Below are 57671 nucleotides of genomic sequence, written 5' to 3'. Positions count from 1 at the left end.
GGCATCGCCACCCGGGCGCGCTGCTGCGGGGCTGCGAAGGATCCGGAGGCCGTGCGTCTGCGGGCCGCCGGGGCCGCTGCGGGCCGCACCAGGCGCACGGGTTCGCCGTCGATGAGGAACCCGTCGGTCAGCGGGAAGGCGCGCACCTTGCCGCGGTAGTCCTCGAGCTGCACGAGGCCCTCGCGCGCGCCGACGACGGCGCCGCACCACTCCGACTCGGTGTGCTCGATCACGAGGCCCTTCGCGAGGGGCACCTCGCGTCGTTCGACCGGACCCCGGCGGGGTTTCATCGCTGCCACCGGGTCGAGGTCGTATCGGTCGTCGAACATACGGACGAGCCTATCGCTGCGCGTACCCGCGAATGCGGATGAGCGCGCGGTGCCGGGTGCGGGGCCGCGCGCGGAGCCGGGTGCGGAGCCGGGCCGGGTGCGCGCGGACGGCTCGGAATCCCGTCAGCCGAGCGCGCAGTCGGTGCGGAAGCCGGCATCGGCGAGCGCCGCCCGCCCGGCATCGCCCAGCACGAGCGCGCGCCCGCCGCCGAGCTTCTCGCCGGGCAGCTCGTGCACGTCGAGGTCGGCGCGCGCGAGTCGCGCCAGCTCGAACGGGTGAAGCCCGCCGCCGATGCTCAGCGATCCGCTGCCCGCCCATACGGCGCCGGCCAGTGCTCCCGGGTGCGCGTCGGCGAGCGCCACCCGCACGCCGTCGAGCACGCGCGCCGACCAGAGCGCGCGCTGCTGGGCGCCCGCGTCGTCCGAGACGCGCACCCAGGTCCCGTCGACGAGCTGCTCCGGGTGGCGCGAGCGCACGAGTCCGAGGGCGGTCGCGCCGTCGACGCGCTGCGGGCCGGCCCGGTCGATGCCGAGCTCGGCGGCCGGATCGCGCACGGGGAGCTCGACGTCGACCTCGATGCCGCCGAGTGCGTCGATCGCCTCGACGAACCCGGGTGCGTCGATCGACACGTAGCGGTCGACGGCGACTCCGGTCGCCGAGCAGACGCTCTGCATGAGCGCCTCGGGACCCTCGAGCAGGGAGAGTGCGATCGGGCCGATGGCGTCGCCCGTCGCGACCAGGTCTCTCGGGATCGACATCGCCGATGCATCGCCGTTCGGTGCGAGCCGCACGAGCACCAGGGCATCTGCGCGGGCCTGCCCCTCCGGAGTGCTGCGCTGCACGTCGGAGGGGGCCCGCTCGATGCCGGAGTCGGCCCCGACGAACAGGTACACGGTGCCGTCGGCGTCAGCCTGCTGCGAGCTGCCGAGTTCCGGCATCGTCACGGCATCGATGCGGCTCGCGAGCACGGCCGTCAGCCCGCCGAGTGCGAGCACGAGCACGAGGGCGGCGACGGCGACGGCCCGCATGGCACGGCGAAACGCCCCTGGTCGGGAACGGGGTCTCCCGTACCGGCCAGGGGCGTCGCGCGATGCAGACTTACGCAGCTGGATTACTCCGCGGCGTGCGCCTTGCGGCGACCGAGTGCGAGCGCACCGGCGCCGAGTGCGAGGGCTGCGACGCCGCCCGCGATCGCGAACGGAGCGAAGTTCTCGCCGCCGGTGTTCGCGAGCTTCGCGCCGGGCGCGTAGTTGATCGGCTCAGCCGGGGGCGTCACTCCGCCGCCGACGTTGCCCGGATCACCGGGAGCCGGGGCGACGGTGCCGTCGGTCACGGTCAGCGGAGCCGAGTACTCGGTGCCGCTGGTCTCGCCGATGAAGTAGACATCGTACTCGCCGTAGGCGAGGGTGTTGCCGAGGGTGATGTCGCCCACGATCTCGCCGACCGCGTTCGCCTGGACGGTGCCGAGCGACTCGACGACCTCGCCATTCTGGCGGAACTCGACGCGCACGTTCTCGTCGGGCGCGTACCCGGCGCCCGAGAAGCCGAACGACTCGAAGTGATCGGCCTGGGCCACGTCGAGCTGCACGCCCGCTGCTGCGCTGACGAGCAGGTCGGCCGAGGCGTACTCGGTGATGCCGGCGTAGAGGTCGCATGCGGCGACGACCTCGTACACGCCGCTCTCAGCGGGGGTCGGGAGCGTCGCGGTCCACGAGCCGTCCTCGCCCGCGACGTCGGAGACGATCTCGGGCTCTTCGCCGTCGGCCGGAGCGATCGCGACGAGGTACGTGCCGGGCGTGCCGGCCTCGTCGATGCAGGTTGCGCCGGTGACGGTGAACGACTCGGCGCCGAGCGTGATCTCCGGGCTGAGGGTGATGGGGTCGCCGGGCTCGACCGCCGTCGCAGCGGTGCCGCCGAACGCCAGAGCAGCGATCGCACCGATCGCGGCCGCTCCGGCGAGCTTCTTCGAGAACTTCATGTTGCCTCCGTGCTGGATGTGGAAAGGGGAGTTCGCGACTGCGGCCGTGCGAGGTTCGTGATCCCGACACCGCTCCGTGCACTCATGGCAGAACTTCGCCGCTCATGCGCCGTGATCCGCTGCAGAAGCACTTCTGGAGCGTCAGCCGAGAACAACGCTAGACGGTGCGTAAAAATTGAGCAAGCACTCAGGCAAGGATTTACTTTTCATACTGCATGTGCAAGCTATCAATACTCAAAAACGGGCTGATCGATACTGCATTTCGGCGAAAGTCGTGCAGTACGACCGCTCAACGTGGAGAGCGATAGATTGATGCGGTGAGATCCGAGGCCGGCGAGCGGCGCACCCGACTGCGCGCACTCCTCGTCGATACCGCTCCGCTGCGCGCGAGCCCCGCATTCGCGAAGCTGTGGACGGGAACCTCGATCGCGCAGATCGGCGCTCAGGTGACCATCGTGGCCGTCGGCCTCCACATCTTCGAGATCACGCGATCGACCTTCGCCGTCTCGCTCGTCGCCCTCTGGGCGCTCGGGCCGATGATTCTCGCAGGCTTCGTGGGCGGCGCCCTCGCCGACGCCTTCGACCGGCGCCTCGTCGCGCTGGCGACCGCGATCGCGGCGTGGTGCAGCATCGGCGTGATGACCGTCATCGCCTTCCTCGACGTGCAGGCGACGTGGCCGTACTACGCGCTCGCCGCCGTCAACGCCGCATCGGCGACCATCATGGGGGCGACGCGCGGCGCGATCCTGCCCCGCCTGCTCCCGGCCCAGCTGCTGCCCGCCGCGGCTGCGCTGAGCGGCATCACCATGGGCCTCGCGATCACCGTCGGGCCCGCGGTGGCCGGCGTGCTCGTCGCGAGCGTCGGCGTGCCCTGGACCTACCTGCTCGACGCAGTGCTCTTCACCGGCGCCTTCCTCGGCATTCTCAGCCTGCCGCGCATGGCGCCGGACGGCGACCGCACCGCACCCGGCTTCGGCTCGGTGCTCGAGAGCCTCCGGTTTCTGCGTCGCGCCCCCAACGTGCGGGCCACCTTCATCTGGGACCTCATCGCGATGATCTTCGGCACGCCCCGGGTCGTGTTCCCCGCAGCCGGGGCGCTCGTGCTGGGCGGGGGGCCGGTCACCGTGGGAGCGCTGACCGCCGCGTTCGCCCTCGGCGCGCTGGTGAGCGGCCTCCTCTCCGGGCCGCTCGGAGCGGTGCGGCGCCAGGGGCGCGCCGTCACCCTCGCGATCGCGGCGTTCGGCGCCTGCACGGCGCTCTTCGGGCTCGTGCTGCTCGTCACCGCCTCGACCGCCGGCGTGACCGAGCGCAGCGACGCCCCCATCGTCCCCGCCATCGTTCTGGCGGGCCTCGCACTCGCGGGCACGGGCGCCGCCGACAACGTCAGCGCCGTGTTCCGCACCACGATCCTGCAGACCGCGGCCCCCGACGACGTGCGGGGGCGCATGCAGGGGATCTTCTACGTCGTCGTCGCGGGCGGCCCGCGCGTCGGGGATCTGCTCGCGGGTGCCGTCGCCACGCTCGTCGCGCTGTGGGCGCCGGCGCTGCTCGGCGGCATCGTGATCCTCGGCATCATGCTGGTGCTGCTGCGCACCGCGACAGGGTTCCAGCGCTACGACGCGCATCACCCCAGCCCGTGAGCGCGGCGCTCAGCGGCGGTGATACGGTGCTGAGATGAGCGCCACACCGCAGTCGCAGCCGATCGATTCCGCCGATGCACCGCTCGTGCTCGTACGCCGGGACGGGGCGATCACGCACATCACGCTGAACCGGCCCCGCGCCATCAACGCCCTGAACAGCGAGATGTTCGCGCGTCTCGCCGAGGCGATCGCGACCGCCCAGAGCGACGGAACGCAGGCGGTGCTGCTCGACGGCGCCGGCGACCGCGGCTTCTGCGGGGGCGGCGACATCAAGGAGCTCTCCCGCGGGTCGGCCGACGCCATTCTCTCCGAGGAGTACCGTCTCGATCACGCGATCAGCGTCTCCGAGCCGCCCGTCGTCGGCATCATGGACGGCATCGCGATGGGCGGCGGCATCGGGCTCGGCGGGCACGCGGCGGTCCGCGTGGTGACCGAGCGCAGCCGTCTCGCAATGCCGGAGGCCCGGATCGGCATCGTGCCCGACGTGGGCGGGCACCTGCTGCTCGCGGGCGCGCCCGAGCGGCTCGGCGAGCTGCTCGCCGTCTCGGCGGGCGACATGACCGCGGGTGACGCCATCGCGCTCGGATTCGCCGATGTCTTCGTGCCGACGGAGCGGCTCCCCGAGCTGCGCGAGGCGCTCGCCGCGGGGGAGGAGCCGCGATCCGCCGCCGAACGTCTCGCAGAGGCCGCGCCCGCCTCGGATCTGCTGCGCGCCCGCGACTGGTGGTCGCCGATCGCCGCGTCCGTGTTCGGAGCGCAGGAGCCGCCGGCCGCGGAGGATCCGGCCGGCGCCGCGCTCCGACTGATCCGAGCGCTCGAGGGGAGCGGCGCCCCCGAGGCGACCCGCCTCGCCTCGACCGTGCGCGCCATGAGCCCGACCTCGGTCGCGGTGACGCTCGCGCAGCTCGACCGCACGCGCCGTCTCGCTCTGGATCTCGCCGCGGTGCTGACCGACGACCTGCGCACCCTCGGGCGACTCACCGCGCGGCCCGACTTCGCCGAGGGCGTGCGCGCCCAGGTCATCGACAAGGATCGCTCGCCGCGCTGGACGCCGGCGCGCATCGAGGATCTCGACGCGGCGGAGCTCGCCGAGATCCTCGACCCTGCGCCTCGGCCGGGGGAGGAGCCGCTCGACCTCGGGCGCCCCGCCTCACGCGCCGCCGACGCGTGAGGCCGCCGCGCGGATGACCTCGGCGAGGTCGCCCGGGCGGCTCCACATCGGCCAGTGCCCGGTCGGCAGGTCGACGACCTCGAGGTCGGCGAGCACCGCCGTCTCGGCGAACATCGGGTGCCCCGCCCGCGCGAGCTCCAGCACCTGCGCGCCGGGGATGGAGCAGCAGACGAGCGTCGTCGCGATGCCCCGCCGCGCGTCGTTCGAGAGGTCGATGCGCTCGCGCAGCACCGGGCCGGGAACGGGAACGGCCCGGTCGCGGAAGCGCGCGAGATCGGCGGGGCTCAGCCCGTCGAGGCTCGCCTGCCGGGCGAGCTCGTCGAACGCGGGCAGGGGGAGCTCCGCGACGTCCTCGGGCAGGTCGGGGGCGAAGACGCTGCCCGAGGCGATGGGGCCGGAGTCGACCCAGACGATCCGCTCGACGAGCTCGGGGTGCCGATCCGCGAACAGGCTCACGGGCGCGTTCGCGCCGCTGTGGGCGACGATCACGGACCGTCGGGGAGGCGCGCCCGCGTGACTCGCGAGGTGCGCGCGGATGGCGGCGGCCTGGTCTGCGAGCGTGGCGCGCCGGCGGTCGGGGTCGTGGGGGTCGAACCCCGGCAGGGTGAGTGCGGTCGCCCGCAGGCCGGTCGAGCTGAGCTGTTCGAGCAACGCCTCCCACGCCCAGGAGCCGAGCCAGTGGCCGGCGATGAGCACGATGGGCGGACGGCTGAGATGTGCGGTCATGCCAGCAGTCTCGAGCACGCCTCGGGCGACGGTGTGTCACTATTCATGTCATGAACCGATTTCGGCACCGGCCGTGAAGCGAGCGGAGCGGCTCCACGCGCTCTCGGAGATGCTGCGCCGCAGCGGCACGCGCGGCATCACCGCGGATCGGCTCGCGCGCGAGTTCGACGTGTCGGTGCGCACCGTGAAGCGCGACCTCGCGGCGCTCGAGCGGAGCGGCGCCCCGCTCTGGTCGCGGCCCGGGCCGGGAGGCGGCTACGGGTTCGCTCCCGGATCGTCGCTGCCGCCGGTCTCCCTCTCCCCGGCTCAGGCCGTCGCGCTGCTCGCGGCCGTCTCCGCCGCACCCGACGCGCCCTTCGCCGATCTGGCAGCCGCAGGCGTGCGCAAGATCGTCGACGTGCTCGACCCGCGCACGCGAGCCAGGGCCGAAGACCTCGCCCAGCGGGTGTGGGTGGACGCTCCGCAGGCGCGCTCCCGCGCCATCGCCTCGGCGCTGGAGGAGGCGATGACGGATCAGCGCGCGCTCCGCATCCGCTACACGGCCGGCGACGGCGCCGTCACCTCGCGCGACGTCGAACCGGTGCTCTTCGCCTCGACGAACGGCCGGTGGTACCTCGTGGGGTGGTGCCGCCTGCGCGACGCGATGCGCTGGTTCGCCGTGTCGCGCATCGAACGGGCGAGCGTCACCGCCTCGCCGTGCAGCGGGCACACCGTCGCGGAGGCGGGCACCCCGCCCGCGACGGCGCGCCCCGTGCACGAGCCGCGCGGGTGAGCGGCGACTAGTGCGGGTCTCCGATGCAGAACTCGTTGCCGTCGGGATCGGAGAACGTGTCCCAGGCGAGCCCGCCCTCGCCCCGGCGACCGAGGTGCGTCGCGCCCGCGGCCACCCACTCGGCGACGAGATGCGAGCGGTCCGCCGAGGCGTCGACCTCGAAGTCGAGATGCAGTCGGTTCTTGCCCGGGCCCGGATCGTCGACCTTCTGGAAGCCGAGGGCCGCCGGCAGCTGCGGCGCGCGCACCACGCAGAACCAGCCGTCCGCCTCGTGCACGATCTCGCCGCCGAGCCGCTCCGCCCACCAGCCCGCGAGCGACCGCGGATCCGTCGTGTCCATCGTGATCATTCCCAGCCCGATCATGCCCGCCCCGTTCGTCGTCGTACGCCGGCTTCCACGCTACGGGGTTCCGCGGCGAGCCGGTAGCCCGAGCGGCGGGCCGGTAGCCTGAGACGGTGAGTGAGCCCTGGAACGCGAGCGGGCCGAGCCGAGTGATGCTGGGCGACAATCTGCCGATCCTGCGCGCGCTGCCGTCGGCGGCGTTCGCCGTCGCCTACCTCGATCCGCCGTTCAACACCGGACGGCTGCGGCGCGCCGAACGGGTGCGCGGCGCGCGCGTCGACGGCCCGCTCACGGGGGCGGCGGGCGACCGGCTCGGGTTCCGCGGGCAGGGATACCGCGTGACCCGGGAGACGACGCTCGGCTACGACGACCGGTTCGGCGACTACTGGGACTTCCTGGAGCCGCGCCTCGAGGAGACCTGGCGGCTGCTCTCGCCCGACGGGCTGCTCTACCTGCACCTCGACTACCGCGAGGTGCACTACGCCAAGGTGCTGCTCGACGCGCTCTTCGGCCCCGAGTGCTTCATCAACGAGATCATCTGGGCGTACGACTACGGCGCGCGGGCGAAGCGGCGCTGGCCCGCGAAGCACGACAACATCCTCGTCTACGCGAAGCACCCCGACTGGTACCACTTCGACGCCGAGGCGGTGGATCGCGAGCCCTACATGGCGCCCGGCCTCGTGACGCCCGAGAAGGCCGCGCTCGGCAAACTCCCCACCGACACGTGGTGGCACACCATCGTGTCGCCCACCGGCAAGGAGCGCACCGGGTACCCCACGCAGAAGCCCGCCGGCATCCTCCGCCGCATCGTGCAGGCGTCGACACGGCCCGGCGACTGGGTGCTCGACCCCTTCGCCGGGAGCGGCACCGCCGGGGCCGTCGCGCATCAGCTCGGCCGGGAGTTCCTGCTCATCGACGACAACCCCGAGGCCGTCGCCGTGATGCGCGAACGCCTCGACGGCACCGGGGCGGTCTTCGCATGAGCGCGCGCACCCGCGCGGTGAGCGGCCTCCCCGTGCACATCGACCGCTCCTCGAGCTCGCCGCTACCGGTGCAGATCGCCGCAGCCCTGCGCGAGGCGATCGACGCATCGCTGATCCGCCCGGGGGAGGCGGTGCCCGCGACCCGCGACCTCAGCCGCAGGCTCGGCGTCGCGCGCGGCGTCGTCGTCGCGGCGTACGAGCAGCTCATCGCCGAGGGCTATCTGGCCGCCGCGCAGGGGCGCGGCACCCTGGTGCACCCCGACCTGGCGCGCACGAGCCCCGGTGCCGGAGCGGGTGCCGGCGTCGATCCCGCGCGCCCGGCGATCCCCGTCGACGCGCGACCGGACGGGGAGGGGCGAGCGCCGACGGACGAATCGCTCCTCGGCGCCGAGCGCCCGGCGCCCCTCGCGCCCGGAGCGCCGATCACGGAGGGCGTGGTCAGCTCGGCGTGGCGCTCCGCGTGGCGCGAGGCCGCCGCCAGCCTCGAGGTCGCCGCGACGGTGGCGCCGCCGCTCGGCGATCCATCTCTGCGGCGCGAGATCGCGGAGCACCTGCGCCGGATGCGCGGCACGCCGCGCGCCGCCGCCGACGTGCTCGTCACGGCCGGCACGCGCGACGGGCTCTGGCTGCTCCTCACCGCGCTCGGCGCCACGCGCGGCCGCACCCTCGCGGTCGGGGTCGAAGACCCCGGGCTGCCGTCGCTGCGGGGCGCGGTATCGCGAGCCGGCGCGAGCATCATCGCCCTGCCCGCCGACGCGCTGGGCCTCGACACCGCCCGACTGCCCGACGGCATGCTCGACGCCGTCATCGTGACGCCGAGCCACCAGTACCCGCTGGGAGGATCGCTGCCGCTCGCGCGACGGCGGGAGCTCCTCGCGTGGGCGCACCGCAACGGCGTCGTGATCATCGAGGACGACTTCGACTCCGAGCTGCGCTACACGGGCACGCCGCTCCCCACGCTCGCCGCGCTCGACGACGCGGAGCGCGGCGTCGTCGTGCTGCTCGGCACGTTCTCGCGCACGATCACCCCTGCGCTCTCGGCCGGCTACCTGCTCGCCCCGGCAGGGCTGCGGGCCCTCATCGAACCCGTGCGCCGAGACCTCGGCGGCCCCGTCTCGAGCGTCGTGCAGTCCGCGCTCGCCGCCTACCTCGCGAGCGGCGAGCTGCGACGGCACACGGTGCGCATGCTGCGCCGCTACGCCGTGCGCCGCGACCTCGTGTCCGAGCGCCTCGCAGGGGCCGAGCGCGCCCGGGTGCGCCCGATGGACGGCGGGCTGCACGCCGTCATCGAGTTCTCGGGAGACCCCGAGCGCGCCCGCCGCCGGGAGGCGGACGTGATCGCGGAGGCCGAGCCGATGCGACTCGGCGTGCAGGCGCTGGGCCGGTACTGGCAGCGCACGGATCGCGATGCGGGCATGGCGGGACTCGTGATCGGCGTGGGCGGCGACGACGACGCCGCGTTCGACGCCGCGCTGCGCGAGCTGCGCGGGATCCTCGACCGCGTCTGACGCGGCGGCGAGACGCGGGGCCGGATATCCTGGGCGGGTGAGTGTCGACGATCTGTCTCCGAGCGTCCAGAACTACCTGAAGGTGATCTGGGGGCTGCAGGAGTGGTCCGACGCCCCGGTATCGAATTCGGCGATCGCCGAGGTCGCCGGGGTGCGGCTCTCGACCGTCTCCGACGCCCTGCGCAAGCTCTCCGACCTCGGCCTCATCGGCCATGCGCGGTACGGCAGCGTCACCCTCACCGATCTCGGGCGCGGGCACGCGGTCGCGATGATCCGGCGGCACCGCCTGCTCGAGACCTTCCTCGTGCGGCACCTCGAGTACGAGTGGGACGAGGTGCACGACGAGGCCGACCGGCTGGAGCACGCCGTCTCCGACGAGTTCATCGACCGCATGGACCGGGTGCTCGGCTACCCGACGCGCGACCCCCACGGCGACCCGATCCCGAGCGCCGCGGGCGCCGTGCACCGGCCCGACGCGGTGCAGCTGCTCACCGCCCCGGCCCCGAGCCGCACGCGCGTCGAGCGCATCTCCGACGCCGACAACGGCATGCTCCAGTTCTTCGCGGGCCGCGGCATCGTGGTCGACGCCGTGCTCCACGTGCTCCCCGGCGAGCCCTACTCCGAGACGGTGACGGTGCGCATCGGCGACGAGCCCGCAGACGCCGCCGCGGTGAGCCTCGGACCGGCCGCGGCGGCGTCGGTGTGGGTGTCGCTCGAGGCTACGCCGGATCCTTCACGAACTTGAGCCCGATCACGCACCCGATGATGCCCGCGAGGAACAACAGCTTGAGCACCGAGAGCGACTCGGTGCCGAGCACCAGCGAGACGCCGACGGTCAGCGCCGCACCGAGACCGGTCCAGATCGCGTAGGCGGTGCTCACGGGGATGCCGCGCATCGCGTACCCCAGCCCGATCATGCTCAGCGGGTTCGCGATGCAGAAGACGATCGTCGGCACGACAACCGTGAACCCCTGCGACTCGTGCAGCGCGAGCGCCCAGATCGATTCGAGGATCGCGCTGGCGAGCAGAACGAGCCAGTGCGAGCGCCCGGCCACCTTCGGGGCGCGTGCGGGCAGGTCGGCGGACGACGCCGTGCGGATCGCGCGCATCACGTCAGCTCACCGCCTTCAGGCCGACGACGCAGGCGATGAGCCCGGCGAGCAGCACGACGCGCATGACACTCGCCCGGTCGGCGCCGGTCAGCATCGCCCACGCCGCCGTCAGCACCGCGCCGATGCCGACCCACACGGCGTAGGCCGTGCCGACCGGGATCTGGGTCATGCCGTAGGCGAGACCCGCCAGACTGGCGAGGTAGCTCAGCACGAAGACGGCGCTGGGCCAGAACCTGCGGAACCCCTTCGACGCGTCGAGCGCGGTGGCCCACACCGCCTCCAGCATTCCGCTCAGAATCAACAGTATCCATGCCAGTGACATGAGTTCGGTCTTCCTGGCAGTCGTCGATATGCGGGTACTGCTCCCTCGTCCGCACCCCGGCACTGCGGGGTCTCCTCCAGTCTCGCACACCGCAGCGGCCGTGCGCCCAGGAGCTGCACAGGCGGCCCGGATCGCGGCCGCCGCCTGTCGCGGAGCGCCACGGATCGCCGAATCGGCCTGTGCGAGCGCGAGCGATAGGAGATAATGGGGGAGTGCCCGCGAGGGCGGGGAAGGAGTGCGGTGTTCGGCTGGTTGCAGAAGCGCAAGCGGGGTTCGGCGCGCCCGCCCCGGCGCCTTCCCCGGCGAGTACTGGCTCCGGTCGAGGAGATCACCGAGCAGGGCCTGCTCGTCGCCGACGTGGCGGTGCGCATGACGGTGAAGAACGCCATCATCATGAACGCGCTGAAGCGGCACGTCGATTACGACGCCCAGCAGATCATCGACATGGTGCGGGAGACCACCATCGACCTCGCCGAGGAGCGCGAGCGCGACGCGAAGCACATCTCGCGGATGCGCGGCGAGATCCGCGACACCGGGCGGAGCTCGTGGAGCGAATCCGACTACGGCAATGAGGACAACCGCACGCTGCGCCACCGACAGGAGGTGTACGAGAAGGTCGCCGAGGAGCTGCGCAACCGCGCCGCCGACGAGGCGTACCTGAACGCCGCCGCCGAGCGCGCGCGAGAGATGGCCTGGGCCGAGATCGGCACCTCGCTGGCCGACCGCGCCGAGCATCCGTACTACAGCGGCGGCAACAACGACGAGTACCGCGAGGAGCGCGAGGGGCGCATCCAGCAGCTCATCGAGAAGGACCTGACCGCGCTGATGCAGCAGCAGACGCAGGCCCCGTCGAAGGTGCGCAAGTTCAAGCGCAAGGAGAAGAGCAAGGCGGGCGACGCCGAGCACTGAGCTGCCGCGCACTGAGCCGGGCTCGGTGCGGGATCCTGCTGCCGTTTCGGTGAGGGATTCGGGCTCGGTGAGACCGTTCTGGCGCCTCCGGTCTCACCGAAGCCGAATCGCTGACGGGCGAAGCCGAATCACCGACGCCCGCTGGCGGGCGCGAGCCCCGGCGATCTAGCCGCGCAGCAGTTCTGGGTGCCGCTGCAGGTAGCCGTCGATGAACCAGCACGACGCCTCGACGCGGCGCTCGCCCACAGCCTCGCCCGTTACGGCGCGCTGGGCGAGCAGGCCCGAAAGGCCCGTGCCGCGCAGCTCGGGTGCGACCACCGTGTGGTCGAAGTCGATGATGTCGTCGCCGCGCAACGAGTAGTGGGCCTCGCCTACGACGCGGCCCCCGTCGGGGCCGCTCGCGGTGATGACGTAGCGGCTGCGTTCGGGCTCGTGGGAGATGGTGAACCCGTCCGCAGCGGCCGCAGCTTCATTCTCGTATCTCGCCATGCGCCCAGCCTAACCGGCCGCTGAGGCGCGCGGGGAGGAGCAGCGGTATTCTCGAAGGATGCGTCGAGCCCGCCGAATCCTGCTGCTGGCGAGCGCGGGGGCGCTCGCGCTCGCCGCCGCCGGGTGCGCGGAACCGGTGCCCGACCCCGAGCCGCTGTCGGTGACGCGCGCCGCCGAGGTCTACCTCGAGGCGATCTGCCCCGTGAACGAGGCCTGGGACGCGGCGGATGTCGAGCTCGACCGGCTCAGACTCGCCGCGACCCGGGAGGGGGCGAGCAGCACGGCGGCGTTCGCCGAGGCGATGGGCGTCGTCGCGGAGCGCAGCGGCGACGCCGCGTCGACGCTCGGCTCCGAGGAGCGATCGTGGCCAGAGGCAGCGGAGGGGCCGGTCGCCGCCGTCGCCGAGACGCTCGCGGCCGACCGCGAGCAGGCGTCGCGGGTGGCCGAACTGCCCGTCGAAGACGTCGTGGACTACCAGTGGGACGGGGCCGACGACATCGGTGCGACCGCAGCCGAGGCCCGAGCAGCGCTCGATCTCCCGGCTGACGCCGATGAGGCGTGCGCCGCCTGGCGGGCGAGCCGCGAAGCGGCCGAGAAGACCGAGGAGGACGCTCAGTGACCGATTCGACAGAGTGCGAAGCCGGTGCGGCTCGGGGCCTCGCGGTGGAGCGCGCGATACGAGCAGCCGCTCGCGCGGGCAACCGCCTGATCTCGGGCGCGACGGTCTCGGTCGATCTCGAACGCCCGGAGATGCGGGACCACCTCGCCGAGGCGCTCCGCCGCATGGGCGCTCGGCTGCGGCCGGCCGGGGAGGCCGTCGACTTCGCGTTCGTCGACCGGGCGATCCCCGACGGGCGATCCGTCGACGGCGCACTCCACGAATGCGCCGCCGCCGACCGCTCGCCCGCCGGCGGGCTGCCCGGCATCGTCGTGGGGCTCGACGGCGGCGTGCGGCCGCTTCGGGGCGCGAGCGCCGCATCGCGCATCGCCTGGGCCGCCGCCGGCATGCCCGCGACGGCGGAGCTCGCCGGCCGGCTCGGCGCCGCGAGCGCGCATCGGGGGGTGCGCGTCGGCGTGAGCCTCGTGCTCGAGCCCAAGACGGCCGCGTTCGCCCGGCTCCTCGCCGACGCGGGCTGCTCCGTGGCCGTGTTCAGCGCCGTGTCCGAGACGGATGCCGAGATCGCGGAGGAGCTCGCCCGCGACGAGCGGATCGCGGTGTTCGCTCCGCGAGCCGCCGATCCCGCGCGGCCGGCCGCCGATGTGGACGCCGCTCACGCCGCGGCGATCCTCGACTGGGCCCCCGAGTACCTCATCGACGACGGCGCGCATCTCATCCGCTTGGCGCACAGCGAGCGATCGGCGGCGCTGGCGCGGCTGCGGGGCGCGGCCGAGGAGACGACGAGCGGGGTGCGGCCGGTGCGCGAGATGGCGGCGCTCGATGCACTGCGGCTCCCGGTGATCGCCGTGAACGACGCCCGCACCAAGACGGACTTCGACAACCTCATCGGCACCGGCCAGTCGTGCGTGTTCGCCATTGCCGACGTGCTCGACGCCGCGAGCGACGCGCGGCCGTACGCGGGCGTCGCGGGAACCCGGTGGGCGGTGATCGGGTACGGACCGGTCGGACGGGGGGTCGCGCGCTTCGCGGCGGCGCTCGGCGCCGAGGTGGTGGTGGTGGAGCGCGATCCGGTGCGAGCCCTGGCAGCCCTCCACGACGGTCACGAGGCGGAGGCGTCCCCGACCGGGCTCTCCCGGGCCGATGTCGTGGTCAGCGCGACCGGGGTGTGGCACACGCTCGACGCGCGCGCCGTCTCATCGCTGCAAGACGGCGCCGTCGTGGCGGTGGCGGGGGGAATCGATGACGAGATCGCCCTCGACGAGCTGCGCGAGGAGGGATGGGAGGATCGCGGGGTCGCCCGCGGGGTCGCCGAGTGGCGCGCCCCGGCGCAGCGCGGAGGGCGCGCAGTGCTCGTGCTCGCCGACGGGGGCGGGGTCAACTACACGGCCGCCGAGGGCAATCCGATCGAGGTGATGGACCTCTCGTTCGCCACGCAGCTCGCCGCGCTCGCGCAGCTCACCGAGTCGGAGCCCCGGGCGGGCGTGCACCGGCTCTCGGAGGCGGATGAGCGGCGCGTCGCCGCCGCAGCGCTCGCCGCGCGCGGCGGCGCCGTCGATCCCTCTCCCGACTCGCCCCGCGCCGGGGGAGCCGCGCAGCCGTGGACGGTGCACCGGTACCGCTCGGCGAGGGGCGAGCGGCCGGAGGGCGACGGCGCCCCGACGCTCTAGACTCGTGCGAGTGAACCCCGCAGCTCCCGTCGTCGTCTACAGCGCCGCACTCGTCTTCCCCGTCACCAGCCCGCGCATCGTCGACGGGGCGGTCGCGGTGCAGGGCGAGTACATTCTGCACGTCGGGGATCGCCGCTGGGTGCTCGACGTGCTCGCGCAGCGCGGCATGGCGTTCCGCGAGGAGCACTGGGACGGCGTGCTCGCGCCCGGCCTCGTCAACGCGCACACGCACCTGCAGTACACCGGGATGCGCGAGGTCGCCAGCCGCAACTACACCGGCTTCGACCACTGGGGCGACGCCTTCGACGCCGTGTACGCCCGCGAGTCGCACGACTGGGAGTCGGCGGCCGCGGAGGGCGCGCAGCTCTCGCTCGCGGCGGGAGTGACGGCCGCCGCAGACGTGGTCACCGACCGTGAAGCGCTCGGCGCGCTGCACGATTCGGGGATGCACGGGATCGCGTACTGGGAGGTCTACGGCGCGAGCAACACCGACTGGACGCCGGAAGCCAAGGACGCCGTTCGCGAGCAGATCCGCCGCATCCCGACGCCCCCGGGGGCGGGCGTCTCCCCGCACGCCCCCTACTCGCTCGAGGTGCAGCCGCTGCTCGAGCTGCCCGACATCGTGCGCGAGGAGGGGCTCCGGCTGCACATCCACCTCGCTGAGGCCCACATGGAGCGCGAGTTCGACGGGATCGACGGCTACGTCGGCGCGGGGCCGGGCGGGCACGGCGCGTGGCCGGAGCTCGAAGCCGACAGCTTCCGCGCGCTGCGCTCGCACGGCATCGGCGTGTCATCCACCCAGTTCGTCGACCACCTCGGCGTGCTCGGCCCCGACTGCCACATCGCGCACGGGGTGTACGTGAGCGCCGAGGATCGCGCCCTGCTGCGCGCTCGCGGCACCAGCGTGGCGCTCTGCCCGCGCTCGAACGAGGTGATCGGGCTCGACATGCCGCCGGTCGCGGCCTACCTGCGCGAGGGCAACGCGATCGCCGTGGGCACCGACTCGCTGTCGTCATCGCCCTCGCTCGACCTGCTGGCCGACGTCGCCAAGCTCTACCGGGTGGCGCGCGAGCAGGGCTACCGCGCCGACGATCTGCATCAGCGGCTGCTGGGCGCCGCCACGCTCGGCGGGGCGACGGCGCTCGGGCTCAACGTCGGCAAGCGACGCATCGGCCAGCTCGGCGTCGGGGCGCTCGCCGACCTCGCGTTCTTCGACCTGCCCGTGCACGACCCGGATGCGTCGCTGGCCGAGCTCGTCGAGGCCGGGGCCGGCCGCGCGCGCCGCACGATCGTCGGCGGCGTCGAGAAATTCCGGCGCTGAGGCCGCCTGCACGATCCTCGTGACGCCGCGTGACGACCGACGAATCGGCCGCGGCGTTGTCTCATATAATGAACGTCGTTCGACGGTGCATGACCCAGCGCCCTCGCCCCGAAGCTTAGGAGTCCTCATGCCTCGTCAGTTCCGCTGTGCCACGGCCGTCGCCGTCGGAGCCGCAGCACTTCTCGCGCTCTCCGCATGCAGCGGCGGCGGTGGCGAAGCCGGCGACGACGACGGGGTCGGTCCCGTCGCCGAGGGCAAGCTCACCATCGCCACCGGCGAGCCCGCATACGCCCCCTGGGTGATCGACGACGCCCCGGAGAGCGGCGAGGGCTTCGAAGCCGCAGTCGCGTACGCCGTGGCCGAGGAGCTCGGGTTCGCGAAGGACGACGTCGAGTGGGTGCGCACGAGCTTCGACGCCGCGATCGCGCCGGGGCCGAAGGACTTCGATCTCAACATCCAGCAGTTCTCGGTGAGCGAGGAGCGCGAGCGCGCCGTCGACTTCTCCGCCCCGTACTACGAGACCACGCAGGCCGTCGTCGCCGCCGGCGGCACGGATGCGGCGAAGGCCACGAGCATCGCCGACCTCAAGGATGCGGCGCTCGGCGTCGCCTCGGGCACGACCTCGCTGACCGTCGCGGAGGACGTCATCGCGCCCACCACCGATCTGCAGGTCTTCAACAGCGTCGACGACGCCGTCGCCGCCCTGCAGAACGGCACGATCGACGCGCTCGTCACCGACCTCCCCGGCGCGTTCTACGTGCGCGACGCCCAGCTCGACGACGGCGTGATCGTCGGCCAGCTCGACTCGGCCGAGGGCGGCGACGAGTTCGCATTCGTGCTGCCGAAGGACTCGTCGCTGACCGACGAGGTCTCCGACGCGGTCGAGGCGCTCCGCGAGAACGGCACCCTCGACGATCTCGCCGCAGAGTGGATCGCCGACCAGGGCGCGCCGGTACTGGAGTAGCCCCGACGTGAGTCAAGCCCCGCACTCCGCAGGCGCGCGGCACCCGGAACCGGAGTTCGCCCCGAGCGCCATCGAGCTCGAACGGCGCGGCTACCGGCGCGCCCGTAAACGCCAATCGGTGCTGATCAGCATCGCCAGCACGCTGGTGTTCGCCGCCGTACTCGTCCTCGTGCTCGTGAACAGCCCCGGCTGGGATGCGGTGCGCGAGACCTTCTTCGACCCCGCGATCGCGGTCGAGGCGTTCCCGCGCGTCATCAAGGGTCTCTGGCTCAACATCCAGGTGCTCTTCGTCGCCGCGATCGGCGTCGCCGTTCTCGGCACGCTGCTCGCGATCGCGCGCACCCTGAAGGGCCCGGTGTTCACGCCGCTTCGGCTGATCGCCGCGGGGTACACCGATCTCTTCCGCGGCATCCCCGTGCTGCTCGTGCTCTACCTGGTCGGGTTCGGCATCCCGGGGCTCGAACTTACGGGCCGCCTGCCGGCGCAGTTCTGGGGCACCATCGCGCTGATCCTCTGCTACTCGGCGTATGTGTCGGAGGTGCTCCGCGCCGGCATCGACGCCGTGCACCCCTCGCAGCGCCTCGCTGCCCGTTCCCTCGGACTCAGTCACGCGAAGACGCTGCGACTCGTCGTGATGCCGCAGGCGGTGCGCAAGGTCACCCCGGCTCTCATGAACGACTTCGTGTCGATGCAGAAGGACGTCGGGCTGATCTCCGTGCTCGGCGCGGTCGATGCGATCCGGGCCGCGCAGATCGAGGTGGCCTCGAGCTACAACTTCACGCCGTACGTGCTCGCGGGCGTGCTCTTCGTGCTGCTCTCGTTGCCCTTCATCAGGTTGACGGACTGGCTGACGGCGCGCGCCCAGCGGCGCGAGCAGATCGGAGGCGCGGTATGAGCGCGCAGAATTCTTCGCCGCAGCCGGTGCTCGACGTGCAGGGCGTGCACAAGCGCTTCGCCGCGCAGCACGTGCTGCGCGGCATCGACCTGACCGTGCACCGGCACGAGGCGGTCGTGCTGATCGGCGCCTCCGGATCGGGCAAGTCGACCCTGCTGAAAACCGTCAACCTGCTGGAGCAGATCGACGACGGCCGCATCGTGCTCGCCGGCGACGACATCACCGACCCGCGAGCGGACGTCGACGCGGTGCGGGCGAGGATCGGCGTCGTCTTCCAGCACTACAACCTGTTCCCGCACATGACGGTGCTCGCGAACGTCGTGCTCGCCATGCGCAAGGTCTTCGGAGCGCCGCGGGCGGAGGCGGAGCGGCGCGGGCTCGAACTGCTCGCGCGCATCGGCCTCGGCGACAAGGCGGGGGAGTACCCCGACCGGCTCTCGGGCGGTCAGCAGCAGCGCGTCGCGATCGTGCGCGCGATCGCGACGAACCCGGAGCTGCTGCTGCTCGACGAGATCACGAGCGCGCTCGACCCGCAGCTCGTGGGCGAGGTGCTCGATCTCGTGAGCGAGCTCAAGGCGTCGGGCTCGACCATCGTCATGGCGACCCACGAGATGTCGTTCGCGCGCCGCGTCGCCGACCGCGTCGTCTACCTCAAAGACGGCGTGATCATCGAGTCGGGCACCCCCGAGCAGATCTTCGAGCACCCGCAGCGCGCGGAGACGCGGGAGTTCCTCGCGCGGCTGAGCGACCCGTTCACCGCGTGAACGATTCCCGAACGGGGGAATGGAAGCGCCGCGCGCTCGGTTAGACTCGTATGTCTGCCTACGAGGAGCCGCGCGAGCTCCTGGCCAGGGGCAGTCTTCCGTCTTCTCGAGGAGTCTCCGCTCGTGACATCCGACACCGCATCCATTCGGCTGCCCAAGCCCGCCGACGACCCGATCGATCCCGCAGGCATGCGCGTGATCTGGTTGCTGCTGGTCGCCGCATTCGTGGCCATCCTCAACGAGACCACGATGGCGATCGCCATCCCCGAGCTCAACCGCACGCTCGGCATCCCGCCCGAGCTCGGGCAGTGGCTGACGAGCGCATTCATGCTCACGATGGCCGTGGTGATTCCCACGACCGGCTTCCTGTTGCAGCGCTTCACCACGCGGCAGGTCTTCCTCGCCGCGATCGGCACGTTCGTGCTGGGTACCGCCATCTGCCTCATCGCGCCGGGCTTCCCGGCGCTTCTCGCCGGGCGCGTCGTGCAGGCCGCCGGCACCGGCATCATGATGCCGCTGCTCATGACCACGGTGATGAACGTCGTTCCGGCGCGCTCGCGCGGCCGCATGATGGGCCGCGTCGGCCTCGTGATCAGCCTGGCGCCGGCGCTCGGGCCGACCCTGTCGGGCGTCGTGCTCGACACGCTCGGCTGGCGCTGGCTCTTCGGCATCATCCTGCCGATCGCCGTCATCGCGCTGCTGCTGGGGGCGAAGTGGATGACCAACCTGGGCGAGACGACTCACGCACCGATCGACGTGCTCTCGATCGTGCTCTCGGCCTTCGCGTTCGGCGGCATCGTGTTCGGGCTCAGCCAGATCGGCGGGCACGGGGGCTCCGCCGGCGGCCGCGGCGTGCCGCCCGCGCTGATCGTGGGGGTCGGCGTGGTCTTCCTGGCCGTGTTCGTCTGGCGGCAGCTGGTGCTGCAGCGACGGGACGACGCGCTGCTCGACCTCCGCGTCTTCACCTCGCGCAACTACGTGCTCGCCGTCGTGATCATGGCGATCATCTCTCTGGCGATGTTCGGCACGTTCTCGCTGCTGCCCCTCTACCTGCAGAACGTCGCGGGCCTCGATCCGACCGCGGCCGGTCTCGTGCTGCTGCCGGGCTCGGTGCTCATGGGCGTGCTGGGGCCGGTGATGGGCCGCGTGTACGACGCCCGCGGCCCGCGCGTGCTGCTGATCCCGGGGACGATGCTCATCGCGGCGGCCATGTTCGTCTACTCGACGGTCGGCACGCACACCCCGATGTGGTTCCTCATGCTCGTGCAGATCGCGATGTCGCTCGGACTCGCGGGCTCGTTCACGCCGCTCTTCTCGGCATCGCTCGGGTCGCTGCAGCGCTCGCTCTACTCGCACGGCTCGGCGGTGCTGAATACGCTGCAGCAGGTGGGCGGCGCCGCGGGCACCGCGGTGCTGATCTCGATCTACTCGAGCGCGCTGCACGCGGGCGAGGCCGAGGGCCTCTCGGTGGCGGATGCGGGCGCGCCGGGCGCGAACATGGCGTTCTTCACCGCGGCGTGCATCGCGCTCGTGCCGGTGGCGCTGTCGTTCTTCGTCTCGAAGCCCGTGGAGGGCGACGCGCCGGTGCACGCCGGGCACTGACCGGTCGGCGGCGCAGCCCGGGCGGTGCCCGGGGCTGCGCCGCCGCGCGCCTAGCCCAGCGCGCTGATCGACCGCCGCACGGCTTCGGCGAGCTGTCGCACGGCGGCCGAGGGGCCTCCCGGCCCCGCCGGGGCGGCGAGCAGCAGCTCGCGCGCGAACATCGGATCGTCGATGGGGCGCAGGGCGACGCCGTCGGGAGGGTTGAAGCTCACGAGGCTCGGCACGAGGGCGACCGCCATGCCCGCGGCGATGAGTCCGAGCACCACCGAGTAGTCGTCCGTGCGGATGGCGACGTTGACCTGCAGACCCTCCGACGCGAAGACCTCGCGCACGAGATCGTCGAGCGTGTCGCCCGGGGTGGAGCCCATCACCCAGCTGTCGCTGGACAGCGCGAGCAGGCTGCGGCGGTCGAACGACGACTGCGCCGCCGCCGGGTGCGAGGCGGGCAGGGCGAGCAGCATCGGGTCCGTGAACAGGTGCGTGGTGTGCACCTCCGAGCGGAAGGGGAGCCGGTACCCCCCGGCGGCGTACACGAGCGCCGCGTCGAGGGTGTGCTGGTTGATGCGGGTGATGAGGGGCGCGAGCTCCTCGAGCGTCGCGTCGAGTTCGATGCCGAGCTCGGCGACGCGCGTGGCGATGCCCGGCAGCAGACGGGACGCGGCGGTGGGAAACGTGCCGAAGCGGAGGCGGATCTTTCCGAGCTGCGCGAGGTCGCGCACATCGGTCAGGGCTCGGTCGGCCAGGCTCAGCATCTCGTCGCCGCGCTCGAGCATGAGCGCGCCCGCCGTCGTGAGCTTGCTGCCCCGCGTGCTGCGCGTGGTGAGGTCGGTGCCGACGAGCCGGTCGAGGTTGCGCAGGTGGTAGTCGACCGTGGGCTGGCTCCACCCCAGCCGCTTCGCCGCGCGGGCCACCGACCCCTCGGAGGCGACGGCGCTGAGCGCCTGCAGCTGTCTGAAGTCGAGCACGTGCACCTCGGAAATACTGGATCGAACGGGCGGCATCGCCCCGGGGAGTTCCATACAGTATATGACTCCCGGGAGCGGAGTCAGGGTTCCTCCGAGACCCGCGCCCCGCCACTCTGGAGGAATGCTGGATCAGGAATCACGTATCGACCCCCGTCAGTCGCCCCTCGGGGGCGAATCGCCGAGCGCGATCGTCGCGGGGGGAGCCGCGGCGGAGGTCGCGGCGCCGAACGACGGCGAGCGGATCGCCGACGCCCAGCGCAGCGCGCCCTATGCGGAGGCGCTGCAGCGCTTCGCGGAGGCGCGCCCCATGTCGCTCATGGTGCCGGGGCACGGCACCGGCGCGAAGCACGGCGGCGAGCACCTCTTCGAACTCATCGGAGAGCGCGCCGCCGCGGTCGACATCCCGCTCATGCTCGACGGCATCGACCTCGGCGAGCACTCGCCCCTCGCGCAGGCGCAGCAGCTCGCCGCCGAAGCGTGGGGCGCGCGCCGCACCTGGTTCCTGACGAACGGGGCGTCGCAGGCGAACCGCACCGCCGCGATCTCGGTGCGCGGGCTCGGAGAGCGCGTGCTCGTGCAGCGCAGCATGCACTCGAGCTTCACCGACGGCGTGCTGCTTGCCGGGCTCGTGCCCGCCTTCGTGCAGCCCGCGATCGACTCCCGCCACGGCATCGCGCACGGGCTGACGCCCGAGGCCCTCGACGCGGCGCTGACCCGCGAGGCGGCCGCGGGCCGTGCCGTGGCGAGCGTCTACGTCGTGTCGCCGAGCTACTTCGGGTCGACGGCCGATGTCGCCGGGCTCGCCGAGGTCGCGCACGCGCACGATGCCGCGCTCATCGTGGACGGCGCCTGGGGCGCCCACTTCGGCTTCCATCCCGGGCTGCCCGATTCGCCGGCGCGGCTGGGGGCCGACCTGGTGGTCTCGAGCACGCACAAGCTCGCGGGCTCGCTCACGCAGTCGGCGATGCTGCATCTCGGCGACGGTCCGTTCGCCGAGCGTCTCGAATCGCTCGTGGAGCGCGCCTACTCGATGACGGCGTCGACCTCGATGAGCAGCCTCCTCATGGGATCGCTCGATGAGACCCGGCGCGCGCTCGTGCTCGGGGAGCGCCGTATCGGCGAGGCACTGCGGGCGTCGGACGCCCTGCGGGATCGACTGCGCGCCGACGCGCGATTCGCCGTCGTCAGCGACGGCTTCGACGCCTTCCCCGACATCGTGGATGTCGATCGGCTGCGGGTGCCGATCGACGTCTCGGCGCTCGGGCGCAGCGGGCACTGGGTGCGGGCGCGCCTGAGCGCCGAACACGGCATCTACGTCGAGATGTCGACGGCGACGGCCATCGTCGCGGTCATCGGGGCGCTCACGGTTCCCGATGTAGATCGCGTCATGAGCGCGCTCCACGAGGTCGCCGACGCGGCGCTCGCCGATCCCGATCCCCACGCGGCGGCGGACGCATTCCCGGAGCTCCCGGCTCCGGGCGAACTCCGTGCCCTGCCGCGCGACGCCTTCTTCGGCTCCAGCGAGGTCGTCGCGGCCGAGGCCGCGGTCGGGCGCATCTCCGCGGACACCCTAGCGGCGTACCCGCCGGGCATTCCGAACCTGCTGCCCGGCGAGGAGATCACCGCTGAGACCGTCGCGTTCCTGCGTGCGGTCGCGGCGTCGCCGACGGGCTACGTGCGCGGCGCCGTCGACGCGGAGGTCTCGGGGATCCGCGTCGTCACGGCCTGAGCGTGCGGGTCAGGACTTCTTCTCGAAGAGGTCGCCCACGAGCTTGGAGCTCACGAGCACGATGAGCAGCAGCACGATGCCCACTGCGGCGATCCCGGCGTAATTGAGCGGATCGCCCGCGCTCGACAGCGTCGAGTCGGCGTTGTCGCCGCCGCCGCTCGCGAACGCGGGAGCGGCGATGAAGACCGAGGCGAGCGCGACGGTCACGGCGGTGGCGATGCGGGTGCGGATCTTCACGGAACACTCCTCAAGCGTGCGGGTGCGCGACTGCGCAGCGGATGCCTCCAGTCTAGCGGGCGGCGAGTTCGCCTCCGCACGCCGCGTCGCACGGGGCGAGCCGAGGTTGAGGCCGTAGCTTAGGAGCATGATGGAACAGCGCGAGCAGACCGCGATCGACCGCATCGCCGAGGCCTGGGTGGACACCCTCGTGGAGCACGACCCGACAATCGGCACGTACATCGGGCGCACGGGCGGCGGGCTGCCCGATCTCTCGCCCGCGGGGCACGAGGCCCTCGCGGCGGACCAGCGGCGGATGCTCACCGAGCTCGTGGCCGTCGCTCCCGCCGACGAGGTCGACGCCGTAACCCGCGCCGACCTGGAGGCCGAGCTGCGCCTCTCGCTCGCGCAGCACGACGCGGGGGAGCACCTGCGAGACCTCAACGTCATCGCGTCGCCGACGCAGAACCTCCGCGACGTGTTCGACCTCATGCCGACCGACACGGAGGCGGACTGGTCGCAGGTCTCCGACCGGCTGCGCGCGGTGCCCGCCGCACTCGCCGGATACCGGGAGACCCTCGCCGACGGCGTGCGGCAGGGGCTCGTTCCGGCGATCCGCCAGGTCGAGGAGGTCGCGCAGCAGGCGCGCCGCACCGCGGGCACCCCCGAGGAGCCGGGGTTCTTCGGCCGACTCGCGGGATCGTCGGGGATCGCGGCCGAGTCCGCCATCGAGCTGGCCGCGGCGGCGGCCTCCGCTTCGAGCGCCTACGCCGAGCTCGCCGACTTCCTGGAGCGCGACGTCGCCCCGCATGCGCCCTCCGCCGACGCCTTCGGGCGCGACCGGTACGCGCTCGCATCCGAGGCATTCCTCGGGGCGAAGATCGATCTCGACGAGACGTACGAATGGGGCCTCGAAGAGCTCGCGCGCATGGTCGCCGAGCAGGAGCGGACCGCCGCCGAGATCGTCGGAGGACGGCCGCGGCCCGGCATCGTCGCGGAGGCGATCGCGAAGCTCGATCGCGACCCCTCGCGCAAGCTGCACGGCACCGACGCCCTGCAGCGGTGGATGCAGGAGACGAGCGATCGCGCGGTCGCGGAGCTCGCCGGCACGCAGTTCGAGATCCCGCAGGAGATCCGATCGCTCGAGTGCCGCATCGCCCCGACCCAGGAGGGCGGCATCTACTACACGGGCCCGAGCGACGACTTCTCCCGACCCGGTCGCATGTGGTGGTCGGTGCCCGAGGGCGTCACGGAGTTCGACACCTGGCGCGAGCTGACGACGGTCTACCACGAGGGGGTTCCCGGCCACCACCTGCAGATCGGGCAGGCCGTCGTGAACCGCGGCTCCCTGAACGAGTGGCGGCGCCAGCTCGCGGGCACCTCGGGGCACGCCGAGGGCTGGGCGCTGTACGCGGAGCGGCTGATGGAGCAGCTGGGGTACCTCGACGACCCCGCCGATCGCCTCGGGATGCTCGACGGGCAGCGCATGCGCGCCGCCCGCGTCGTGCTCGACATCGGCGTGCACCTCGGCAAGCGCCGCCCCGACGGCGGGGTGTGGGACGGCGAGTACGCCTTCGGATTCCTGGCGGAGAACGTGAACATGAACGACGGCTTCGTGCGCTTCGAGGTGCTGCGGTACCTGGGCTGGGCGGGGCAGGCGCCCTCCTACAAGGTCGGGCAGCGCATCTGGGAGGGGCTCCGCGATCAGGCGGCGGCGCGCGCGGGCGAGTCGTTCGACATCCGCTCCTTCCACCGCGAGGCCCTCGCGCTCGGCGGCGTGCGTCTCGACACGCTCGAGCGCGCGCTGAACGGCGGGCTCGGGGCGTGACCGCCGGGCTCTGCCCGTGCGGGCGGGGGATGGGCTACGCGTCGTGCTGTGGCCCGCTGCACGCGGGCGGGGCCGCGCCCTCCGCGGAGCGCCTGATGCGGTCGCGCTTCAGCGCATTCGCGCTCGGCGACGCCCCCTATCTGCTCGCGACGTGGGATCCCGAGACGCGGCCGGATTCGGTCGAGCTCGACGCCGACACCGAGTGGAAGCGGCTGTTCGTCGAGGAGACGGAGGCGGGCGGCCCGTTCAACGCCGTCGGAATGGTGACCTTCACCGCGATCGCTCGCGGCCCGGAGGGTCGCATCGAGCTCAGGGAGCGCAGTCGGTTCCGCAGGTCCGACGCGGGCGGGCGCTGGGTGTACGTCGACGGCGAGGCCCCGCAGTAGCGGCTGGGAGCCGGAGCGCCGGAGCACCTTCGGTGCTCGGGCCCCGCGACATCGTCACTCGATGTAGACGTCGAGGTGGTTGCCGAACGTGCCGCGATCGTAGATCTTTCCCCGATACCCGAAGGGGGTCTCGAACACGGTGCCCTTCGGCGCATCGCCGGCGAGCACGATGTAGCCGTCGGCGTCGCTGACGTACCCGTCGTCGTTGACGTGCCGACCCGGGATCTGGAGCCCCGCGCCGGGGAGCACCTGCTGGCTGTAGAACGTGAAGCGGTAGCCGCCCCAGTTGACGACGCCGCTGAACAGGAACTGCTCCAGCGTGTAGAGCGCGGTGCGCGGCGCCTTCCGCGGCGGCTCCGGCGCGGTCGCCGCGCTCTGGGCCGCGGCAACCGCGACGCCGGCCGCGCCGGGTGCGGAGGGGCCGTCCGTCGCCGTGAGCGTCTGCCGCGGTGCGGCGGTCGACGCGCCCGCCGCTTCCCGCGGTCCGGCGTCGGCGAAGGCCGCCGTCATCGAGAGCGGGGCGAGCGCGGTCGTGCCGAGCAGCAGTGCGGCGGTCGCGGTCGCGCCCGCCGCGCGGGCGAGCGGGCGCCGAGCCTCTGACGGGCGCGCAGAACCGGGAACCATGGGCACAGAGTCTAGCCCCCGGAGCTGCGGGGTTCGCAGCTCCGGGGGCCCTCCCTCACGCGCCCGCGCTCACCCGGCCGCGTTCACCGCCGATGCGCGAGACTCGCGCAGCCGCTGCACCCACGCCTCGACGTCGCTCGCGGTGCGGGGGATTCCGGCAGAGAGGTTGACGCAGCCGCCCTCCGTCACCACGATGTCGTCCTCGATGCGCACCCCGATGCCGCGGTACTCGGCGGGCACGGTGAGATCGTCGGGCTGGAAGTACAGGCCGGGCTCGATGGTGAACACCATTCCCGGCTCCACCACGCCGTCCATGTACATGTCGCGACGCGCCTGTGCGCAGTCGTGGACGTCCATGCCGAGGTGGTGGCTGGTGCCGTGCACCATGTACCTGCGGTAGTAGGCCGTGCCGTCGTCCTCGGGGAGAAGGCCCCACTCGCGGGTGCGGCGCTCGATGACCTCCATCGCGGCGGCGTGCACGTCGCGGAAGCGGATGCCGGGCCGCACGATCGCGCGTGCGGCGTCCGCGGCTTCGAGCACGGCGTCGTACACGCGGCGCTGCACCTCGGTGAAGGTGCCCGAGACGGGCACGGTGCGGGTGATGTCGGCGGTGTAGAGACTGTCGAGCTCGACCCCGGCGTCGAGCAGCAGCAGGTCGCCCTCGCGCACGGCGCCGTCGTTCTGGATCCAGTGCAGCGTGCACGCGTGCGGGCCGGAGGCGGCGATCGTCTCGTAGCCGACCGTGTTGCCCTCGAGGCGCGCCCGCTGGTTGAACACGCCCTCGACCACGCGTTCGCCGCGCGGGTGCCCGCTCGCCTGGGGCAGCGCGGCGAGCACGTCGTCGAAGCCCTGCGCGGTCGCGTCGACCGCGGCCTGCATCTCCGCCAGCTCGAAGGCGTCCTTCACCAGGCGCAGTTCGGAGGCGACGCGGGCCACATCGGGGTCGTCGAGCGTGCGGTCGCCGTCGCCCGCGATGAACGCGGCGAGCGGGGCCGTGGCCACGCCGAGAGCGGCCGAGACCTGCTCGAGCGACGGACGGGGGCCGATCCAGAACTCCCCGATCTCGGGGTTCGCGAAGAACTCGTCGCTGTCGCGACCCGCCCGCTCGCGGAAGTACACGGTCGCGTCGTGCCCGCCGTCGCGCGGCTCGAAGACGAGCACGGCACCCGGTTCGCTCGCCGAGCCCCACCCCGTGAGGTGCGCGAAGGCGCTGTGCGCGCGGTAGGGGTAGAAGGTGTCGTTCGAGCGCTGCTTCATGGCGCCGGCGGCGACCACGACCCGTTCGCCGGGGAAGTGCGCCGAGAAGGCCCGTCGTCGCGCCTCCGCGTGGGCCGCGACGGGAGACGGCTGGGGGAGCACGTCGGGGCGGTCGGCCCACTGCGTCGAGAGGTACTCCACGAACGCGTCGGTCTGCGGAGTCGTGCTCCGGTTGCTGTTGTCGATCTCCACCTCGTGAGTGGTCTTGCTGCTCTCGGTCATGGGTCCATCCTCTCATCCCCGTGCGGCGCCGTCGCGGGGCGGCGGCCACCCGTGCACTGCGAGCCGCGGCCCCCGGGCGGCGCGCCCTAAGATGGCAGGATGAGCGATTCCGCGGAGACTGCGGCGGGCTTCGACCTGCACACCCACTCGGTGTTCTCCGATGGAACGACCCGCCCGGCCGATATCGCGCGCGAGGCGGCAGCGCTGGGGCTCGCGGGCTTCGCGCTGACCGACCACGACACGGTGGACGGGTGGGACGAGGCGCGCAGCGCCGCCGCCGAGGCGGGCGTCGACTTCCTGCCCGGCATCGAGATCACGACGAAGCATCGGGGCAAGTCGCGCCACCTGCTCGGGTACGGGATCGCGCCGCTCGCCGGCGAGCTGCTTGACGCGCTCGCCTCCGTGCGCCGGTCGCGGCTCACGCGCGCTCGGGAGATGGTGCGGCTCGTCGCCGTCGATTACGCGATCACCTGGGAGGCCGTGCTCGGGGACGAGGATGCGCGCACGGTGGGCCGACCGCACATCGCCGACGCGCTCGTCGCCGCGGGATACTTCCCGGATCGCAGCACCGTGTTCGCCGAACTGCTGCATCCGCGATCGCCCTACTACCTGGGAACCGAGGCGATCGAGACGGTCGACGCGATCCGCATGGTGCGCTCCGCGGGCGGTGCGGCGGTGCTCGCGCACCCCGCCGCCTTCCGCCAGCGCACGCCGGTGACGCCTGGCGAACTGGCGGAGCTCGCGGGCGCCGGCCTGCTCGGCGTCGAACTGCGGCATCCCGAGCACCGGGAGGACTGGCTGCCGCCGATCATCGCCGCGGCATCGAGACTCGGCCTCATCGCCACCGGGTCGAGCGACTACCACGGCGCGGGCAAGCCGAATCTGCTGGGTCAGCAGGTGACCGACCCCGCCACCGTGCAGCGCCTTCGAGCGGGACTCGCGCAACCGCGCTGACCCCGCCCGAAGCGCGGCGGCTCGGGCTACTCGGCCGTCGCGGACGCGGGCTCGCCGCGATCGCCCGTGCCGGCGTCGGCGCCCGAGGCGGGTGCGGCGACGGTCCCGGCCTCCGCTGCGCCCGATCCGCCCGAGCCGCCCGATCCGCCGCGACGGCGACGGCGACGGCGCTTAGGCGGAGCCGTCTCGCCCGAGGCCGCCAGGGCGTCGGCGGGCGTCAGCGGAGCCCCCGGTTCGCCGCCGCCCGCGGCGTCGTGACCGTGCTGCTCGTGGCCGTGCGACTCGTGGCGCCCCTGGCCGAGCGGGTTCGCGCTGCGGGTGCGGCGGCGCGTGCGCGTGCGCTTGCCGTCGCCGCTGCCGTCGCCCCCGTCGCCCTCGCCGCTCGAAGCGGCACGGCCCGATCCCGCACCGCCGCTGCGGTCGGACGCGCCCGACCGGCCTCCGCGGGCGTCCGAGCGCTCGCGCGGCGCGCGCTCCTTCACCGGCGTAGCCTTCAGCCGGCCCTTCGTGCCCTCCGGGATCTTGAGATCGGCGAAGAGGTGCGGGGAGGAGGAGTACGTCTCGACTGGTTCGGCGATATCGAACTCGAGCGCCTTGTTGATGAGCGCCCACTTGTGCATGTCGTCCCAGTCGACGAACGTCACCGCGATGCCGGTGCGCCCCGCGCGGCCCGTGCGCCCGGCACGGTGGAGATACGTCTTCTCGTCGTCGGGTACGGTGTGGTTGATGACGTGGGTGACGTCGTCGACATCGATGCCGCGGGCGGCGACGTCGGTGGCGATCAGGATGTCCTTCTTGCCCGCCTTGAACGACGTCATCGCGCGCTCGCGCTGCTCCTGGTTGAGGTCGCCGTGCACCGACACCGCGGAGAAGCCGCGGTCCACGAGCTCCTCCTGCAGCTTCGCGGCGGCGCGCTTCGTGCGCATGAAGATGACGGTCTTGCCGCGGCCCTCCGCCTGCAGGATGCGGCCGATCACCTCGTCCTTGTCGAGCGAGTGCGCGCGGTACACGATGTGCTCGATGTTCGCCTGCGCGACTCCCTCGTCGGGATCGGTCGCGCGGATGTGGATCGGATTCCTCATGAAGCGGCGCGCGAGCGTCACGATCGTGCCGGGCATCGTGGCGGAGAAGAGCATCGTGTGGCGCGCCGGCGGCGTCAGCGAGAACAGCTTCTCGATGTCGGCGAGGAACCCGAGATCGAGCATCTTGTCGGCCTCGTCGAGCACCATCTCGCGCACCTTTCCGAGGTCGAGGAGCCGCTGGTTCGCGAGATCGAGCAGACGCCCCGGCGTGCCGACGACGACCTGCGCCCCGGCCCTGAGCTGCTCGATCTGGCCCTCGTACGCCTTGCCGCCGTAGATCGGCACGACGGTGGCCGCACGATTCTTCGCGGCCAGCTCGAGATCCTCGTAGACCTGCACGGCGAGCTCGCGGGTCGGCACGACCACGAGCGCCTGCACGCCGGGTGCCGGATCGGCTCCGACGCGCTGCAGCAGCGGGAGGCCGAAGCCGAAGGTCTTGCCGGTGCCGGTCTTCGCCTGGCCGATGATGTCCTGCCCCGAGAGCGCGAGCGGGATCGTCTGCTCCTGGATCGGGAAGGCTTCCGCGATACCGCGATCCAGCAGGGAGTCGACCATGTCCTGGTCGACGCCGAGTTCGAGGAATGTCGTCATAGTGCGTCCTTTTCGATGAGTGCGATGCTGCGCGCACAGGTCGACAGGCGCAGCGGCCGGTGCTCCGATGGCCCCGGCGGTGTGTGACGTTCGGCGCCAGTCTATTCCAAGGCCGCCTCCCTGCGGCGGTAAGCTGTCAGGGTGTTCGAGTGGATCAAGGGCCTGCGCCGGAAGAGCGCACCCGCGCGCAAGATGCGCTCGCGCGGCGACTCCGCCGAGGCGGAGCGGGTCGAGCTCGCCGAGTTCGCGCCCGGCATCATGCCGTTCCTCGGGCTCACCGCGTACCTGCAGCTCGAGCTCTACGAGGCCGCGACCCGCGCCGTGTCGGGGGCGCCGTCGCTCGAGGCGAAGGATGTGCTGGCGCGCGTCGCCGGGCAGACGCTGGCGAAGCACCAGCAGCTGACGGGCGAGATCCGCTCGCGCGGACACGAGCCGCACGTCGTGATGGAGCCGTTCTCGCCCGTCATCGACTCGTACGTCGAGCGCATCGACACGGGCGACTGGCACCAGCACGTGCTCTCGCTGTACCTCGTCGGCGGGCTCTTCGACGACTTCTTCGCGAGTCTCGCCGGCGGGCTGAAAGACGGGTACCGCGGCGAGGCGGTGGCGATCCTGCGCAACGACACGGGCCGGCCCGAGCTCAAGACGCTGCTGCAGGACGCGCTCGCGTCGGACGAGCTGCTCTCCAGCTGGCTCGCCGTGTGGGGGCGCCGGCTCGTCGGCGACACGCTGCTGGTCTCCCGCGCCGTGCTGTCGCTGAGCGAGCACCGCGCCTTCGATGCGAGCGAGGTCGAGCCCGTGTTCACCGAGCTGATCGCCGATCACATCCGGCGCATGGACGGGCTGGGACTCACCGCCTGAGGCCGCCCATGCCGACTTCGACTCTGCCGCACTGCGCGTACTTCGAAGCGGGGCGCTGCCGGTCGTGCGTCCTGCTCGAGACGCCGTACCCCGAGCAGCTCGGCGAGAAGGAGCGGCGGTGCCGAGACCTGCTGCCGCAGGTGCCCGAGGCGCTGTGGCTGCCCACGGTGCGGGGCGGCACCGCCGACTTCCGCAACAAGGCGAAGCTCGTGGTGGGCGGGCGCCCGGGCGCCGTCACGCTCGGCATCCTCGACCGCGGCGGCGCCGGCGTCGACCTGCGCGACTGCGTGATCCAGGAGCCGGGCATCCGCGACGCGATCCCGCAGCTCGCGGCCTTCATCGAGTCGACGGCGCTGGCCCCGTACGACGTGCCGCGGCGGCGCGGCGAGCTCAAATTCGTGCACATCACGCTGGCGCCCTCGGGCGACCTCATGCTGCGCTTCGTCACGCGCTCGGAGCAGGGCCTGCACGTGCTGCGGAAGGCGCTGCCGGCACTGCTCCAGCGCGTGCCCCGGGCGGTCGTCGTCTCGGTGAACCTGCTGCCCGAGCACAAGGCGGTGCTCGAGGGGGAGCGCGAGGAGCTGCTGCTCGGCTCCTCGCTCGAGATGGGTCTCGGCGACATCTCGCTGCATCTGCGACCCCAGAGCTTCTTCCAGACCAACACCGCCGTCGCCCGGGCGCTCTACGCGCAGGCCGCGGAGTGGGTGACCGCCGAGCGACCCGACTCGATCTGGGATCTGTACTGCGGAGTCGGCGGCTTCGCGCTGCACTGCGCGGTAGCGGTTCGCGCGGAGCCCCCGCGCGTGCTCGGGGTCGAGATCAGCGCCGCGGCCGTCGAGTCGGCCCGGCGCAGCGCGAGCGAGGCGGGGATCGCGGCCGAGTTCGTCGCCGCCGACGCCACGGCGTTCGCGCTCGCGGCGCCCGCCGCCGACGCCCCGCACACCGTCATCGTCAACCCGCCCCGGCGCGGCATCGGCGCCGAGCTGTCGGCGTGGATCGAGCGCGCCCCGGCCCAGCGGGTCATCTACTCCAGCTGCAACCCCGAGAGCCTCGCGACCGACCTCGCCGCGATGCCCTCGTGGCGGGTGCGCGGTGCCCGGGTGTTCGACATGTTCCCCCACACGCGCCACCTCGAGGTGATGGTGCTGCTCGAGCGGCACGGCTGAGCGGGTCGGAGCGCGCCGCCGCGTGCGGATCGACACCGGGTGATGGGAGGATGGCCCCATGAACATCGTGCTCGGAGTGACCGGCGGCATCGCCGCCTACAAAGCGGTGCAGCTCGCCCGCACCCTCGTCGAGGACGGCCACGACGTGCACGTCGTCCCGACCGAGGAGGCGCTGCGCTTCGTCGGCCGGCCGACCTGGGAGGCGATCAGCCGCAACCCCGTCACGACGTCGGTGCACGAGGATGTGCCCGAGGTGCGCCACGTCGGCCTCGGGCAGCGCGCCGACCTCGTGATCGTCGCCCCCGCGACGGCGCACACCCTCGCCCGCATGACCGCCGGTCTCGCGGACGACCTGCTCGGCACGACCCTGCTCGCGACCCGTGCTCCGGTGCTCGTCGCCCCGGCGATGCACACGGAGATGTGGCAGCACCCCGCCACGCAGGACAACGTCGCGATCCTGCGCTCGCGGGGCGTGCACTTCGCCGGCCCCGAGTCGGGCCGGCTCACGGGCGCCGATACCGGCCCGGGGCGCATGAGCGAACCCGATGCGATCGCGGAGCGCGCCCGCGCGCTGCTCGCGGAGGTCGAGCAGGAGCTCGACGCGGTCGGGGCCGAGGCGGCCGTCGCGCCGCGCGCAGAGGAAGCCGTCGCCGAGGTGCCGCTCGAGACCGCTGCGGCCGATGCGCTCGACTCGGTGCGGGCGGATGCGGAGGGATCGGGCCGCGACCACGACCTCGCGGGGCTGCGGATCATGGTGACCGCGGGCGGCACGCGCGAACCGATCGACCCCGTGCGCTACCTGGGCAACCGGTCGAGCGGGCGGCAGGGCGTCGCCATCGCGGCCGCGGCGGCCGACCGCGGCGCGAAGGTGGTGCTCTTCGCCGCCAACGTGGACGCCGCAGTGCTCGCCGAGGTGCAGGATCGCGCCGCCGTGCGCGTGGTGCCCGTCAGCACGACCGCCGAGCTGGAGCGGGCCGCACGGGCCGCCGCTGCGCGCGCGGAGGTCGTCATCATGGCCGCGGCGGTCGCCGATTACCGCGTGGCCGAGGTCGCCGAGCGCAAGATCCGCAAGGAGGACGGGGACGGCCGGGCGCCGGTGCTGGAGCTCGTGGAGAACCCCGACATCCTCGTCGGCCTCGTGGAGGAGCGCCGACCGGGGCAGGTGATCGTCGGGTTCGCGGCGGAGACGGTCGAGAACGAGGAGGAGCTCCGCGAGCGGGGGCTGCGGAAGCTCGCCCGCAAGGGAGCGGATCTGCTCGCGGTGAACGCCGTGAGCTGGTCGGAGGGCTTCGAATCGGCGGAGAACACCCTGCACGTGCTCGCACGCGACGGCCGGCCGGAGACGGTGGCGACCGGTACGAAGCGCGCCGTCGCCGACGCGCTGCTCGACGCGGTCCGCGACGCGCGCGACGCGTAGACGACGCGGCCCCGCGCTCCGATGGGGAGCGCGGGGCCGCGTCGTGTGGCGCCGTTCAGCTGATGAAGCCGACCTTCCGGCCGCCCTCGCCGCCGAGCTCGACGTACAGGATCGCGTCGGTGTGCACGAGGTACTGGTGGCCCTTCACGTCGGAGAGCGTGATGAGCGCGGCGCCGTTCGAGACGGCTTCTTCGACGACGCCGCGCACCTCTGCAGCGCTCGAATCGGTGTCGAACGCGAGCTCGCGGGGCGAATGCTTGATGCCGATGCGGATTTCCACGGGGCCTCCTGAAGTCGGTGGCGCTGGGCCACGGGTCGAGTCGGTGTCGAGTCTACGGCTGCTGCCTGCCCGCCCGTCGGCGGGAGCGGCTCCGTTCGCCAGCAGCGCACGGGGCGAGGGTCGCTCCGCCGCGCGAGCTGCCGTGTCGGCGGCCGTCAGTAGGCTGACGGCATGAGCTCATTCGACCGATCGCAAGAGGGGGCCCTCGCCCTCGACGTCGACGCGCACGGCCGCGTGCTCGGGGCGCCGGGGAGCGGCAAGACCCGCGTGCTCGTCGAGACGTTCCGACGCGCGATCGACCGGCCCGGCTGGGGCGAGCAGGACGTGATCGCGCTCGCCCCGAATCGTCTGGCCGCGGCCGACCTGCGCGCACGGATCGAGCGGGCGATCGGGCGGGCGATCGGCGGCACGCCGGTGCGCACGGCGGCGTCGCTCGGCTTCGCGATCCTCTCGCGGGAGCGAGCCCTGGTGGGCGCCGACGCCCCGCGACTGCTCACGGGCACCGTGCAGGACGAGCTCCTCGCCGATGTGATCGCCGAGGAGGGCGCGACTGCGCTCGCCCGAGACGCCGGCATCACACCCGAGGTGCTGGCGACGGCGGCGTTCCGCGCCGAGCTGCGCGATCTCTGGCGCGTCGTCGACGACTTCGGTCGTTCGCCGCAGGGCCTCGCGGGCGAGGTCGCGGAGGCGCGCGCGGAGGCTGCGGCCCGTGCTGCGGCGGAGGGGCCCTCCGACCCGCTCGTCGCCCACTGGATCGCGGCGCTCACGATCGTCGATGCGGCTGCGGCGCGTGCCGCAGCCGTGCGTCCGGGCGAACTCAGCCCGAGCGCGATCCTGCGCGCCGCGGGTGACGCCGTGCGTGAGCACGGGGCCCGCTCGGACGCCGTGCCGGGCGACGGGTTCGCGGTGCCGCGGCTCATCCTCGTCGACGACGCCCAAGAGCTGGGCGAGGGGGCGCTGGCCCTCCTCGCGGCGTGCGCCGCGGTGGGGAGCCGCATCCGGGTGTTCGGCGATCCCGACATCGCGACGGGGTCCTTCCAGGGTGAGCGCACCGGCGTGCTCTCGGGCGTCGTGCGCGAGTTGGTGCGCCGTCTGCCCGCCTCGGCGGGTCGACGCGTCGAAGCGGCGGGGGAGGCGCTCGTCACGCTCGAGGAGGTGCACCGGTACGGCGCCGAGGTGCGCGGCCTCGTGCACGACCTCACCCGGCGCATCGGGGCGTCGGGCACCGGCGCGCACCGAGCCGCGCAGGCGTCGGCCGAGCGCGCTGCGGTCGCGGCGCGCGGCGAGGCCGTGCAGTTCGCCCGCGTGACGTCGTCGGCCGAGCAGCTGGGCGTCATCGCCCACCGCTTCCGCGCCCGCAACCTCGGCCTCGGCGGAGGAGAGCCCGTGGCCTGGGACCGGATGGCGGTGATCTGCCGTAGTCGCGGGGAGGCCGTGCGCATCGCGCGCGCCCTCGCCGTGCACCAGGTGCCCACCGGTGTGGCGGCGGGCGGCATCGTGCTGCGCGAGCACCGGGTCGTGCGCGAGCTGATCCGCATGCTGCAGCACGCGCTCGGCATCGCGCCGCTCTCGGCGCAGGAGATTCTGCAGATCGCCGGAGGGGCGGTGGGCCGGCTCGACCCCGTCGCGGTGCGCCGGCTTCGCGGCGCGCTCGTGCTGCACGAGCGGCGCGCCGCCGCCGCCGCGGAGCGCGACCCGGTGAGCATCGACGAGCTCGTGGTCGAGGCCGTCGCCTTCCCCGGCGCGACCCCGGTGATCGACAGCGCCGGCGGCCGGGTGCTGCGCCGGATCGGTGTGGTGCTGCAGGCGGCGGAGCGCGCGCGTGCCGCGGGAGGCACCCCGCGCGAAACCCTCTGGGCGCTCTGGGACGGCACGCGTCTCGCCGCGCACTGGCAGGAGGAGGCGCTGTCGGGTCGAGGAGCGCGCGCCGACGAGGCGAGTCGCTCGCTCGACGCCGTGATGGGGCTGTTCTTCGCCCTGCAGCGTCATGAGGAGCAGGACAGCGCGCAGACGATCGAGGCGCTGCTCGCCGACCTGCTCGAGAGCGCCGTGCCCGAGGACTCGCTGGCGCGTCGCGGCGCGCGGTCGACCGTCACCGTGACGACGCCCCAGGGAGCGCTCGGCCGCGAGTTCGAGGTGGTGGCGATCGTCGGCGTGCAAGACGGCGCCTGGCCGAACCTGCGCTCGCGCGGCTCGCTCGTCGGCACCACAGCGCTCGAGCGCTGGCTGCGCGGCGGCTCGGCGCAACCGCCCTCCCGGCGCGACACGCTGCACGACGAGCTGCGGCTCTTCGCGCAGAGCTGCTCGCGAGCCCGCGAGGAGCTGCTCGTCGTGGCCGTCGCCGACGAGCAGCAGCACCCCAGCGCCTTCTTCGGGCTCGGCCGCGAGCACGCCGTCGCCTCGCTTCCGAGTGCGAGGCTCACCCTGCGCGGCCAGGTCGCCGCCATGCGGCGCCGAGCGGTGCGCGACCCCGGCGACGCGGGCGCCGTAGCGGCGCTCGTCGCCCTGGCCCGGGCGAACGTGCCCGGAGCCCACCCCGACGACTGGTACGGCGTGCTGCCGCCGAGCACCTCCGCTCCGCTCATCGATCTCGCGGGCGACCCGGAGGCGCGGGTCAGCGTGAGCCCCTCGCAGCTCGAGCGAGCGGTGAACTGCCCCCTCGACTGGGTCGTGTCGAGTCTCGGCGGCGGCGCCGGGAGCGTGCAGGCGAGCCTCGGCACGCTGCTTCACCACGCGTTCGAGACGGCGACGCGCCCCGACCCCGAGCACCTCCTCTCGATCGTGGAGCAGGAGTGGGGCAAGCTGCCGTTCGCCGCCGACTGGGAGGCCGAGCGGACCCGCAGGCTCGCCCGCGCGATGGCCGCGGGCCTCGCCGACTACCTGCGAGAATTCGACGGCTCCGATCGCACGCTGCTCGGCCGGGAGGCGGTGTTCCGCGCGACCGTCGACCGAGCCGAGCTGCGCGGCGTCGCCGATCGACTCGAGCAGCGCACGAACCGATCCGGGGAGCAGGAGGTGACCGTGCTCGACCTCAAGACGGGGCGCACTCCGCCGAGCAAGGCGGCGGCCGAGGAGCACGCCCAGCTGCAGGCCTACCAGATCGGAGTGATGCTCGGGGCGTTCGACATCGCGTCGCAGGAGTCGGGCGGCCCGCGGGGCCACTCGCAGCCCGAACCGCAGCGCGACCCGGCGCCCGCCGACGAACACGGCGAGACCGGGCGGACGAGCGGCGGCGCGCGTCTGCTCTACGTGCACCCCGACGCGGTGAAGGGCGCGGGGTTCGTCGAGCGCGTGCAGCAGCCGCTCTCCGACGAGGCGCGCGAGGCGTTCCTCGCACGCGTGTCGAAGGTCGCGGCGGTGATGGCCGGCGGGGCGTTCACTGCGCGCATCGAGCACCACTGCTCCGACCCCCACCAGCCGGGCGACTGCCGCCTGCACGTGATCCCGCCGGTGAGCGTCGCATGAGCGGCGCGCAGCCCGAGCCGCGACCGCGCCGACCGATCTTCTCGGCGGCCCGCATCGCGGAGATCCTCGCCGTGCCGCCCGCCGCTCCGCTCACCCCCACGGCGGAGCAGCGGGCCGTCATCGAGCACCCGCTCGGCAGCACCGCGCTCGTCGTCGCGGGTGCGGGGAGCGGCAAGACCGAGACCATGGCGAACCGGGTCGTCTGGCTCGTCGCCAACGGGCTCGCGGCGCCCGACGAGGTGCTCGGGCTCACGTTCACCCGCAAGGCCGCCGGCGAGCTGCGCGAACGCATCTCGGGCCGGCTCTCCGACTTCGCCGACCGGCTCGGCGACGCCGCCGAGCGCGGGGCGCTCGAGCAGGCGGAGCTGCGGCGCTCGGAGGAGCTGCGCGAGATGCTCTCCGACGGTCTCGACGTGCCCGATGTGAGCACGTACAACGCATTCGCCGCCGGCGTGCTCCAGGAGTTCGGCATCGCCGCCGGCGTCGCCCCCGGAGCGGCCGTCATCGACACCGCGACCGCATGGCGCATCGCTCGCGAGGTGCTCCTCGCGAGCGACGATCCCGGCCTCGTCGAGAGCGAACTGCGCGTTCCCGAGCTGATCCGGCACATGCTCGGGCTCGATCACGCGGTCTCCGACCATCTGACCTCGCTCGACCGCGTCGACCGCATCGTCTCCGAGTTCTCGCGCGTGCAGCACCTGCCCTACAACGAGAAGGAACTCGGAGGAACGCCGAGCGGCAAGCAGTACGCGCCCGTGCGCGACGCCGTGGCGAGCCTCGCCGAGACGCCGCTGATCACCCGCCTCGCCCGCGCCTACGCGCAGGAGAAGCAGCGTCGAGGGGTCATCGAGTTCCCCGACCAGCTCGCGCTCGCGACGTCGGCGCTCGATGCGTCGCCGAACGCCCGCAACGCGCTGCGCCGCAGACATCGCGTCGTGCTGCTCGACGAGGTGCAGGACACGTCCGTCGGGCAGACGCGGTTCCTCTCGCGCATCTTCGCTGGGGGGTCCGTGATGGCGGTGGGGGATCCGCACCAGTCGATCTACGGCTGGCGCGGTGCCTCTGCGGAGGGGCTGCAGTCGTTCCACGCGGACTTCGCCGGGCGCCGGCGCGACTCGGGCGGGGGCTCGGACGCCGCCGCGGGTGCGGGCCGCACCGCGAACGGGCCCGGCACGCCGCCCGCGACGCTGACCCTGTCGACGAGCTGGCGCAACCCCGGCAGCGTGCTCGCCGCGGCGAACACCATCGCGGCGCCGCTCGCCGCGGACGCCGCCATCGACGTTCCGCAGCTGTCGCCGCGCCCCGGAGCGCTCGCCGGGAGCGTGGAGTGGTGCTACCCCGAGACCGTGCACGAGGAGCGCATCGCCGTGGCGGAGTGGATGCGCGAGGCGCGGGAGCGGTTCCGCGCCGAACGCGGGGAGCTGCCGACCGCCGCCGTGATCTTCCGCACCCGGGGCCAGATGGCCGCGTTCGCGGCGGCCCTCGCAGATGCCGGGGTGCCCGCACGCATCGTGGGGCTCGGCGGCCTCCTCACGACCCCCGAGGTGACCGACGTCGTGAGCGCGCTCCGGTGCCTCTGGTATGCCGATGCGGGCGGCGACCTCATCCGGCTGCTCGCCGGTCCGCGCTTCCGCCTCGGCGTCGCCGACATCTCGGGCCTGCGCGACGCCGCTCGCTGGTTCGGGGAGCGGGACGTCGCGCAGCGCCCGCTCTCGGCGGAGGATCGGGCGCCCGACCGCGTGCTGCCCGACCCCGACCGCAGGGTCACGCTGATCGACGCGCTCGATCAGCTCGCGGGAATGCGCGATCTCGGGCACCGCGCGCTCGCCTCGATCTCGGAGACGGGCCGGCACCGGCTCCGCGAAGCGGGACGCATGCTCGCCGGTCTGCGGCAGGGGGTGGGCGGGAGCATCCCCGAGCTCATCGGCGCGACGGTGCAGGCTCTGCGCATCGACATCGAGCTCGACGCCAACGAGGCGCGCGAGCTCGCGGGAAGCTCGGCCGCTCACGCCAATCTCGATGCCTTCACCGACCTGGTGGAGTCGTATCTCGCCGTCGACGCCGAGGGCACCCTGCCCTCGCTGCTCGAATGGATCGAGCGCGCCATGGAGGCCGACGAAGCGGCCGAGCACGTGGCCGAACCCGCCCCGGGCACGGTGCAGCTGATCACCGCGCACGGGTCGAAGGGGCTCGAATGGGACCTCGTCGTCGTGCCGAGACTCGTGGCCGGGGAGTTCCCCGGACAGGCGCGCGCCGGCGCCGGCTGGCTGCGCACGGGGCAGCTGCCCGACGAGCTCCGCGGCGACGCGGCCTCGCGCCCCGCGCTCAACTGGCGCATCGCCGAGACCCAGCAGGAGCTGCGGGATCGCATCGCCGAGTATCGCGCGGCGCTGCAGGCCCGGCACCAGGAGGAGGAGCGGCGGCTCGCGTACGTCGCCGTGACGCGATCGGCCGGCCGGCTCCTGCTGACCGGGTCGTTCTGGGGCGGCCAGACGCGGGCTCGCGTGCCCTCGGTGTTCCTGACCGAGCTCGAGGAGGCGGGCGTCATCTCCGGGCTGCCCGGGGTGAGCGCCCACGACGCCGACCCGTCGGAGCGCGACGAGCTCACGCTCGAGTGGCCGCTCGACCCGCTCGGCGCGCGCTCGAAGGCCGTGCTGCGGGCGGCCGAGACCGTGCGACGGGCGATCGACGCGCGCGAAGAGGCCGAAGCGCGCGACGGGGCCGACGCGCGCGACGAGGCCGCCCCGCTCGACGAGGCCGTGCGCCTGCTGCTCGCCGAGCGCAGCGCACGCTCGGGCGAGGCGGGTGCGGCCGCTGGCGCGCCCGGCGACCTGCCCGATCGGCTCACCGCGTCGACGTTCCACGAGTTCGTCGAAGATCCGGTCGCCGCCGAGCGCGCGCGTCTGCGGCCGGTGCCGCAGCGTCCCTTCCGCCGCACCCGAGTGGGCAACCGCTTCCACGAGTGGGTGGAACGACGGGCGACGACCGCCCGCGGCACCGAGCTGCCGCTCGCCGCGTTCGACGATCCCCAGTGGGCGGGCTCCCCGGAGGCGGTCGACGCGACTCCGCACGACGACCTCGCGTCGGATGCTGCCGAGCTCGCGCCGCTCATCGAGCGCTTCGAGCGCTCCCGGTGGGCGGACCGTCAGCCGATCGCGGTGGAGCAGGAGGTGACGCTGCCGTTCGCCGGCCGCACCCTCGTCTGCAAACTCGATGCCGTCTACCGCGGCGGCGACGGCAGGTTCGAGATCGTCGACTGGAAATCAGGCCGCGCCCCGCGCACCGACGCGGAACGCGAGTCGCGGTTCTTCCAGCTCGACCTCTACCGGCACGCCTACTCGCAGTGGGCGGGCGTTCCGGCCGACCGCATCGACGTGTCGCTGTTCTACGTCGCCGAGGGAGTCGAGCTCGCGGGTCGTGCGCCGCGCAGCCTCCACGAACTCGAGGAGGTGTGGCGATCCGCCGCAGCGAGACTCACCGGCGCGGGTGCGGAGGGAGGTCCTCCTCCGCGATCGGCTCGGTGAGCTGCTCCGCGCGGTCCGGCCGGCCCCCGCGGTCGTCGGCGGCAGCCCCGACGTCATCGGTCAGCGGGTCGATGACGTCGGTCGCCTCCGCATCGGTGGGCGCACCCGGGGCGTCCCGTCCCGTGTCGTGCGCGCCATTATTTCCATCGGCACCTCCGGCGCTCTCGGGAAGGGGCTCGATGAAGTCGGTGTCCACCCCGAACATGCGATCCTCGTCGAGTCCCTCGAACGCGGCGGTGTCGGACTGCACGTCGTCGATCTGCGGCGTCTGCTCGAGCAGCGCGACGACCTCGGCCGAGCTCAGCGGCGCGGCCGCCACCGCCTCGGTGAACGCCGCGCCGAGGGCGCCGCCCGTGCCCACCATGCGGTCGAGCATCGCGACCGCATCGTCGATGACGGCCTGGTCGTGCGTCTCGGTGCCGTGCAGCAGCCACCGAGCCACCTCGAGCTCGTGGTACAGCGCCGCCCGCGCGCGCAGGTGCGAGAGGGATTCGCTGTTGCGCGCCCGGGCGTACCGCGCGATCACGCCGTCGAGCACCTCCGTGCCGGCGGCGAGGAGCCAGGCGAGATCAGCGGCCGGGTCGCCGATGCCGAACTCCGACCAGCCCAGGACGGCGGTGATCGCGCCCTCCTCCACGCGGATCTGCTCGGCGTCGAGCGAGCCGTGCACCATCGTCGGGGAGAAATCCCAGAGGTCCGCCGTCTCGAGCACGTGCGTCCAGCGACGGCGCACCGTCTCGGGGAGGAGTCGCGTCGCATCGGCGCGATCGACGAGGCGGGTCGCCAGCACCCGCAGATCCTGCGCGGATCGCACCGGCAGCCCGCCGTGCTGCGCGACGGTGAGGGGAAGGTCGTGGATGGCCGCGATCGCCTCCGCGAGCGGCTGCAGCAGAATCGCATCGTCGGTGAGATCGGACGCCTCGAACCGGGCTCCGTCGAGGAACGTGGTGACCACGGCTCGCGTCTCGCCCGCACGGGTCATGCCGAGTGCGGTCGGCGCGGTGAAGGGGAGGCGGCTCCGCGGCCCCTCGGTGAGGGCGGCGAGCCCGAGCAGCTCCGCCGACTGCTGCACCTCGGCCTGCTGGGTGCGCGGAACCCGGACGAGCAGGTCGTCGCCCTCCGCGGCGATCACTGCCGACACGAACGCATCGTCGCTCTCGTGTTCGCGGACTCCGAACACGACCAGCCCGGGCACCGCGGAGGTCGAGAGCGCGGCTAAGGTGAAAGGAATGCTGGCCATGTACTCAGGGTATGCATGCGCGTCGACTCGGTCGATTCGCCACGCGCACCGCGGTGCAGCCCGCCGGCAACTCCAAGCAGCGCCGCGTCCGGGCGTACGCTTCGGTCGCCATTGAACAGGGGAATGCATGACCTCGAACCCGACCAGGCCGCCGCTCGCGAGCGGAGCGCTCGATCGCGACGCGTCGACCCGCATGAGCGAGGAGCGGCTGCGCGACGCGTGGCGCGACCCGGCGGCGCGTCTCCTCCGGCTCCGCGGCGTCGAGATCCCGGTCGTTTCGAGCGGCAATGGGGTGCGGCTCGCGTGGCGCCCCGCCTCCGGCGACCGAGCGGCGACCGACGTGTACCTCGGACGCATCGACGGCGCCCCGGCGTTCGCCCGGAGCGAGCCCGCCGCGGTCGACGGCGCTCCCGCGGTCGACGGCGCGCCCGCGGCCGACGGCGCAGCGCCCGCAGGGGAGCGTGAGCGGGCCGGTGCGGCCGACGAGCGCTGGACGCACCCCTTCCAGGTCGGTGCGGGCCTCCCGGAGGTGGAGCGGGAGGCGATCGGCGTCGCCTCGGCGCTGCTGCGCTGGCAGGAGGCGGCCGGATTCTCGCCGCGCGACGGCGGGCCCACAGAGCCGATCCAGGGCGGTTGGGCGCGTCTGGACGCGCACGGGGGAGAGCACTTCCCGCGCACCGATCCCGCCGTGATCGTGCTGATCGAGCACGACGACCGCGTACTGCTCGGCTCGAATGCGCTCTGGGAGTCCGGCCGCTTCTCGCTGCTCGCCGGATTCGTCGAGGCCGGCGAATCGCTCGAGCAGGCCGTCGAGCGCGAGGTGTTCGAGGAATCCGGGGTGCGCCTGGAGGAGATCGCCTACGTCACGTCCCAGCCCTGGCCGTTCCCGAGATCGTTGATGCTCGGCTTCCGGGCGCGCCTGGCGGCGGGATCCGACCCCGATGCGCTCGTCGCCGATCCGACCGAGATCTCCGAGCTCCGATGGTTCACCCGCGATGAGCTCCGCGAGCCCCACGAGAGCCTGACACTCCCCATGCCGCTGTCGATCGCGCGGTGGATGATCGACCGCTGGGTCGCGGAGGGCAACACCGCAGCGGGCGACGTGCGGGCGACGCGGTGAGTGAGGACGCGGAGGCGATCCTCGCGGCGCTCGATCCCGAGCAGCGGGAGATCGCGGAGAGCCTGCGTGGGCCCGTGGCCGTGCTCGCGGGCGCCGGTACGGGCAAGACGCGGGCCATCACCCACCGGATCGCCTACGGCGTGCGCACGGGCGTGTACGACCCCGCGCGCGTGCTCGCCGTGACCTTCACGCGGAAGGCGGCCGGTGAGCTGCAGGGGCGTCTGCGAGCGCTCGGAGCCGACGGCGTGCGGGCGCAGACCTTCCACGGCGCGGCGCTCGCCCAGCTGAACCACTTCTGGCCGGAGCTCGTCGGCGGGCCCGCCCCGAAGATGCTCCCCGGCAAGGTGGCGGCGCTGTCGCAGGCCGTCGAATCGCTCGGGTTCAGGCTCGGGGGCGAGGCGCTGCGCGACGCCGCGGCCGAGATCGAGTGGCGCAAGACGCGCATGCTCAGCATCGACGCCTACGCCGACCAGATCGAGAGCCGCCCCGTGCCGCAGGGCCTCACTCCTGAGCGACTCGTGGACCTGCACCGCGCCTACACCGCACTGCTCGAGGAGCGCCGCCAGATCGACTTCGAAGACGTGCTCGTGCTGATGACCGGGATGCTCGAGGCCGAGCCCCGCGCCGCCCTGCAGGTGCGGGAGCGCTATCGCTTCTTCACCGTCGACGAGTACCAGGACGTCTCGCCGCTGCAGCACTCGCTGCTGCGGATGTGGCTGGGGGATCGCGACGACCTCTGCGTGGTGGGGGATGCGAGCCAGACCATCTACTCGTTCGCGGGGGCGTCGAGTGCCTACCTGCTCCGGTTCGGGGCGGAGTATCCCCGCGCGCGCGAGATTCGGCTCGAGCGCAACTACCGGTCGACCGAGCCCGTGGTGCGCGTCTCGAACCGGCTGATGCGGGATCGGCCGGGGGCGTTGACGCTGCGCGCGGCGCGCGCGGACGCGACCGCGGCGCCGGCCCCGACGTTCGAGTGGTTCGCCTCCGATCACGACGAGGCGGCGGCCGTCGCCGATTCGGTCGCGGCTGCGGTGCGGGCGGGAACCCGCGCGTCGGAGATCGCGATCCTCTACCGCACCAACGCCCAGTCGGCGCGATTCGAGGAGGCGCTGCGGCAGCGCGGGCTGAGCACCCGGGTGCACGGCGCGCAGCGCTTCTTCGATCGTGCGGACGTGCGTCAGGCGGTCATGCTCATCCGCGGAGAGGCGAAGGTGGCCGACACGCGCCCGTTGTTCCAGATCGTGAGCGACGTGCTGCGGGCCGGAGGCTGGTCTGCGAAAGCGCCCGAGGGTGCCGCGCAGCGGGAGAAGTGGGAGGCGCTCGGCGCCCTCCTCGGGCTCGTCGACGAGATGCCGCCCGGAACCGGCATCCGGGAGTTCAGCGAGGAGCTGCTGGCGCGGCAGCGGATGCAGCACGAGCCCACGCTCGAGGCGGTGACGCTGAGCGCGATCCACGCGGCGAAGGGCCTCGAATGGTCGATGGTGCACGTCGTCGGGCTGAGCGAGGGGCTGCTGCCGATCACGCACGCCGCCGATGAGGCGGCGATCGACGAGGAGCGCCGCCTCTGCTACGTGGCGTTCACCCGCGCGAAGGACACGCTGCGGCTCTCAGGTGTCTCGGGCGGCGGGCGCACCCCGCGGGAGCCGTCACGGTTCATCAGCGAGGCCGGGATGGTCGCCGCCGGGCGCTGATCACCGGTGCTCGGCGACGACGTCCCCGCAGGCGCACTCCGGGTGCGGGTCGACGCGCGAGACCCGCGGGGCGCGGAACGGAGACCGCTCCGAGACGCTCGGCGCATCGAGCTCGACCCGGAGGCGGTGCGCGGTCGGGTCTCCCGAAATCCACGCGCCGATGAGGCCGGCCGCGTGGGCGCCCGCGAGCACCGCGAGCTCCGGCGTCTCGCTCGCGACCGCGGCCCCGGCGAGCTGCGCGGCGAGCGCGGCGGTCGCGGCGTCCCGCTCGATGCGGTCGAGTGAGACGCAGGTGTGGCACGGGTACCCGTCTCGGCCGACGATCGGTCCGACGTGCACGGCCCCATCGGTGAACCGGACGAGCAGGTGCGGCACGCCCGCCATGAGCCATCGTTGCGCGCGCTCGAGCGGCTCCCAGTAGCGCTCGACGTACACCACCAGTTCGGGATCGGCCGGATCCTCGAAGGCGCCGGCGGCCGGGAAGCGGCACAGCCCGGTGGCGGCGAGCGCTTGGGCGAGCGCGGGGATCGGGCGTCCGCCGTCGCAGATGACGGTCGCGAGTGCGCCGGGCTCGCCGGCGCGGATCGCGGGGGAGCCGTCGCGCAGCGCCGGCCCGAGCTGCGCGATCACGTCGTGCGCCTCGGCGAGGGTCGCGCCCACCCTTCGCGCCTCCTCCGGCAGGCGATCCGCATCGATGCCGCGCCGGAGCGCGCCGACGAAGCGCTGCATGCCCGCCGTGGGGGATGCCAGGCAGGCGATGGGGCGCTCGAACCCGGCTCTCAGGGTGTCGGGATCCTCCCAGCAGACGGGGAGGGCGGGGTCGAGGCGCATCGGTGCGGGAGCGCGTGCGGGCTCGGCTCGCGGACCGGGCTCGGGCTCGGGCTCGGGCTCGGCTGAGCGTCGCGCTGCTGCGGGCGGATGACTCGACGGTGCAGGTTCCATAGCAGCAGTGTGCGCATGTTGCGCCGCTCCCGCACGTTATCCACAGGGGGCGCCGCACACCGGCCTCGAAGCGAAGTCGGCGACGGCTGTGGGCGAAGATGCGCGGCGGCGCGTCGACGCGCTCAGCCGCGCTCGCCGCCGCGATCCTCGTCGCCGCGGTCCGCGTCGCCCGGACCCTCGCCGCCGCGATCTGCATCGTGCGGCGGCAGCTCGCCGTCGAGCAGCTGCGCGAGCGCCGCGTCGAACTCGTCGGCCTCGGCGTCGGGCGAGGCCCCGGCCAGCCCGAGCCGCTCCAGCAGTCGAGCGGGGTGGTCCAGCTCCTCCGCGGTGGGGAGCAGATCGGGGTGCGCCCAGAGCCCATCGCGCGTCGCGGTGTCGCCGCGCTCTCCGACGAGCCGCCACACGGCTGCGGCTTCCCGCAGGCGACGCGGCCGCAGTTCGAGGCCGGCGAGGGCGGCGAACGCGTGCTCGGCGGGGCCCCCGGTGGCGCGGCGGCGGCGCACCATCTCGGCCACGGCGTCGGCCCCGGGGATGCGCTTCGCGGCATCCGCCGTCACCACGTCGACCCAGCCCTCGATCAGGGCGAGCATGGTCTCGAGCCGTGCGTGGGCGGCCTCCTGCGCCTCCGTCTTCGGCGGAATCAGCGCGCCGTTCGAGATGGCCTCCTGAATCTGCTCCGGATGCTGCGGATCGATGTCCCGGGCCAGTTCCTCGATGCGGCCCGTGTCGATGCTGATGCCGCGGGCGTAGTCGCCGATCGCCGTGAGCAGATGCAGCCTGAGCCACTTGGAGTGCCGGAAGAGCCGGGCGTGCGCCAGCTCTCGGATGGCGAGGTACAGGGTGACCGTCTCGGCGTCCTGATCCAGGCCCTCGGCGAAGGCCGCCACCCCCGCGGGCAGCAGGGCGCCGCCCTCGCGGCCGGGGCCCGAGAGCAGCGGGATCCCGATGTCGCCCGCCGACACGACCTCGCCCGACAGCCGCCCCACGATCGTTCCCAGCTGCACCGCGAAGAGCGCGCCGCCGACGCTGCGGAGCATGGGCGTCGCCCCCTGCAGCGCCGATCCCAGCTCCTCGGGCATCTGGCTCTCGAGCGCGTGCATCAGGGCGCGCGTGATGGACTCCGCGACGGGCTCGGCGAGCCCCACCCACGTGTCGATCGACTGCTGCACCCACTCGATGCGCGACAGCGTCTTGGGCGCGTCGGGCGTGGGGCCGAGCTCGGTGGCCTCGTCGAGCCACAGCGCGGCCACCGGGAACGCCCTGAGGGCCGCAGCGGAGTCGCCCGCGCCGGCGTCGCCGCTCGCGACCTCGATCGCCGTCTTCCGTGCGACCGACCAGTCGATCTCGGCCGACGGATTCTGCATCGCGCCCTGCAGGGTGCCGAAGAGCGCCTGCAGCGCCTGCGGATCGACGTTGATGCCGGCCGCCTTCGCGAACTGCTCGGGATCGAACCCGTTCGCCGGCATCGCTCCGCTGCCCGACAGCATCTCGCGCAGGATGCGCTGCAGCTCTTCGAAATCGCCGCCGGAATCGGGGCGCTCGGCGCCGTCGTGGTCGTTCGCGCTCATTGCCGCTCCTTCGTGATCGCCTGTCGAACAACGCTACGGCACCGTGCTCAGATGCGCCTGCTAGATTGACCGACGCCCGGCGATTCCCATTGCGCCGACTGCGAACAGGCGCGAGCGCACGAGGAGAGATTTGAGCGAGCACATCGGCGAGAGGCGTTCGCTCGAGGCGCCGGGTGCGGCGCCGGATCGCCGGAGCCGACGGCTGTGGATCGCGGGGGCCATCGCGGTGCCCGTGCTGCTCGCGGGCGCGATCCCGTCGCCCTACGTTTTGGAGCGGCCGGGGCCCGTGGTCGACACGCTGGGCGATGTCACGGTCGACGACGCCGTCGAACCCGTCGTGTCCTTCCCCGACGCGAAGACGTACCCCACGAGCGGCACGCTGAACCTGCTCACGGTGCAGGTGCTCGGCAGCCCCGACGATCGCCGCAGCTGGCTGTCGCTCGTGCCGGGGCTCGTCGACCCCTCGCAACGGATCGCCCCGCTCACCGACTTCTTCCGGGAGGGGGAGACCTCCGACGACCGCGAGGCGCAGAACACCGCGCTCATGGCGGGATCGCAGACGACCGCGGCCGCCGCGGCCTTCCGCGCCACCGGGGCCGAGGTCGGAGTCGTGCTCACCGTCGCCGAGGTCGCGCCGGGCAGCGCGGCCGACGGGGTGCTGCAGGCGGGGGATCGGCTGATCGCACTCGACGGCGACGAGATCGAGAGCTTCGCCATGCTGCGGGAGCGCACCGTTGCGGCCGGGGACGGCGGGCTCCTGCGGCTCGGGATCGAGCGCGACGGCGACCGCCTCGACGTCGAGCTCTCGCCGACGGTCCCCGAAGGAGGCGAGGAGCCCCTCATCGGGGCGACCATCGCCACCGACTTCGAGCTTCCCAGCGAGGTCGACATCTCGCTCGACGACATCGGCGGGCCGAGCGCGGGCATGGTCTTCTCGCTCGCCATGTACGACCGGCTCACCCCCGGGGAGCTGCTCGGCGGGATGACGGTCAGCGGAACGGGCACGATGAGCGATGGCGGAGAGGTCGGGCCAATCGGCGGTCTCGAGCAGAAGATGTGGGCGGCGTCGCGCGCGGGGAGCGACCTCTTCCTCATGCCGCTCGGCAACTGCGCCGACCTTCCCGAGCATGTGCCCGGCGAGATGCCGGTCGCCCCGGTCGCGACGCTCGACGAGGCGATCGACGCGGTCGAGACGGCCGCCGCCGGGGGAACGCCGGCGGGGCTGGAGCGATGCGGCGCGGACGTCTCCGCGCGCACCGCCTCCGAGTAGTCGGATACGGCCCCCGGGTTTTACCAGCGCGGCCCGGTAGGGTGAGGTGACCCACCCCGCCCAGCACCCTCGCGTGCCCACTGGACAGGAAAGTGAACGAAGACGTGACCGACCCGAACGCCCCGGCTCAGGCCACCCGTCAACGCCGGCTCTCGCCGCTTGCGATCACCATCGTGCTGGTGGTGATCCTGATCCTCGGCTTCCTCGCGGTCGCAGCGGTGCTCACCGAGGTGCTGTGGTACCGCCAGACCGGCTTCCTGCCGGTGCTCACCACCCAGTGGCTCGCCGCAGGTGCGATGTTCCTCATCGGATTCGTGGGCATCGCGGTTCCGGTCTTCTTCGCGATCGACATCGCCTACCGCAAGCGCCCGGTGTACGCGCGGCTCACCGCCCAGCTCGACCGCTACCAGGAGCTCTTCGAACCGCTCCGCCGTCTGGTGAAGTGGGGCCTGCCCGCCGTGGTCGGTCTCTTCGGCGGATTCAGCACCGCCGCGCAGTGGCAGAGCGTGCTGCTGTGGATCAACGGGGAGCGCACCGGCGAGACCGACGCGCAGTTCGGCCTCGACATCTCCTTCTTCCTGTTCGACCTGCCCATGCTGCAGGGCATCGTGACGTTCGCCTCGGCGGCGACCCTCCTGGCCCTCATCGCCGGCGTCGCGACCAGCTACCTCTACGGCGGCATCGCGTTCTCCGGTCGCGACGTGCGCGTGTCGAAGGCGACCCGCATCCAGGCGGCCGTGCTCGCCACGCTGTACCTCGTGCTCCAGGCGGCGAGCCTCTGGCTCGACCAGTACCGCACCCTCACGGGCACCGCCGGTATTCGCACGGGCGCCATGTTCTCCGACGTCAACGCCGTGATCCCGGGCAAGCAGATCCTCGCCGGCATCGCGATCATCGTCGCAGTCCTCTTCATCGTGACCGCGTTCACCGGGAAGTGGCGGCTGCCCGTGATCGGCACCGCCCTCCTCATCGCCTCGAGCCTCGTGCTCGGCGTCGGGTACCCGTGGGCGATCCAGCAGTTCCAGGTCGGCCCCGACGAGAAGAGCCTGGAATCCGAGTACATCGAGCGCAACATCGCCGCGACGCGAGCGGCGTACGGCATCGAAGACGTGGAGAAGGAGCGGTACGACGCCGTCACCGACGCGGAGCCCGGCGCGCTGCGCAACGACGCGACGACCACCGCGAACATCCGCATCATCGATCCCGAGATCGTCTCGCCGACGTTCGCGCAGCTCGAGCAGATCCGCCAGTACTACCAGTTCCCGAGCTCGCTGAACGTCGACCGCTACGAGATCGACGGCCAGGTCGAGGACACCGTGTCAGCCGTGCGCGACATCAACATCGAGGAGCAGACCGGCTGGTACAACCGCACGCTCGTGTACACCCATGGCTACGGCCTCGTCGCCGCCTTCGGCAACCAGCGCTCGCCCGGCGGCGAGCCGGTCTTCCTGGAGAACGGCATCCCGACGAGCGGCAAGCTCGGCACGTTCGAGCCGCGCATCTACTTCGGCATGGACTCGCCCGAGTACTCCATCGTCGGCGGCGATCGCTCGAAGGCGATCGAGCTCGACTTCCCGGCCGACGCGGAGAGCACGGCCGAGGCCTCCGCCGAGAACGCGGACGACGCCCAGCCCGCCGAGCCCGGCGCCGAGTCGCCTGCGGGCGACGAGGAGACGACCGAGCAGGCCGTCGAGGGCGAGGAGGCCGGCGAGGACGGCGGGCGTCAGAACATGACGACGTTCTCGGGCGACGGCGGCCCCGTGCTCGACAACATCTTCACGAAGCTCATCTACGCGCTGAAGTTCCAGGACATGGAGGTGCTCCTCTCGGGCGCGGTCGTCGACGGATCGCAGATCCTCTACGATCGCAACCCTGTCGATCGCGTGCAGAAGGTCGCCCCCTACCTCACGATCGACAAGGCGCCCTACGCGTCGGTCGTCGACGGGCGCGTCGTGTGGATCGTCGACGGATACACGACCTCCGACGACTACCCGTACTCCGAGGCCTCGGATATGAACGCCCTGACGGTGGATGCCGACGCGTCCGAGCGCGACCCGCTCGGCAAGCCGATCAACTACATCCGCAACTCGGTGAAGGCGACCGTGGACGCGTACGACGGCTCCGTCTCGCTGTACGCCTGGGACACGGAGGATCCGCTGCTCAAGTCGTGGAGCAAGATCTTCCCGGACACCCTGAAAGACGTCTCGGAGATGAGCGGCGATCTGCTCAGCCACGTGCGCTACCCCAGCGACCTCTTCAAGGTGCAGCGCGCGATGCTCGGCGAGTACCACGTCACCGACGCCGACGCCTTCTACTCGGCGGAGGACAAGTGGCGCACGCCGGACGACCCGGTGTCGACCGCGACCGCGGGAGCGGCGAAGCTCGCTCAGCCCCCGTACTACCTCACGCTCGCGGCGGGAGCCGACGCCGACCCGAACTACTCGATCTACTCGACGTACATCCCGGACCAGTCCGGCGAGGGTTCGCGAGACATCCTGACCGGGTACCTCGCGGCGAACTCCAACGCCGGCTCCGAGGACGGCACCGTCTCCGAGGACTACGGCAAGCTGAAGCTGCTGACCCTGCCGAAGGGCGACCCGATTCCCGGGCCGGGTCAGGTGCAGAACAGCTTCACGACGGACTCCAACGTCTCCAACCTGCTCAACATCCTCAGGCAGGGCGAGAGCCAGGTGATCAGCGGCAACCTGCTGACGCTGCCAGTCGGCGGCGGCCTGCTCTACGTGCAGCCGGTCTACGTGCAGGCGAAATCCGGCACGAGCTTCCCGATCCTGCAGAAGGTGTTGGTCGCCTTCGGCGATCAGATCGCATTCGAGGACACGCTCGACGAGGCCCTCGACGCGCTCTTCGGAGGCAACTCGGGCGCCGACGCCGGCGATACCGGCACGACGCCGACCACCGAGGACCCCGAGACCGGCGACGCGGAGGCGGGCGATTCGGGCGACGGCGGCTCCGGCGGCGGTGCGACCGGAACGCTCCGGGAGACGCTGACGGAGATGCAGGACGCCCTGAAGGCGCGCGACACCGCGATGCAGGAGGGCGACTGGGCGGCCTACGGCGAGGCCGACGAGCGCCTCAAGCAGGCCATCGAGGCGGCACTCGAAGCGCAGTAGCGCCGCGCTGAGCAGCACGGCGGGCCGCAGCACAGCGGGCCGGGACGACTGAGTCGCTCCGGCCCGCTGTGCTGTGCTGTGTTGTGTGCTGTGACGCACTGGAGCGCGCTGCGCTGTGCTGCGGCGCGCTATGCTCACCGAGCGGCCCGCCGTGCGGATCTTCGCTCACAAGCGACACTCGCAGTCGCCGCCGAGACGCATCTCGGTCACCACGGGAACAGCAAAAGGCCCGTGATTCGGAATCGAATCACGGGCCTTTCTTCGTTGCGGGGGCGGGATTTGAACCCACGACCTCCGGGTTATGAGCCCGGCGAGCTACCGAACTGCTCCACCCCGCGGCACGAGAACTCACTCTAGCACGCCTCTGCTCCGCATGCAACGGCGGGCGCTCCGAGGCCTGTGGAGAGCCGCTCCACGGCACCCGCTCGGCACGGCACGATCGCTGCACGCCGCCCGAACCGCGCCGGGCCGGCGCGATGCGAGCGCGGTGTCGAAAGGAGCAAGGCATGACCATGGTGAATCGGCCGCGCGGAGGGCGCTTCAGGGGGCGCGCCTCCCGGCCTCGAACGCTGCGGCGGCGCGTCGCCGCTGCGCTGACCGGGTTCGTCGTCGGCGCGCTCGCCCTGAGCGGATCGATTGCGCTGACGCCGACGCCGGCTCACGCTCTGTCGCGCGGAGAGGAGATGACGTTCCCGGGCGGGCTCACCATCTCGAACTTCGTGCTCCCCACCGGCGAACGCGCCTACTGCATCGAAGTGGGGCAGCACGAGCCGTCGGGGCACCTCGCGTCCATCGGACGCATGGCCTACCTGCCCGGCATCAGCGGCAGGTTTCCCTCGTGGGAGGATCCGCACGGAATGCGGCAGATGAACTACCTCATCGACCGTCACGGCCAGAGCGGAGATGCCTGGACGGCCGCTGCGGTGCAGGTGACGATCTGGCGGATGCGCGAGAACTTCCACTCCGGCAACGCGGCGCTCGACCGCAAGATCGGCGTCCTCATGAGCTCGGCCCGGGGCCGCGCGCTCATCGCGGAGTCCGACCGGCTCTACGCCGACGCGAAGACGAACGCGCAGCCGCCGGTCGCTCCCCGGGCCGTCACGGGCGCGCTCCGGGTGACGCCCGACGCGTCGGGGGGCGCCGGTCGCTACCGGGTGGCGTACCCGAAGGGCGCCACATCGTTGAGCGTCGACGGCGGAGTGTTCGTGCGCAACGGCGCGGCCGCGATCTCGGTGTCGAGCACGGAGGCGTCGGCGCGATACGTGCAGGCGCACCCGGGCTCGCCGCGGATCACGGTCACCGGCACGTGGGCGGCGAGCGGGGCCCGGGGGTGGGAGTCGGCGCTCACCGTGCACAACACCGTCGCTCCCACCGGGGAGCGCGGCCAGCGCATCGCCGTCGCGGTCGGCAGTTCGCAGATCGCGGATCTGACGGGGCGCTTCTCGGCGGCGACCCACGACGTTCCGCCGCCGCCCGCGCCACCCGCCGCCTCCTCGCAGGCGCAACCCGACGCAACCGTGGGCGGCACCATGTCGGACCGACTGATCATCGCCGAGGCCCCCGGCACGGCTCTCGAGATGTGGCCCGACGCGACAGCCGACTTCACCGCGTATCTCGAACCGACCCCGGGCGCCCCGAAGTACGACGAGCACTGGAACCCCGTGCTCGGCGATCCGTACGAGGTGCAGCTCGAAGACCCGGAGACGGGCGCCCTCGTCTGGGACGAGTGGTGGACCGACGCCGCCGGCGCCCCGCTTCTGGATGAGAACGGCGACCGGATCCCGGTCGTCGACGATCAGGGTGCGCTGACATCGGGTCGCGCCGCCGACGGCACCCCGTACCCGGTGCTCGAGCGCGCGGCGGACGGTGCTCCGAAGCTCGACGCGACCGGACGGCCCCGTGCGCTCAGCGCCCGGGAGGCGGTGATGGAGGAGCGCCGCGACCCGCAGACCTGGACCGAGACGGAACTCGACGCGATGACGGAGGAGGAGCGATGCGTGGCGCAGCCGGTGCACCGCACGGGCGGCATCCCCGTGCCGGGGCCGGGCGAATACGTCTCGCCCGACACGCGGGTGAGATCCGGCGGCACGATCCACTGGGTCGAGCGCGTCGAATCAGAGGGCGCGTCGGTGCATGCGGGCACGTGCGGTCTCGCGAACGAGACGACGAGGATCGATCAGCCCGCCGTCGTGACGCGGGCCCCGTCCGAGGCGGCACTCGGCGACGAGCTCTTCGACGTGGCGACGGTCTCGGGCAAGCTCGCCGATGACGCCGTCTACTCCCTGCGCTTCGAGGCGTACCGGGCTCCGGATGCGGCGCCCGGAGATGCAGCTGGCGCCGTCGCGGCCGAGCCGACCTGCACCGCGGAGAACATCGTCTTCCGCTTTGCCGCGCAGCCGGTCGCGGGGCCGGGCGAGATCCGCTCACCCGGGTTCAATGCCCGGCCCGAGCACGGCACCACCATCTGGTGGGTCGAGACGCTCTACCTCGAGACGCCGGAGGGGCCGCGCGTGCTGCATCGCGGCGAGTGCGGGCTCGCCCACGAGACCACCACGGTGGGGAGACCCTCGGTCGAGACGATCGCGACGGAGACGGCGCCGGTCGGCGGCGAGATCTCGGACACCGCGGAGCTCTCGGGCGTGCTTGCGGAGAACGCGGGGGCGCGATGGGAGATGACGTTCGCCGGGTATCGCGCCACGACCGCGACCGATGCGTCTGCGGCAGGCGAGGCCGGCGGAGCACCGGAAGCGACGGACGGCCCGCCCCAGCCGGTGTGCGCGCAGGAGAATCGCGTGTTCGAGACCGAACCGGTGGCGGTCACCGGCCCCGGCCGGGTCTCTTCACCGGTCGTCGTCGCCGAGCCGGGGTGGGCGGGCGCGCTCTGGTGGGTGGAGACGCTCTGGCTCATCCAGGGCGACTCGCGCGTCGCACTGCACACCGGGGCCTGCGGCGTCGCCACCGAGACCACGACGATCACGACGCCGCAGGTCACCACCGAGGCGGCGGGCTTCGTCGCCGTCGGCGACCGCATCGCCGACTCGGCCACGATCACGGGTGCCCTCGCCGAGCGGGCGGGCGCCGAGCATCGGATCGTCTTCCGCGGATACCGCGGCGACCCCTCCGCGACCGGCACCTCGGCGGCGCAGTGCGCGGACCGGAACCTGCTGTTCGAACTGGACCCCGTGCCGGTGAACGCGCCCGGAACGGTGCGATCGCCGCAGGTCACCGCGCTTCCCGAGTACGGCGGCACCATCTGGTGGGTGGAGACGCTCTCGCAGTGGGAAGGCGACGTCGAACGCGTACTCCATCGCGGAGAATGCGGGGTGCCCGGCGAGACGACGACCGTGCAGACGCCCGACGTACGGACGGAATCTGCGGGATCGGTCGAGGTGGGGCAGCCGATGTTCGACACCGCCTTCGTCGCAGGGACCGTCACCGAGCGAGACGACGTCGAGTTCCGCCTGCGTTTCGCCGCGTACGCGCGGAGCGCGTCCGGGGAGCTCGTCTGCACGCCGGAGACGGAGATCCTCGAGCTCGGCGATGCTGCGGGAGTCGTCGTCGACGAGGCGGGGGAGTACCGGTCGCGGCCGGTGGAGACGCTGCCCCGGCATGCGGGGCTCGGCGGCTTCGTGGAGACGCTCGTCATGATCGAGAGCGGTGCCGAGCACGTGGTCGCTCGCGGCGACTGCGGTGCACCGGGTGAGAGCTTCGAGATCCGGCGCACTGGGGCTCCCGCACTCGCCCGCACCGGAGGCGACCCCACCCTCGCATGGCTCGTCGGAGGGAGCGCGCTGCTGCTCGTCGGCGCCGCCGCGGCGACCTGGGGAATCCGGCGGCGCCGCGCCGCGCCTCGGGTCTTCCGCGAGTGCCGGGACCTCGCGACCCGGGAGTGAAGACCAGACGTCGGCACTGCACGCCGGGCGCTCCGCTGACTCCGGTCATGCGAGCGCCCGGCGCGCGGTCGCGCTGGAGGGCAGGCCGCGCGCCTGCGCGAGCGGGCCGGAAGACAGCCCGCGGCACGGCATCCGCAGATGCTGTGCAGGTGCTCCAAGTGAAATTCATAGGAAGGATCGTCAAGCTGGACCCACACGAAGGGAGCCCCCATGAGCACCACACCCGAGTACGGCCCGGACGGCCGACTCATCACCCCCTCCTCAGCGGCGGCCGCGGGCGAGTCGACGCCGACTCCCGAGCAGACGACGATGCTTCCGGCGGTGCCGGGAGAGGCTGCGCACCCCGTGCCGCAACCGCACCTGCCGCAACCGCACGCCGAGCAGCCGTCGCAGCCGGTTCAGCAGACCCGCGCGACCGAGCCCGCGCAGGCCACGCAGCCGCTGCAGCCGTCGCAGCCCGCGGCGTACGCCTCCGATCAGCGGTTCCCAGCCGCCGCAGGGCCCGCCGATCCGCAGCAGCACCTGCCGCACCCCGATCAGGCGGGAGCGCGCCCCGAGCACCCCACCGTCCAGCTTCCGGCGGCGCACCACGCGACGGCTGCTTCCGCCGCGACCGCGACCGCCGTGGCACCCGAGACCCACCCGGGATCGCATGCCTCGGGCGGGTTCGGAGGGGGCTCCTCCGACGGCCCGCACGACGGTCACCGCGCGGCGAAATCGGGCGACGGCCGGCAGCGCACCGGCATGCTCCTCGCCGGGCTCGCGGTCGGAGCGCTCCTCGGCGGAGTCGCGGGCGGCGGCGTCGCCGCAGTCGTCTCGGCGAATGCTCCGCAGACCAGCTCCACGTCGGCGAGCGGCAACAGCGCGATCACGCTGAACAACGCGGAGAACGCCACCGCGATCTCCGGGGTGGCCGCGGTCGCCACGCCCAGCGTCGTGACGCTCGAAGTCGCCGGCGGCAGCTCCAGCGGCTCGGGGTCGGGTGTGATCTACTCCGAGGACGGGTACATCATCACGAACGCGCACGTCGTCACGCTCGACGGCGCCGCGATGAGCGACGCGTCCATCAGGGTGAAGCTCAGCGACGGGCGCATCTTCGATGGCAGCCTCGTCGGCGTGGACCCGTACGCCGACCTGGCGGTGGTGAAGGTCGACGCCTCCGACCTCCCCGCCATCGAGGTCGCGGACTCCGACAAGATCGACGTCGGCGACCTGACCGTCGCGATCGGCGCGCCGCTGAACCTGGCCAACACGGTGACGAGCGGCGTCGTGAGCGCGCTCAACCGGGGCATCTCGGTCGGCAGCCCGCTCCTCGAGAACCAGCCGACGCCTGATGACGAGAGCGGCGACGACGGCTCCGGCGGTGGCGGCCTCCCCTGGGACTTCCGCTTCGGCCTGCCCGACGACCAGGGCCAGCAGCCGCAGCAGCAGCAGACGTCGTCGGGCAGCGTCACGCTCCCCGTCATTCAGACGGACGCGTCCATCAACCCCGGAAATTCGGGCGGCGCTCTGCTCAACGGCAACGGCGAGCTCATCGGCATCAACGTCGCGATCGCATCGACCTCCACCACGGGGGAGACCGCGGGCAGTGTCGGGCTCGGTTTCGCGATCCCCGCGAACCTCGCCTCCCGCGTCGCCGACGCGATCATCGCGGGCGAGCAGCCGTCGCACGGCCTCCTCGGCGCCTCGGTGGCGGACTCGTCGCAGGACACCGACGCGGACGCGAACTACGCGGGCGGCCTGCTCGTGGAAGTCGTGCCCGACGGGGCGGCCGCGAAAGCCGGCCTGCAGGCCGGCGACGTGATCACCGCCGTCGACGGCGTCTCCGCGGTCGACGGGACCTCGGTCTCGGCGCTGATCCGCTACCACGAGGGCGGCAGCAAGGTGCGCATCGACTACATGCGCAACGGAGAAGCCGGTCAGACCGAGGCGACCCTCGGCACCCTCGAGTGGTGACCGCGGGCCGCTGAGCCCGCACGACCGCGCATGCGCCGCGGGAGCTCCGGAACGGAGCCCCGCGGCGCATGCGCGTACCCGCCCGCCGACCGTTCCCGATGCCCTACAGTGGTACCGATGAGTACCGCCGGATTCGACTTCGCGAGCGGCAACCTCTCGAAGCTCCTCGCCATCCCGA

General features: G+C 72.8%; 47 protein-coding genes and 1 tRNA gene (2 of these 48 only partly in view). 30 read left to right on the top strand and 18 right to left on the bottom strand.

The features are described from left to right. The 3 genes from BLT44_RS12425 to BLT44_RS12415 form a co-directional block, all read right to left on the bottom strand. Positions 1–329: the 5' portion of a DUF3097 family protein gene (locus BLT44_RS12425; RefSeq protein ID WP_010156731.1), read on the bottom strand. 508 nt of this gene lie to the left of the window's left edge; only the first 329 of its 837 coding nucleotides appear in the window; it begins with the start codon at positions 327–329; its stop codon lies off the left edge, out of view. Between the two features lie 123 nt (positions 330–452). Next, the gene (locus tag BLT44_RS12420) at positions 453–1358 is read right to left on the bottom strand and encodes an LCP family protein (protein WP_074690252.1); all 906 of its coding nucleotides are present in this window, start codon (positions 1356–1358) and stop codon (positions 453–455) included. Positions 1359–1441: 83 nt separating this feature from the next. Further along, positions 1442–2308 carry an LPXTG cell wall anchor domain-containing protein gene (locus tag BLT44_RS12415; protein WP_010156733.1) on the bottom strand — a complete coding sequence of 289 codons (867 nt, stop codon included), beginning with the start codon at positions 2306–2308 and terminating at the stop codon, positions 1442–1444. Between the two features lie 317 nt (positions 2309–2625). Here BLT44_RS12415 and BLT44_RS12410 point away from each other — a divergent pair, with 317 nt between their 5' ends. Together BLT44_RS12410 and BLT44_RS12405 are read left to right on the top strand one after the other, a co-directional pair. Then, positions 2626–3948 carry an MFS transporter gene (locus tag BLT44_RS12410; RefSeq protein WP_010156734.1) on the top strand — a complete coding sequence of 441 codons (1323 nt, stop codon included), beginning with the start codon at positions 2626–2628 and terminating at the stop codon, positions 3946–3948. 34 nt (positions 3949–3982) lie between these two features. After that, positions 3983–5119, top strand: coding sequence for a 3-hydroxyisobutyryl-CoA hydrolase (locus tag BLT44_RS12405; RefSeq protein WP_010156735.1), 1137 nt, complete (start codon positions 3983–3985; stop codon positions 5117–5119). On the opposite strand, the gene BLT44_RS12400 is transcribed toward BLT44_RS12405, so the two are convergent. Beyond that, positions 5099–5845, bottom strand: a complete 747-nt coding sequence (locus tag BLT44_RS12400) for an alpha/beta fold hydrolase (RefSeq protein WP_010156736.1) — start codon at positions 5843–5845, stop codon at positions 5099–5101. The two genes, BLT44_RS12405 and BLT44_RS12400, sit on opposite strands and share 21 nt — an antisense overlap. 73 nt (positions 5846–5918) lie before the next feature. Between BLT44_RS12400 and BLT44_RS12395 the strand changes: the two genes are divergently transcribed. Continuing rightward, the gene (locus BLT44_RS12395; RefSeq protein WP_010156737.1) at positions 5919–6617 is read left to right on the top strand and encodes a helix-turn-helix transcriptional regulator; all 699 of its coding nucleotides are present in this window, start codon (positions 5919–5921) and stop codon (positions 6615–6617) included. A 7-nt stretch (positions 6618–6624) separates the two neighbouring features. On the opposite strand, the gene BLT44_RS12390 is transcribed toward BLT44_RS12395, so the two are convergent. Next, positions 6625–6981 carry a VOC family protein gene (locus tag BLT44_RS12390; RefSeq protein WP_010156738.1) on the bottom strand — a complete coding sequence of 119 codons (357 nt, stop codon included), beginning with the start codon at positions 6979–6981 and terminating at the stop codon, positions 6625–6627. 131 nt (positions 6982–7112) lie between these two features. Here BLT44_RS12390 and BLT44_RS12385 point away from each other — a divergent pair, with 131 nt between their 5' ends. From BLT44_RS12385 to BLT44_RS12375, 3 genes are read left to right on the top strand one after another with little or no spacing between them, the layout of a single operon-like run. Next, on the top strand, positions 7113–7943 hold the full coding sequence (locus BLT44_RS12385; RefSeq protein ID WP_010156739.1) for a DNA-methyltransferase: 831 nt from the start codon (positions 7113–7115) through the stop codon (positions 7941–7943). Continuing rightward, positions 7940–9451 carry a MocR-like pyridoxine biosynthesis transcription factor PdxR gene (gene pdxR / locus BLT44_RS12380; RefSeq protein ID WP_074690250.1) on the top strand — a complete coding sequence of 504 codons (1512 nt, stop codon included), beginning with the start codon at positions 7940–7942 and terminating at the stop codon, positions 9449–9451. Before BLT44_RS12385 ends, pdxR begins: the two co-directional genes overlap by 4 nt. 37 nt (positions 9452–9488) lie before the next feature. Beyond that, a complete protein-coding gene (locus BLT44_RS12375; RefSeq protein ID WP_010156742.1) occupies positions 9489–10196 on the top strand; it encodes a metal-dependent transcriptional regulator in 708 nt (235 codons plus the stop codon). Here the strand turns inward: BLT44_RS12375 and BLT44_RS12370 are convergent. Further along, the gene (locus tag BLT44_RS12370; protein WP_010156744.1) at positions 10171–10560 is read right to left on the bottom strand and encodes a DMT family transporter; all 390 of its coding nucleotides are present in this window, start codon (positions 10558–10560) and stop codon (positions 10171–10173) included. The genes BLT44_RS12375 and BLT44_RS12370 overlap by 26 nt on opposite strands. 4 nt (positions 10561–10564) lie before the next feature. Then, positions 10565–10885, bottom strand: a complete 321-nt coding sequence (locus tag BLT44_RS12365; protein WP_040504968.1) for a DMT family transporter — start codon at positions 10883–10885, stop codon at positions 10565–10567. A 240-nt stretch (positions 10886–11125) separates the two neighbouring features. Here BLT44_RS12365 and BLT44_RS12360 point away from each other — a divergent pair, with 240 nt between their 5' ends. Further along, complete coding sequence (locus tag BLT44_RS12360) at positions 11126–11794, top strand: hypothetical protein (protein ID WP_010156746.1); 669 nt, start codon at positions 11126–11128, stop codon at positions 11792–11794. Between the two features lie 165 nt (positions 11795–11959). On the opposite strand, the gene BLT44_RS12355 is transcribed toward BLT44_RS12360, so the two are convergent. Continuing rightward, positions 11960–12283, bottom strand: coding sequence for a GNAT family N-acetyltransferase (locus BLT44_RS12355; RefSeq protein ID WP_010156747.1), 324 nt, complete (start codon positions 12281–12283; stop codon positions 11960–11962). A gap of 58 nt (positions 12284–12341) precedes the next feature. On the opposite strand from BLT44_RS12355, the gene BLT44_RS12350 reads away from it, so the two are divergent. The 7 genes from BLT44_RS12350 (at position 12342) to BLT44_RS12320 (ending at position 20115) form a co-directional block, all read left to right on the top strand. Continuing rightward, positions 12342–12902, top strand: coding sequence for a hypothetical protein (locus BLT44_RS12350; RefSeq protein ID WP_010156748.1), 561 nt, complete (start codon positions 12342–12344; stop codon positions 12900–12902). Then, the gene (locus BLT44_RS12345) at positions 12899–14569 is read left to right on the top strand and encodes an adenosylhomocysteinase (protein ID WP_244887479.1); all 1671 of its coding nucleotides are present in this window, start codon (positions 12899–12901) and stop codon (positions 14567–14569) included. The genes BLT44_RS12350 and BLT44_RS12345 overlap by 4 nt, the downstream gene beginning before the upstream one ends. Positions 14570–14579: 10 nt before the next feature. Beyond that, positions 14580–15890 (top strand): amidohydrolase family protein, encoded by a 1311-nt coding sequence (locus tag BLT44_RS12340; RefSeq protein ID WP_010156751.1) that lies wholly within the window; start codon positions 14580–14582, stop codon positions 15888–15890. Between the two features lie 127 nt (positions 15891–16017). Next, complete coding sequence (locus tag BLT44_RS12335) at positions 16018–16854, top strand: ABC transporter substrate-binding protein (RefSeq protein ID WP_010156752.1); 837 nt, start codon at positions 16018–16020, stop codon at positions 16852–16854. Positions 16855–16861: 7 nt separating this feature from the next. Next, entirely contained in the window at positions 16862–17749 is an 888-nt protein-coding gene (locus BLT44_RS12330; protein ID WP_010156753.1) for an amino acid ABC transporter permease, read from the top strand. Continuing rightward, positions 17746–18513: an amino acid ABC transporter ATP-binding protein gene (locus BLT44_RS12325; RefSeq protein WP_010156754.1), complete on the top strand. Its 768-nt coding sequence runs from the start codon at positions 17746–17748 to the stop codon at positions 18511–18513. Before BLT44_RS12330 ends, BLT44_RS12325 begins: the two co-directional genes overlap by 4 nt. A gap of 123 nt (positions 18514–18636) precedes the next feature. Then, entirely contained in the window at positions 18637–20115 is a 1479-nt protein-coding gene (locus tag BLT44_RS12320; protein ID WP_010156755.1) for an MDR family MFS transporter, read from the top strand. Positions 20116–20165: 50 nt separating this feature from the next. On the opposite strand, the gene BLT44_RS12315 is transcribed toward BLT44_RS12320, so the two are convergent. Then, positions 20166–21134, bottom strand: a complete 969-nt coding sequence (locus tag BLT44_RS12315) for a LysR family transcriptional regulator (RefSeq protein WP_231291542.1) — start codon at positions 21132–21134, stop codon at positions 20166–20168. Between the two features lie 67 nt (positions 21135–21201). On the opposite strand from BLT44_RS12315, the gene BLT44_RS12310 reads away from it, so the two are divergent. Further along, on the top strand, positions 21202–22809 hold the full coding sequence (locus tag BLT44_RS12310) for an aminotransferase class I/II-fold pyridoxal phosphate-dependent enzyme (protein ID WP_010156757.1): 1608 nt from the start codon (positions 21202–21204) through the stop codon (positions 22807–22809). A gap of 9 nt (positions 22810–22818) precedes the next feature. Here BLT44_RS12310 and BLT44_RS12305 read toward each other — a convergent pair whose 3' ends face one another. Beyond that, a complete protein-coding gene (locus BLT44_RS12305) occupies positions 22819–23046 on the bottom strand; it encodes a hypothetical protein (RefSeq protein ID WP_010156758.1) in 228 nt (75 codons plus the stop codon). A gap of 130 nt (positions 23047–23176) precedes the next feature. Here BLT44_RS12305 and BLT44_RS12300 point away from each other — a divergent pair, with 130 nt between their 5' ends. Continuing rightward, positions 23177–24853: a DUF885 domain-containing protein gene (locus tag BLT44_RS12300; protein WP_010156760.1), complete on the top strand. Its 1677-nt coding sequence runs from the start codon at positions 23177–23179 to the stop codon at positions 24851–24853. A 29-nt stretch (positions 24854–24882) separates the two neighbouring features. Continuing rightward, the gene (locus tag BLT44_RS12295; RefSeq protein ID WP_074690248.1) at positions 24883–25239 is read left to right on the top strand and encodes a YchJ family protein; all 357 of its coding nucleotides are present in this window, start codon (positions 24883–24885) and stop codon (positions 25237–25239) included. A 54-nt stretch (positions 25240–25293) separates the two neighbouring features. Here BLT44_RS12295 and BLT44_RS12290 read toward each other — a convergent pair whose 3' ends face one another. Together BLT44_RS12290 and BLT44_RS12285 are read right to left on the bottom strand one after the other, a co-directional pair. Continuing rightward, positions 25294–25863: a hypothetical protein gene (locus tag BLT44_RS12290; RefSeq protein ID WP_074690246.1), complete on the bottom strand. Its 570-nt coding sequence runs from the start codon at positions 25861–25863 to the stop codon at positions 25294–25296. A gap of 69 nt (positions 25864–25932) precedes the next feature. Further along, complete coding sequence (locus BLT44_RS12285; RefSeq protein ID WP_010157881.1) at positions 25933–27342, bottom strand: aminopeptidase P family protein; 1410 nt, start codon at positions 27340–27342, stop codon at positions 25933–25935. Positions 27343–27441: 99 nt separating this feature from the next. Between BLT44_RS12285 and BLT44_RS12280 the strand changes: the two genes are divergently transcribed. Further along, a complete protein-coding gene (locus BLT44_RS12280) occupies positions 27442–28296 on the top strand; it encodes a PHP domain-containing protein (RefSeq protein ID WP_010157883.1) in 855 nt (284 codons plus the stop codon). Between the two features lie 26 nt (positions 28297–28322). Here the strand turns inward: BLT44_RS12280 and BLT44_RS12275 are convergent, their stop codons facing one another. Then, positions 28323–29969 carry a DEAD/DEAH box helicase gene (locus BLT44_RS12275; protein WP_074690244.1) on the bottom strand — a complete coding sequence of 549 codons (1647 nt, stop codon included), beginning with the start codon at positions 29967–29969 and terminating at the stop codon, positions 28323–28325. A gap of 141 nt (positions 29970–30110) precedes the next feature. Here BLT44_RS12275 and BLT44_RS12270 point away from each other — a divergent pair, with 141 nt between their 5' ends. From BLT44_RS12270 to BLT44_RS12260, 3 genes are read left to right on the top strand one after another with little or no spacing between them, the layout of a single operon-like run. Beyond that, a complete protein-coding gene (locus tag BLT44_RS12270; protein ID WP_010156764.1) occupies positions 30111–30830 on the top strand; it encodes a ferritin-like fold-containing protein in 720 nt (239 codons plus the stop codon). 8 nt (positions 30831–30838) lie between these two features. Then, complete coding sequence (locus tag BLT44_RS12265) at positions 30839–31996, top strand: methyltransferase domain-containing protein (protein ID WP_010156765.1); 1158 nt, start codon at positions 30839–30841, stop codon at positions 31994–31996. Between the two features lie 58 nt (positions 31997–32054). Next, the gene (locus BLT44_RS12260; protein ID WP_010156766.1) at positions 32055–33413 is read left to right on the top strand and encodes a bifunctional phosphopantothenoylcysteine decarboxylase/phosphopantothenate synthase; all 1359 of its coding nucleotides are present in this window, start codon (positions 32055–32057) and stop codon (positions 33411–33413) included. A 55-nt stretch (positions 33414–33468) separates the two neighbouring features. Here BLT44_RS12260 and BLT44_RS12255 read toward each other — a convergent pair whose 3' ends face one another. Beyond that, the gene (locus tag BLT44_RS12255; protein ID WP_010156767.1) at positions 33469–33693 is read right to left on the bottom strand and encodes a DUF3107 domain-containing protein; all 225 of its coding nucleotides are present in this window, start codon (positions 33691–33693) and stop codon (positions 33469–33471) included. 171 nt (positions 33694–33864) lie between these two features. Here BLT44_RS12255 and BLT44_RS12250 point away from each other — a divergent pair, with 171 nt between their 5' ends. Then, on the top strand, positions 33865–37158 hold the full coding sequence (locus BLT44_RS12250; protein ID WP_074690242.1) for a PD-(D/E)XK nuclease family protein: 3294 nt from the start codon (positions 33865–33867) through the stop codon (positions 37156–37158). After that, complete coding sequence (locus BLT44_RS12245) at positions 37155–40682, top strand: ATP-dependent helicase (protein WP_074690240.1); 3528 nt, start codon at positions 37155–37157, stop codon at positions 40680–40682. Before BLT44_RS12250 ends, BLT44_RS12245 begins: the two co-directional genes overlap by 4 nt. Here BLT44_RS12245 and BLT44_RS12240 read toward each other — a convergent pair. Then, positions 40633–41922 (bottom strand): phosphotransferase, encoded by a 1290-nt coding sequence (locus BLT44_RS12240; protein WP_010156770.1) that lies wholly within the window; start codon positions 41920–41922, stop codon positions 40633–40635. The genes BLT44_RS12245 and BLT44_RS12240 overlap by 50 nt on opposite strands. A gap of 127 nt (positions 41923–42049) precedes the next feature. On the opposite strand from BLT44_RS12240, the gene nudC reads away from it, so the two are divergent. Beyond that, complete coding sequence (nudC, locus tag BLT44_RS12235) at positions 42050–43042, top strand: NAD(+) diphosphatase (RefSeq protein WP_074690238.1); 993 nt, start codon at positions 42050–42052, stop codon at positions 43040–43042. Further along, positions 43039–44733 carry an ATP-dependent helicase gene (locus tag BLT44_RS12230; RefSeq protein WP_010156773.1) on the top strand — a complete coding sequence of 565 codons (1695 nt, stop codon included), beginning with the start codon at positions 43039–43041 and terminating at the stop codon, positions 44731–44733. Before nudC ends, BLT44_RS12230 begins: the two co-directional genes overlap by 4 nt. On the opposite strand, the gene BLT44_RS12225 is transcribed toward BLT44_RS12230, so the two are convergent. Next, on the bottom strand, positions 44734–45675 hold the full coding sequence (locus BLT44_RS12225) for a hypothetical protein (RefSeq protein ID WP_143026054.1): 942 nt from the start codon (positions 45673–45675) through the stop codon (positions 44734–44736). A gap of 122 nt (positions 45676–45797) precedes the next feature. Further along, on the bottom strand, positions 45798–47243 hold the full coding sequence (locus tag BLT44_RS12220; protein WP_010156775.1) for a zinc-dependent metalloprotease: 1446 nt from the start codon (positions 47241–47243) through the stop codon (positions 45798–45800). 130 nt (positions 47244–47373) lie between these two features. Here BLT44_RS12220 and BLT44_RS12215 point away from each other — a divergent pair, with 130 nt between their 5' ends. Both BLT44_RS12215 and BLT44_RS12210 read left to right on the top strand, forming a co-directional pair. After that, positions 47374–48513, top strand: a complete 1140-nt coding sequence (locus BLT44_RS12215) for a YlbL family protein (RefSeq protein WP_010156776.1) — start codon at positions 47374–47376, stop codon at positions 48511–48513. 92 nt (positions 48514–48605) lie between these two features. Further along, entirely contained in the window at positions 48606–51644 is a 3039-nt protein-coding gene (locus BLT44_RS12210) for a UPF0182 family membrane protein (RefSeq protein ID WP_010156777.1), read from the top strand. A 264-nt stretch (positions 51645–51908) separates the two neighbouring features. On the opposite strand, the gene BLT44_RS12205 is transcribed toward BLT44_RS12210, so the two are convergent. Further along, a tRNA-Met gene (locus tag BLT44_RS12205) sits at positions 51909–51982 on the bottom strand. 168 nt (positions 51983–52150) lie between these two features. On the opposite strand from BLT44_RS12205, the gene BLT44_RS12200 reads away from it, so the two are divergent. From BLT44_RS12200 to BLT44_RS12190, 3 genes are all read left to right on the top strand, one after another. Next, on the top strand, positions 52151–55537 hold the full coding sequence (locus BLT44_RS12200) for a hypothetical protein (protein WP_010156778.1): 3387 nt from the start codon (positions 52151–52153) through the stop codon (positions 55535–55537). A 210-nt stretch (positions 55538–55747) separates the two neighbouring features. Then, complete coding sequence (locus BLT44_RS12195) at positions 55748–57493, top strand: S1C family serine protease (protein ID WP_010156779.1); 1746 nt, start codon at positions 55748–55750, stop codon at positions 57491–57493. A 117-nt stretch (positions 57494–57610) separates the two neighbouring features. Next, positions 57611–57671: the beginning of a CDP-glycerol glycerophosphotransferase family protein gene (locus BLT44_RS12190; RefSeq protein ID WP_010156780.1), read on the top strand. The gene runs 2333 nt beyond the window's last position; only the first 61 of its 2394 coding nucleotides appear in the window; the start codon lies at positions 57611–57613; its stop codon lies beyond the right edge, outside the window.

This window comes from Leucobacter chromiiresistens, assembly GCF_900102345.1.
Lineage (GTDB): Bacteria > Actinomycetota > Actinomycetes > Actinomycetales > Microbacteriaceae > Leucobacter > Leucobacter chromiiresistens.
Note: the sequence above shows the minus strand (reverse complement) of the source record. Positions and strands in the feature narration are given on the sequence as shown.

What these genes read in the sequence shown, in the direction of transcription:
- BLT44_RS12420 (WP_074690252.1), bottom strand. Translation starts at nt 1,358, where the DNA reads ATGCGGGCCGTCGCCGTCGCCGCCCTCGTGCTCGTGCTCGCACTCGGC.
- BLT44_RS12415 (WP_010156733.1), bottom strand. Translation starts at nt 2,308, where the DNA reads ATGAAGTTCTCGAAGAAGCTCGCCGGAGCGGCCGCGATCGGTGCGATC.
- BLT44_RS12405 (WP_010156735.1), top strand. Translation starts at nt 3,983, where the DNA reads ATGAGCGCCACACCGCAGTCGCAGCCGATCGATTCCGCCGATGCACCG.
- BLT44_RS12400 (WP_010156736.1), bottom strand. Translation starts at nt 5,845, where the DNA reads ATGACCGCACATCTCAGCCGTCCGCCCATCGTGCTCATCGCCGGCCAC.
- BLT44_RS12390 (WP_010156738.1), bottom strand. Translation starts at nt 6,981, where the DNA reads ATGATCGGGCTGGGAATGATCACGATGGACACGACGGATCCGCGGTCG.
- BLT44_RS12385 (WP_010156739.1), top strand. Translation starts at nt 7,113, where the DNA reads ATGCTGGGCGACAATCTGCCGATCCTGCGCGCGCTGCCGTCGGCGGCG.
- pdxR (WP_074690250.1), top strand. Translation starts at nt 7,940, where the DNA reads ATGAGCGCGCGCACCCGCGCGGTGAGCGGCCTCCCCGTGCACATCGAC.
- BLT44_RS12370 (WP_010156744.1), bottom strand. Translation starts at nt 10,560, where the DNA reads ATGCGCGCGATCCGCACGGCGTCGTCCGCCGACCTGCCCGCACGCGCC.
- BLT44_RS12365 (WP_040504968.1), bottom strand. Translation starts at nt 10,885, where the DNA reads ATGTCACTGGCATGGATACTGTTGATTCTGAGCGGAATGCTGGAGGCG.
- BLT44_RS12355 (WP_010156747.1), bottom strand. Translation starts at nt 12,283, where the DNA reads ATGGCGAGATACGAGAATGAAGCTGCGGCCGCTGCGGACGGGTTCACC.
- BLT44_RS12350 (WP_010156748.1), top strand. Translation starts at nt 12,342, where the DNA reads ATGCGTCGAGCCCGCCGAATCCTGCTGCTGGCGAGCGCGGGGGCGCTC.
- BLT44_RS12335 (WP_010156752.1), top strand. Translation starts at nt 16,018, where the DNA reads ATGCCTCGTCAGTTCCGCTGTGCCACGGCCGTCGCCGTCGGAGCCGCA.
- BLT44_RS12325 (WP_010156754.1), top strand. Translation starts at nt 17,746, where the DNA reads ATGAGCGCGCAGAATTCTTCGCCGCAGCCGGTGCTCGACGTGCAGGGC.
- BLT44_RS12315 (WP_231291542.1), bottom strand. Translation starts at nt 21,134, where the DNA reads ATGGAACTCCCCGGGGCGATGCCGCCCGTTCGATCCAGTATTTCCGAG.
- BLT44_RS12310 (WP_010156757.1), top strand. Translation starts at nt 21,202, where the DNA reads ATGCTGGATCAGGAATCACGTATCGACCCCCGTCAGTCGCCCCTCGGG.
- BLT44_RS12300 (WP_010156760.1), top strand. Translation starts at nt 23,177, where the DNA reads ATGGAACAGCGCGAGCAGACCGCGATCGACCGCATCGCCGAGGCCTGG.
- BLT44_RS12295 (WP_074690248.1), top strand. Translation starts at nt 24,883, where the DNA reads ATGGGCTACGCGTCGTGCTGTGGCCCGCTGCACGCGGGCGGGGCCGCG.
- BLT44_RS12290 (WP_074690246.1), bottom strand. Translation starts at nt 25,863, where the DNA reads ATGGTTCCCGGTTCTGCGCGCCCGTCAGAGGCTCGGCGCCCGCTCGCC.
- BLT44_RS12285 (WP_010157881.1), bottom strand. Translation starts at nt 27,342, where the DNA reads ATGACCGAGAGCAGCAAGACCACTCACGAGGTGGAGATCGACAACAGC.
- BLT44_RS12280 (WP_010157883.1), top strand. Translation starts at nt 27,442, where the DNA reads ATGAGCGATTCCGCGGAGACTGCGGCGGGCTTCGACCTGCACACCCAC.
- BLT44_RS12275 (WP_074690244.1), bottom strand. Translation starts at nt 29,969, where the DNA reads ATGACGACATTCCTCGAACTCGGCGTCGACCAGGACATGGTCGACTCC.
- BLT44_RS12265 (WP_010156765.1), top strand. Translation starts at nt 30,839, where the DNA reads ATGCCGACTTCGACTCTGCCGCACTGCGCGTACTTCGAAGCGGGGCGC.
- BLT44_RS12260 (WP_010156766.1), top strand. Translation starts at nt 32,055, where the DNA reads ATGAACATCGTGCTCGGAGTGACCGGCGGCATCGCCGCCTACAAAGCG.
- BLT44_RS12250 (WP_074690242.1), top strand. Translation starts at nt 33,865, where the DNA reads ATGAGCTCATTCGACCGATCGCAAGAGGGGGCCCTCGCCCTCGACGTC.
- BLT44_RS12245 (WP_074690240.1), top strand. Translation starts at nt 37,155, where the DNA reads ATGAGCGGCGCGCAGCCCGAGCCGCGACCGCGCCGACCGATCTTCTCG.
- BLT44_RS12240 (WP_010156770.1), bottom strand. Translation starts at nt 41,922, where the DNA reads ATGGCCAGCATTCCTTTCACCTTAGCCGCGCTCTCGACCTCCGCGGTG.
- nudC (WP_074690238.1), top strand. Translation starts at nt 42,050, where the DNA reads ATGACCTCGAACCCGACCAGGCCGCCGCTCGCGAGCGGAGCGCTCGAT.
- BLT44_RS12225 (WP_143026054.1), bottom strand. Translation starts at nt 45,675, where the DNA reads ATGGAACCTGCACCGTCGAGTCATCCGCCCGCAGCAGCGCGACGCTCA.
- BLT44_RS12220 (WP_010156775.1), bottom strand. Translation starts at nt 47,243, where the DNA reads ATGAGCGCGAACGACCACGACGGCGCCGAGCGCCCCGATTCCGGCGGC.
- BLT44_RS12200 (WP_010156778.1), top strand. Translation starts at nt 52,151, where the DNA reads ATGACCATGGTGAATCGGCCGCGCGGAGGGCGCTTCAGGGGGCGCGCC.
- BLT44_RS12195 (WP_010156779.1), top strand. Translation starts at nt 55,748, where the DNA reads ATGAGCACCACACCCGAGTACGGCCCGGACGGCCGACTCATCACCCCC.